Here is a 57,671-nt window from a genome sequence, read left to right on the forward strand (position 1 = left end):
CCGCCCCGCAACGCGTGGTGTCCGCCGCCCCCGCCTCGCCCAACGAGGAGGCGATCGAGCGGGCCCTGCGGCCCAAGCTGCTCGACGAGTACGTCGGCCAGGCCAAGGTGCGCGAGCAGCTCGAGATCTTCATCGGCGCGGCGCGCAAGCGCAAAGAGGCGCTCGACCACGTGCTGCTGTTCGGCCCGCCGGGCCTGGGAAAGACCACGCTGTCGCACATCATCGCGGCCGAACTGGGCGTCAACTTGCGCCAGACCTCGGGACCCGTGCTCGAAAAGCCCAAGGACCTGGCGGCGCTCTTGACCAACCTCGAGCCCAACGACGTGCTCTTCATCGACGAGATCCACCGCCTGAGCCCGGTCGTCGAAGAAATTTTGTACCCCGCGCTGGAGGACTACCAGATCGACATCATGATCGGCGAGGGTCCCGCGGCGCGCAGCATCAAGCTCGACCTGCAGCCCTTCACGCTGGTGGGCGCCACCACCCGCGCCGGCATGCTGACCAACCCGCTGCGCGACCGCTTCGGCATCGTGGCGCGGCTGGAGTTCTACACGCCCGAAGAACTGGCGCTCATCGTGCGCCGCAGCGCCGGCCTGCTCAAGGTCGAGACCGACGCCGCCGGCGGCTTCGAGATCGCGCGCCGTTCGCGCGGCACGCCCCGCATCGCCAACCGCCTGCTGCGCCGCGTGCGCGACTACGCCGAGGTCAAGGGCAACGGCCGCATCACCGAGGACATCGCACACAAGGCGCTGGCCATGCTCGACGTCGACCCGCAGGGCTTCGACCTCATGGACCGCAAGCTGCTCGAGGCCGTCATCCACCGTTTCGACGGCGGCCCGGTCGGCCTGGACAACGTGGCCGCCAGCATCGGCGAAGAGCGCGACACCATCGAGGACGTGATCGAGCCCTACCTCATCCAGCAGGGCTATCTGCAACGCACGCCGCGCGGGCGCATCGCCACGCTCGCGGCCTACCGCCACCTGGGCGTGGTGCCGCCCTCGGGCCGCGCCGACGGCCCGGACCTGTTCGGCGCCTGAAGAGAAAACCATGCACACCCACGACCTGAGCGCCTGGCAGCACGACCACCATTTCGGCGCCGGCAATGCCGCCGCCGAACGCAGCACCCGCCTCGTGATGTGGATCACCGCCGCCATGATGGTGGTCGAGATCGGCGCCGGCTGGTGGTTCAACTCCATGGCGCTTTTGGCCGACGGCTGGCACATGAGCTCGCACGCGCTGGCCATCGGCCTGAGCGCCTTTGCCTACGCCGCCGCGCGGCGCTACGCCCGCGACCCGCGCTTTGCCTTCGGCACCTGGAAGATCGAGGTGCTCGGCGGCTTCGCGAGCGCGCTGCTGCTGCTCGGCGTCGCCGCGCTCATGGTGGTCGGCTCGCTGGAACGGCTGTGGTCGCCCGTGGCCATCCACTACCCCGAAGCCATCTCGATCGCGGTGCTGGGGCTGGTGGTGAACCTGGTCTGCGCGCGGCTCTTGGGGCATTCGCATGACCATCACGGCCATGACCACGGGCACGGCCATGACCACCACCACGGCCACGACCACGCACACGGCCACGACCTCAACCTGCGCTCCGCCTACCTGCACGTGGTGGCCGACGCCGCCACCTCGGTGCTCGCCATCGCGGCGCTGCTGGGCGGCTGGTTCTACGGCTGGTCCTGGCTCGACCCGGCCATGGGCATCGTCGGCGCCGTGCTCGTCGCCGTCTGGGCCAAGGGCTTGCTGAAGGAAACCGGCAAGGTCCTGCTCGACCGCGAGATGGACCACCCCGTCACCGCCGAAATCCGCGAAGGCGTCGAGACGATGCTGGCCGACTCCGAAACCCGCGTGGCCGACCTGCACGTCTGGCGCGTCGGCCGCGATGCGTACGCCTGCGCGCTCACGGTGGTGACGCATTCAGCCACGCTCACGGCCGACCAGGTGCGGGCGTGCTTCTCGATGCATGAGGAGATCCGGCACTCGACGGTGGAGATCCAGCGCTGCGCTGAGTAGAGGAAGGGTTCCGCTGTTGCAGCCATCTCCTGTCTATCCATGAGAACGATGGCTCCGGCCTGCTTCAGAAATTCACGTGGACCCGTTTGCCGTGAGCGAACGCAAATCGGCGGCGCTGCATGAGCTTCCTTGATGCTTCTTGCGCCAGGACAGGCATCGGAAAAGCGCGCAAGTCACGAAACAGCACCTGGGTCGTTCTCGGCGCCATGTTTCTTTTCAGCCTTTCGGGCTGCAGCGTCCGCAAGGATTCGCCTGAAGAGCGCATCGGCAATTTCCAGTTCCAGTACGTGGATTTCACCGGCTACTTGCGTCCGGCCGATCCCTCGTACCTCATCGTCCGCCATGGCCGCCTTTTCCCGAAAGAGGTGAAGGCGCCTGATGAGACAGGTCGGTTCATCGCGATCGAAGCACGTTTGGCGGGCCCCCATCCAACATGGCTTGTGAGCAGTGCTTCCAACTTCTATTTCCTCAAGGAAGCATCGGATGGTTCGGTTGCGGTCACTCCGCTTCCGACCACGGCAAGGGCGATACCGAACGCATGGATCGCCAACGGAATTGCCACCACCCGACTCGATGCGGGCCGTTGGTTTGTTCACGACGCCAGAACGCATGAGCTGACGAATGGAAGAGCGCCGCCATACACGGGGCGAATTTTCGATGAGCGCTCGCTCCAGATTCAGTTGCTGCCGCTTCAATCGATTCCCGGGGTGGATTTCGATCTGGACGAAATCGTTTCGGTGTCGCCTGACAACAGCACGGCAGCTTGGTTCTCCTATCTGTTCTCATCAGGGGAGAAAAAAGGCGCTCTCACCGTCGTCGAAAAAGACGGTGAAACGATGCCGTTCACCAAGTTGGATCCACTGCTCTACGACGATGCATCTCCCCTCAACGATGCCTGGACGCCGTGGTTCAACACCTTTGCCAGCTGGCGTCGCACGAAGGAGGGTCGCTGGGTCGTCGATATCGACCACGAAAAAGTGGCGGAACTGGTGGAAAAGCGGCGCCGAGAGAAAGAGGCTGAGGACGCTTGCCGCAAGCGTCAGCTCGAGCGGCCACTCGACTTGCGCGAGACCTCGACGACGGGGCCAGTCGCCGCCGTGGAGTCGATTCTGGACTGCGATCCGAACGCCGGAAAAAACGCACATCGGCTTCCCTTGCGCCGCAATGCAACAGATGGTCGCTTCTGATAGGGCGAGCGAAATCTACCCACTTCGAGGAGATTTCGCATGCCGCACGATCAGCATCTGCGCCGTGTAGTACGTTGCCAGCACCCACAGCGACGCCAGCGGCAGCGGCGACACGAACCGGTTGATCGCCAGCAGCGCGTCGCTCAGCATGAAGAAGCAGGCGCCCACCGCCACCCACAGCGCGGCCGGGTCGCTTGAACGCAGCACCGCTGCACGCCCGATGGCCTGCGCGGCCATGCAGGCGATCACCACCACGTAGAAGCCGACCGGGATGCGCAGCGCCACCGGCAGGCCGCCCTGCCACAGGAAGGCGTACATGCCCGCGCCGATCAGCAGCGTGGCCGCCAGCGCGCGGGGCCGCGGGAACAGCCCGACGCCGATGCGGAACAGCGCGATGTACGCCAGGTGCGCGAGCAGGAAGCACACGAGCCCGGGCACGAAGAGGTTCGCCGGCCCCATCAGCAGCACGTCGCCCGCGAGCGAGAAGACCAGGCCGGTCAGCAGCAGCGCATCGAAGCGCGCGATGCCGCCGGGCTGGCGTTGCGCGCGGCGGGCCGCGAAGGCGATGGCGATGGCCAGGGCCAATGGCTTGAAGAGAAGGTGCAGCCAGCCGATGCCCAAGGCCGCGCTCGCCGTGGCCAGCGCGGCGGCCTCGACCAGCAGCACCTCGGTGACCGACAGCCGCCCCTGCAGCACCGCGCCCACGGCCCACAGCCCGGCCGTCAGCGCGGCCAGCCAGACGGCGGCCTGCGGCAGCGGCACGGCGTCGGAGTACCAGAGGAACACCGTCACGCCGGCCAGCAGCGCGAGGAACTGCAGGCCCGCGAACCACTGCACGCCCTGGCTCACCACGGGCTCGTAGCGCGTGACTTTCGCGATGTCGAAGGCGGGCTTCGGGTAGCGCGCCGCCACGTCGTCGGGGCGCCAGCCGGGCGGCTTGAACCACACGCGCAGCTTGTCGGACCAGCGGCGCGCATGCCATGAATCCCTGGCGAGCGCCCAGTAGACCTCGGCGTTGGCCCACAACGGGTCCCAGCTTTTCAGTTCGCCGCGCGTGCCGTACACGCAGCGCTCGTCTTCTTCGCGGAAGGTGCCGAAGAGACGGTCCCACACGATCAGCACGCCGCCGTAGTTGCGGTCGAGGTAGCGGTCGTTCACCGCGTGGTGCACGCGGTGGTTCGAGGGCGAGCAGAACCAGCGGTCGAACCAGCCCAGCTTGCCGACCTGTTCGGTATGCACCCAGAACTGGTAAAGCAGGTCGATGAGCGCCACCACGACGAACACCAGCGGCGGCACGCCGGCCACGGCCATCGGCAGGTAGAAGAGCCAGCCCAGCAGCGCGCCGCTCGAGGTCTGGCGCAGCGCGGTCGACAGGTTGTAGTGCTGGCTCTGGTGGTGCACCACGTGCGCGGCCCACAGCACGGCCGACTCGTGGCCCATGCGGTGCAGCCAGTAGTAGCAGAAGTCGTAGAACACCAGCGCCAGCAGCCAGCCGTACCAGGTGGTCCAGAACTCGCGCGCCGCGTCTTGCGGAAAGAGCGCCACGGCCGAATACACGGCCGTGTAGATGCCGATGCGCAAGAGCCCCGTGAGCACCGCGCTGATCTGGCTCAGCATGCCCAGCCCGATGCTGTTCACGGCGTCGGCCAGGCGGTAGGTGTCCTGCCCGGTGCCGCGCCGGGCGCGCGCGCGGCCGACCGCGAACTCGATCGCGATCAGCAGAAAGAACACGGGGGACACGAGAACGATGATCTGGCCAGAGCGCATCGTCCGATTGTGGCGTTGCCCCGGTGCCACGCGTCACCGGGATGTCACGGAGTCGCCATCGTGCGGTCACGCGCGGCTGCGAACCTGCCGGACCATGCAACGCGACGACGCTTTCCTTCGCGCCTGGCGCGACACCGCGATCCAGCCTCCCGAGCCGGAGGACGACGATGCGGCGCGTCCGGCGCTGCGCTATCGCACCCTCTGGATCTCCGACCTGCACCTGGGCACGCCCGGCTGCCAGGCCCGGGCGCTGCTCGACTTTCTCAAGCACACCGAGTGCGAGACGTTGTTCCTGGTCGGCGACATCATCGACGGCTGGCAGCTCAAGCGCCACTGGTACTGGCCGCAGGCGCACAACGACGTGATCCAGAAGCTGCTGCGCAAGGCGCGCAAGGGCACGCGCGTGATCTTCATTCCGGGCAACCACGACGAGTTCGCCCGCAAGTACCTGCACCACAACTTCGGCGGCATCGACGTGGCCGACGAATGGATTCACGAGACCGCCGACGGCCGCAAGCTGTGGATCATCCACGGCGATTTGTTCGACGGCGTGATCCAGTGCGCCAAGTGGCTCGCCTACGTGGGCGACTCGCTCTACGAGTTCACGCTCAAGCTCAACCGCCACCTCAACTCGCTGCGCGCGCGCATGGGGCTGCCTTACTGGTCGCTTTCGAAGTACCTCAAGGGCAAGGTCAAGCGCGCCGTGAGCTACGTGGGCGACTTCGAGAACGCCGTGGCCCGAGAGGCCCGCAACCGCGGCGCGCAGGGCGTGGTGTGCGGCCACATCCACCACGCCGAGATGCGCGACATCGACGGCATCCTGTACTGCAACGACGGCGACTGGGTGGAAAGCCTCACCGCGCTGGCCGAGCATGCCGACGGCACGCTCGAGATCATCGACTGGGCGCAGCACATGCCCGTCGGGACGCAAGCGGTGCCGGCGCGCGAAGCGGTCGCGGCCTGAACGTTCGGCCCTGCACGGGCCCCGACGCAAGAACTGAAGAAAAAAGCGCTCACCGCCGCGGTGGGGCGCCCACGTTCGTCCGATCCGACGATGCCGCGCGGGCGCGCGCGCCGCACACTTGCCGGGTGTGAACCCTGTGAGACAACACCATGGCCTGGACCCTCAGCGCGGCGGAGACCGCGTTTCGCGACGAGGTTCGCGACTTTCTCGCGCGCGAGCTGACGCCTGAGCTGCGTGCCGCAGGGCGCCGCTGCTCTGGCATCTTCACCGACTACGCCGACGGCAACCGCTGGCACCGCGTGCTGGCCCAACGGGGCTGGAGCGTGCCGCACTGGCCGGTGGAACACGGCGGCACCGGCTGGACGCCGATGCAGCACTACCTCTTCGCGAGCGAGCTGGCCGCGGCCGACGCACCGCCGCGCGCGCCCATGGGCCCCGGCATGGTGGCGCCGGTGATCATCGCCTTCGGCACCGAGGCGCAGAAGCAGGCCTGGCTGCCCGGCATCCGTTCGGGCGAGGACTATTGGTGCCAGGGCTACTCCGAGCCGCAGTCGGGCTCCGACCTGGCCTCGCTGCAATGCAAGGCGGTGCGTGACGGTGACGACTACGTCATCAACGGCACCAAGATCTGGACCACCCACGCGCAGTACGCCAACCGCATGTTCTGCCTCGTGCGCACCGCCTCGGGCGGCAAGGCGCAGCAGGGCATCAGCTTCCTGTGCTTCGACATCCCCCAGGCCGGCCTGACGATCCGCCCGATCATCAGCATCTCGGGCGACCACGAGCTCAACCAGGTGTTCTTCGACGACGTGCGCGTGCCCGCCAGCGGCCTCATCGGCGAAGAGAACCAGGGCTGGACGGTGGCCAAGTACCTGCTGCAACACGAGCGCGGTGGGGCCTGGGCGCCGATGCTGCGCGCGCGCCTGCGCCGGCTGCGCGCCGCGGCCGACAGCGCCTTCGCCGCCGCGAGCGAGTCCGCCGCCGACGAGGCGCGCGAGATGGCGCTGCGCCTGGCCGAGATGGACTGCGCCATCGATGCGGTCGAAGCCACCGAGCTGCAGTCGCTGCGCGCCCAGGCCCGCGGCGAGCCGCACGGCATCCGGCCCTCGATGGGCAAGGTGATGGGCTCCGAGCTGCGCCAGCGCCTGACCGAACTCGGCGTGGAAATTGCCGCGCACTACGCGGCGGCCGACCTGCCGCTGGACGACGGCCTGCAGGGCGCGCTCGCCGTGCCCGAGGAGGCGGTGTTCTCGATGTCCGCCTACCTCAACGACCGCGCCGCGTCGATCTACGCCGGCTCCAACGAAGTGCAGCGCAACATCATCGCGGCGCAGTTGCTGCAATCACGCTGAGGCCCCGTTCTCCATGACCACCCTCACCGACCAAGACGACACCCTCGCGATGCTGCGCGACAGCCTCGCGCGCTACCTCGACGACCAGCACGGCTTCGAACAGCGGCTTCATGCGCTGGCCGCCGCCGACGATGCACCGCCGCCGTTCTGGCAAGGCCTGGCAAGTGACCTCGGCCTGCTCGGCGCGGCCCTGCCCGAAGCGCAGGGCGGGCTGGGCCTCGGCCTGGCCGCGCACCTCGCGCTGATGCCCACGCTGGGCGGTGCGCTCGCGGCCGAGCCGTATCTTTCGACACTGGTGATCGGCGCCGGTTTGCTGCAGCGCCACCCGGGCGCGATGGCCGATGCGCTGCTCGCGCGCGTCGTTGCGGGGCAGGCCGTGCTGGCCTTCGCGCACGACGAGCCGCACAGCCGCCATGCGCGCGACGACGTGCGCACGAAGCTCGTGCGCGAGGCCGATGGCCGGCTGCGGCTCGACGGCCGCAAGGCCGTGGTGCAGGCCGCGCCGTGGGCCAGCCATCTCATCGTCACGGCGCGCAGCGACAAGGGCGTGTCGTTGCTGGTCGTGCCCAAGGACACACCCGGCGCGCAGCTGCGCGCCTACCGCACACGCGACGGCGGCCGCGCGGCCGACATCGCCTTCGACGCGGTGCGCCTGAATGCCGATGCGTTGCTCGGCGAGGAAGGCGCAGCGCTGCCGCAGATCGAACAGGCGCTCGACGAAGCCACGCTCGCGGTCTGCGCCGAGTCCATCGGCATCCTGCGCCGGCTGATGCGCGACACGCTCGACTACGTGCGCCAGCGCAAGCAGTTCGGCGTGCCGATCTCCAGCTTCCAGGTGCTGCAGCACCGGCTCGCCGACATGCACATGGCGCTCGAGCAGGCCGACGCGCTCACCGCCAGCGTGGGCGAAGCGCTGGCCACGGGCGCCGATGCGGCCTCGCGCGCTCGCGCCGTGTCGTCCGCCAAGGTCGCGGTCGCCAAGGCCTGCCGCGCGGTGGGGCAGGGCGCGGTGCAGCTGCATGGCGGCATGGGCATGACGGAAGAACTTGCCGTCGGCCATTACGTGCGCCGCGCCACCCTCATCGAAGTCCAGTTCGGCCCGCCCGCGTGGCACCTGCGCCGCGTGGCGCAGCTGCAGCAACAACAACCCCTCTCACAGCACTAACCCCATGACAGCACTGGACGACCGCACGCCGGTCATCGTCGGCGTCGGCGAGATCACGCACCGCACCAAGGAGGCCGCCGAAGGCCTCGAACCCATTGAGCTGATGGCGCGCGCCATGCGCGCCGCCGCACAGGACAGCGGCGCCGCCGCGCTGCTGGCCGGCCTCGACTCGCTCGACGTCGTCTGCGAGTACTCGTGGCCGTACACCGACGCGCCCGCGCTGCTCAACGCGCGGCTGGGCTGCAATCCGGCGCGCAGCGTCTACGGCGTCACCGGCGGCGAAGCGCCGGTGCGCTACATCCATGAAGCCGCGCTGCGCATCGCGCGCGGCGAGAGCAAAGTGGCCGCCATCACCGGCGCCGAGGCGCGCTACACGGTCGACGCCGCTGCCAAGCTCGGCATCCCGCTGGCCTGGACCCCGCGCGACGACAGCGTGAAGCTGGTGCGCGGCACCGACATCTGCCACCCCGTGGCGATCCAGCTCGGCGCGGCCATGCCGACCACCATCTACCCGTTCTACGAGAACGCCGCGCTCGCCCACTGGGGCCAGACGCCGCGCCAAGCGCAGGACGAGTCGTCGCGCCTGTGGGCGCGCTACTCCGAGGTGGCCGCCGCCAACCCCTACGCCTGGCTGCGCAAGCCCTTCACGCCCGAAGACATCGCCCGCGTCGACGCGGCCAACCGACTCATCGCCTGGCCCTACACCAAGCACATGGTGGCCAACCCGCTGGTCAACATGGGCGCGGCCGTGCTGCTCACCAGCGTGGGCCATGCGCGCGAACTCGGCATTCCCGAAGACCGCTGGGTCTACGTGTGGGACGGCGCCGCCGCGCGCGAGCCACGCGACTACCTGCAGCGTGACCAGTACCACCGCTCGCACGCGCAGGACCTGGTGATGGAAACCGTGCTCGCGCAGGTCGGCGGCGACGCCTCGGCCTTCGAGATGCTGGAGCTGTACAGCTGCTTCCCCATCGTGCCCAAGATGGCGCGCCGCACGCTGGGCCTCGAACCTGAGGCACGCATGACCTCCACCGGCGGCCTGAGCTTCTTCGGCGCGCCGCTCAACGACTACATGACGCACGCCGCCGCCGGCCTGGTGCGCGCGCTGCGCGCGGCGCCGAAGGGCAAGGCCGCGCTGCTCTACGGGCAGGGCGAGTACGTCACCAAGCACCACGCGCTGGTGCTGGGCTCCAGCCCGCCGCCGCAAGGGCTTCCGAAGCCCGACTACGACGTGCAGGCCGCCGCCGATGCGCGGCGCGGGCCGGTGCCGCTGCTGGTGCTGCAGTACGCGGGCGCCGCCACGCTGGAGACCTTCACCGTGGTCTACGGCCGCGACGGCCAGCCCTCGCAGGGCATCGTGATCGCGCGCACGCCGGCCGGCGAACGGCTCATGGCGCGCGTCGAGGCCACGGATGCGGCTTCGCTGAAGGTGCTGACTGACCTGGACCGCAGCCCTGTCGGCTGCGGCGGCACGGTGACGGCCGGTGCGGATGAACTCTTGAACTGGAGCGTGTCATGAGCGCAGTGACTGTCGAACGCCTGCCGGGCCACGTCGCCCTCGTCACCATCGACCGCCCCGAGGCGCGCAACGCCGTCAACGGCGACGTGGCGTCGGGCCTCGAAGCCGCCGTCGATGCCACCGAGGCCGACGACGACATCCGCGCCGTGGTGCTCACCGGCGCCGGCCGCGAGGCCTTCTGCGCGGGCGCCGACCTGAAGGAAGTGTCGGCCGGGCGCGGCAGCGCGTTGCGCACCGAGCGCGGCGGCTTCGCGGGCTTCGTGTACCGCGAGCGCAGCAAGCCGTGGATCGCCGCCGTCAACGGCAAGGCGCTGGCCGGCGGCACCGAGCTCGTGCTGGCCTGCGACCTCGTCGTGGCCGTGCGGCAGGCCGCCTTCGGTCTGCCCGAGGTGCTGCGCGGGCTGATCGCCGCGGCGGGCGGGCTGTACCGGCTGCCGCGCGCCATTCCGCCGAACATCGCGCTCGAACTGATCCTCACGGCCGGCCAGCTCGATGCCGAGCGCGCGCACGGCTTCGGCCTGGTCAACCGCCTCGTGGCCGATGTGGACGCGCTGCGCGAAGCCGCGCTGGCGCTGGCCGCCGAGATCGCGCGCAACGGCCCGGTGGCGGTGCGCCAGAGCCTGCGCGTGGCGCGCGAGGCGAACAGCGGACTCGACGAAGCCGCGCTGCGCGCCCTCACGCGCGACGCCTTCGAACGCGTGGCCGCGAGCGAAGACTTCAAGGAAGGCCCGCGCGCCTTCATCGAAAAGCGCGCGCCGCGTTGGACCGGACGCTGAACGCCGAGAAAGAGACCGCCATGCCCGACAGCGAAGCAGACGACATCCTCATCGACCGCAGCCGCGCCGGCATCGCGCTGCTCACGCTGAACCGCCCGGCGCGCCTCAACGCACTGAGCCAGCCCACCGTGCGGCGCCTGTGCACCGCGCTCGACGCACTGGCGCAGGACGACAGCGTGCGCGTGCTGGTGCTTACCGGCGCGGGGCGCGGCTTCTGCGCCGGCTGGGACCTCACGACGCCGCTCACGCGCCGCGACGACCAGCCGCTCGACGGCGAGCCCTCGGTGGCCGACCTGATGGCGGGGCAGGAGCTGTTCGCCGGCATGGTGCGGCGGCTGCGCGCGCTCGACAAGGTGGTGATCGCCGCCGTCAACGGCGTGGCCGTGGGCGCGGGCTTTGCGCTCACGCTGGGCGCCGACATCCGTGTGGCCGCGCGCTCGGCCTCGTTCCATGTGGGCGCGGTGCGCATCGGCCTCACGGCCGGCGAGTGCGGCATCAGCTACCACCTGCCGCGGCTGGTGGGCGCCTCGCGCGCCTTCGAGCTCATGCTCACGGGCCGACCCGTGCCGGCCGACGAGGCCGAGCGCATCGGCCTCGTTGCCGCGCTGGTCGACGACGACGCGTTGCTGCCGCGCGCGCTCGCCCTGGCCGCCGACGTGCTGCGCAACAGCCCCTACGCCACGCGCCACACCAAGCAGCTCATGTGGGCCAACCTCGAAGCACCGAGCCTCGACGCCGCACTCGAGGTCGAGAACCGCGCCCAGGTGCTGGCGCTGAAAACCGAGGATTTCCGCGAGGCCGCCGCGGCCTTCGCGGCCAAGCGCGCACCCGTCTTCACGGGCCGTTGAACCGTCCTGCCTCGGTTTCGTCGCTTCCGACGATGCGACGCCGGCGCCCGCGCGCCAAGATGCCTTCACACAACAGGCCGCTGGGTGCGCGCCAGAGGAGACATACATGGCAGGACCCCTGAAAGGACTTCGGGTCGTCGAGATGGCCGGCATCGGCCCCGGCCCCTTTTGCGCGATGCTGTTCGCCGACATGGGCGCGGAGGTGCTGCGCATCGCGCGCCCCGGCACGCGGCGCGACCCCCACGACATCCTGGCGCGCGGGCGCAGCACCTGGGAGGTCGACCTGCGCGCCCCCGACGCCGCCGCGCCGGTGCTCGACGCCATCGCGCGCGCCGACATCCTCATCGAGGGCTTCCGCCCCGGCGTGATGGAACGCCTGGGCCTGGGCCCGGCCGAATGCCTGGCGCGCAACCCGCGCCTGGTCTACGGCCGCATGACCGGCTGGGGCCAGCACGGCCCGCTGGCGCACGCGGCCGGCCACGACATCAACTACATCGCCATCAGCGGCGCGCTGCACGCCATCGGCCGCTCGGGCGAGGCGCCCGTGCCGCCGCTGAACTACGTGGGCGACTTCGGCGGCGGCGCCATGCTGCTGGCCTTCGGCCTGCTGGCCGCGCTGCACGAGGTCAAGGCCTCGGGCCAGGGCCAGGTGGTCGACGCCGCCATGACCGACGGCGCCGCCTTGTTGTCGGCCATGATGTACGGCTTCAAGTCGGCCGGCCAGTGGAGCAACCAGCGCGGCGAGAACCTGCTCGACGGCGGCGCCCACTTCTACGACACCTACGCCTGCGCCGACGGCAAGTACGTGGCCATCGGCTCCATCGAGCCGCAGTTCTACGCGCTGCTGCGCGAGCGCTGCGGCCTGGTCGACGACCCCGCCTTCGACGCCCAGATGGACGCCGACCGCTGGCCGCTGCTCAAGCTGCGCCTGGCCGACGTGTTCCGCACCCGCACGCGCGACGAATGGTGCGTGCTGCTCGAAGGCAGCGACGCCTGCTTCGCCCCCGTGCTCGACTGGGACGAAGCACCGCAGCACCCGCACAACGTGGCGCGCGGCACCTTCGCCACCGTGGGCGGCGTGGTGCAGCCCGCGCCCGCGCCGCGCTTCAGCCGCACCGCGCCGGTCGTGCCGCCGGCCGTGTCGCCCGACGACGGGCCCGCGCTGCTCAAGCGCTGGGGCGCGGCAGCGCCCGTGGCCGAAGCACGCTGACGTCCTTGTTTTCCGGGCATGCGCGTTCGCGCATGCATGGCATTTCCGCACCGCACCGACAGGAGCCTTGTCCATGCCCACCACGCCACCGCCGCTGTACCTCACGCAGGCCCTGCACCGCGCCATGCAGTGCAGCCCGCGCGCCGTCGCCACCGTGTTCCAGGGCCGCACGCGCACGTACGGCGAACTCGGCGAGCGTGTCGCGCGCCTGGCGGGCGGGCTGCGCCGCCTGGGCGTGCAGCCCGGCGACCGCGTGGGCGTGCTCGCGCTCAACGCCGACCGCACGCTGGAGTACTACCTGGCCGTGTGGTGGGCCGGCGGCGTGGTCAACCCGGTCAACACGCGCTGGAGCGTGGCCGAGATGGCGCACTCCCTCGACGACTGCGCGACGCACATCCTGTTCGTGGACGACCAGTTCCTGGCGACAGCGGACGAACTGCGCGCCGCCGCGCGCGCCGTCACCACCTGGGTCTACATGGGCGAGCGCCAGGCGCCCGCGGGCATGACCGATTACGAAGCGCTGGTCCGCGAGAGCGAGCCCGTGCCCGACGCGCTGCGCGGCGGCGACGACCTGGCCGGCGTGTTCTACACCGGCGGCACCACCGGCCGGCCCAAGGGCGTGATGCTCAGCCACGCGGCGCTGGTGATCAACGCGCAGGTGTCGATGCTCGGCGCGTTCTTCGACGACAGCGCGCGGCTGCTGCAGGTGGCGCCGCTCTTTCACCTGGCGGGGCTGTCGTTCCTGCTGCGCGGCGTGCTCATGGGCTGTGCGCAGATCATCCTGCCGGGCTTCTCGGTGGACGGCATGCTCGCCGCCATCGAGCGCGACCGCGCCACCAACCTCATGGCCGTGCCCGCGATGCTGCAGATGCTGGTGGACGACCCGCGCACCGCGCAGGCCGACCTGTCGAGCGTGCGCTTCGTGGGCTACGGCGCCTCGCCGATCACCGAGGCGCTGCTGGAGCGCGCCTTCGCGACCTTTCCGCAGGCCGAGTTCGCGCAGGGCTACGGCATGACCGAGCTGTCGGCCGGCGTGAGCTACCTCACGCGCCACTACCACTCGCCCGAAGGCCGCAAGCTCGGCAAGCTGGCCTCGGCCGGGCAGGCGCTCTCGGGCATCGACCTGCGCGTGTGCGACGGCGACGGCCGCGAGGTGCCGCGCGGCACCGTGGGCGAACTCACAGTGCGCAGCCCGTGCGTGATGCAGGGCTACTGGAACCTGCCCGAGCAGACGGCCGCTGCGCTGCAGGGCGGCTGGATGCACACCGGCGACGCCGCCCGCATGGACGACGACGGCTTCGTCTTCATCGTCGACCGCTACAAGGACATGATCGTGAGCGGCGGCGAGAACATCTACTGCGCCGAGGTCGAGGGCGCGCTCGCTCGCCACCCCGCCGTGGCCGCCGCCGCCGTCATCGGCGTGCCCGACGAGCGCTGGGGCGAGGCCGTGCATGCGGTGGTGGTGCGCAAGCCCGGCACCGATGCCGATGCCGAGGCGCTCATCGCCCACTGCCGCGAATTGATCGCCGGCTACAAGTGCCCGCGCAGCGTCGCGTTCGTCGACGCGCTGCCGATCTCGGGCGCCGGCAAGGTCATGAAGTACCGCCTGCGCGAGCCGCACTGGGCCGGCCACGCGCGTCGGGTTGCCTGACGAAAAAAACCACCAAGGAGACGACACCATGTTCCTCACCCAGCCCCTGCACAAGGGCCGCCGCGAGAAGGCCCGCGAGACCGCCGTGGTCTGCGGCAACCACCGCCTGGACTTCGCGACCCTCACCGACCGCGTGGCGCGCCTGGGCGCCGTGCTGCAGCAGCTCGGCATGGCGCGCGGCGACCGCGTCGGCATGATGAGCCTCAACTCGCACCGCTTCGTCGAGTTCTTCTTCGGCACCTGGTGGGGCGGCGGCGTCATCAACCCGGTGAACATTCGCTGGAACCCGAAGGAGGTCGCCTACTCGCTGGACGACTGCGACACGCGCATCCTGCTGGTGGACGACCTGTTCGCGCCCATGGCCGCCGAGCTGCGCAAGCTTTCGACGTCGCTGCGCACCGTGGTGTACTGCGGCGACGGTCCCGTGCCCGAGGGCATGGTCGGCTACGAGGCGCTGCTGGCCGACGCGCAGCCGATCGACGATGCGCCGCACAGCGCCGACGAGCTGGCCGCCATCATGTACACCGGCGGCACCACCGGCCGGCCCAAGGGCGTGATGCTCACGCACGGCAGCCTCTACATCAACGCGCTGAGCTCGGTGGCCGCGGTGCCGCGCGAGACGCGCAACGCCGCCGTGGTCATCGCCGTGCCCATGTTCCACGTGGCCGGCTGCGGGCTGTCGCTGCAGAGCATCCTGCGGCTGGTGCCGCAGCACGTGGTGCCGATGTTCGACGAGGTGGCGATCCTGCAGGCCATCCAGGCCGCGCGCGCCACCGAGATGTTCCTGGTGCCCACCATGATCAAGCGCGTGATCGAGCACCCGCGCTTTGCCGAGTTCGACCTCTCGAGCCTGCAGATGCTGCTGTACGGCGCCGCGCCCATCGACGCCGCGCTGCTCGAGCAGGCCATGGCCGCGCTGCCGGTCACGAGCTTCTCGCAGGCCTACGGCATGACCGAGCTGTCGCCCACCGTGGCCGTGCTGATGCCGCACTTCCACCTGCCCGGCCCCGACCGCAACCGCCTGCTGCGCGCGGCCGGCACGCCGGTGCCCGTGGCCGAGATCCGCATCGTCGACGGCGAGGACAACGAGCTGCCCCCCGGCCAGGTCGGCGAGATCGTCGCGCGCGGCCCGATGGTCATGAAGGGTTACTGGAACAAGCCCGCCGAGACCGAGGCCGCGCTGCGCGGCGGCTGGATGCACACCGGCGACGGCGGCTACATGGACGAACACGGCCTGCTGTTCGTGGTCGACCGCATGAAGGACATGATCGTGAGCGGCGGCGAGAACGTGTACTCGGCCGAGGTCGAGAACGCCATCGCCCAGATGCCGCAGGTGCTGATGTCCGCCGTCATCGGCGTGCCCGACGACAAGTGGGGCGAGCGCGTGCATGCCGTGATCGTGCTGCGCGAAGGCATGCCGCTCACGGCCGACGACGTCATCGCCCATTGCCGCGACCAGATCGCCAACTACAAGTGCCCGCGCAGCGTGGAGTTCCGCGATGCGCTGCCGCTGTCGGCCGCCGGCAAGCTGCAGAAATTCCAATTGCGCGAACCCTTCTGGGCCGGCAAAGAACGCCGTGTCGGCTGAACCCCATTCCCCTCATTCCAAGACACTGAAGGACACCCCATGCCCATCGATTTCCGCCGCTCGTGGAGCGACGAAGAACTGGAGCTGTACCGCGACAACGTCGTGCGTTTCGTCGAGACCGAAGTCGTGCCGCACGACGAAGAGGCGCGCAAGCGCGGCCACGTCGGCCACGAGGTGTGGCGCAAGGCCGGCGCGCTCGGCCTGCTGTGTTCCGACATCCCCGAGGCCTACGGCGGCGCGGGCGGCGACTTCCGCCACGAGGCCGTGTTCTACGAGGAGAAGGCGCGCCGCGCGCTCAGCGGCATGGCCAGCTCGGTGCACACCATCGTGGCGCACTACTTTTTGAACCACGGCACCGAGGAACAGAAGCAACGCTACCTGCCGCGCATGGCGCGCGGCGAGCTGGTCGGCGCCATCGCCATGACCGAGCCCGGCGCCGGCTCCGACCTGCAGGGCGTGCGCACACGCGCCGAGAAGCAGCCCGACGGCAGCTACCGCATCCGCGGCTCCAAGACCTTCATCACCAACGGCTTTCTCGCGGGCGTGGTGCTGGTCGTGGCCAAGACCGACCCGACGCAGGGCGCCAAGGGCACCTCGATCCTCATCGTCGAGACCGAGGGCTGCGAGGGCTACCGCGTGGGCCGCGTGCTCGACAAGATCGGCATGAAGGCGCAGGACACCTCGGAGCTCTTCTTCGACGACGTGCACGTGCCGGCCGATGCGCTGCTCGGCGGCCAGGAAGGACAGGGCTTCTTCCAGCTCATGAGCGACCTGCCGTACGAGCGCACCATCATCGGCGTGAACGCGCTGGCCACCATGGAAGGCGCCTACCAGGCCACGCTCGACTACGTGCGCGACCGCAAGGCCTTCGGCAAGCCGATCGCCGAGTTCCAGAACACCAAGTTCAAGCTGGCCGAGATCGCCACGCAGATCAAGGTCGGCCGCGCCTTCATCGACCGCTGCGTGGAAGACCTCGTGGCCGGCCGGCTCGACACCGCCACCGCCTCCATGGCCAAGCTCTGGGCCTCCGAGACGCAGGGCCGCGTGGTCGACGAGTGCCTGCAACTCTTTGGCGGCTATGGCTTCATGACCGAGTACATGGTGGCGCGCATGTACGCCGACGGGCGCGTGCAGCGCATCTACGGCGGCACCAACGAGATCATGAAAGAAGTGATCTCGCGCGCGCTGTGACGGCCATGAACGAGGTGCTCCAGGTCGAGCGGCGCGGCGAGGTCGCCTGGCTCACGTTGAACCGCCCCGATCGCCTGAACGCGCTCGACCCGGCGCTGGTGCGCGCGCTGCGCGACTACTTCGAGGGCCTCAGTGCGCGCAGCCCCGAGCGCGTGGTCGTGCTGCAGGGCGCGGGCCGCGCCTTCTGCGCCGGGCTCGACCTGAAGGAGCAGGTGGGCGGCGAAGACCTCGGCGTGGCCGACATGCTCGAACAGCAGAAGGGCATCCGCGACATCATGCTGGCCATGCGGCGCTGCCCGCAGCCCATCGTCAGCGTGGTGCAGGGCGCGGCCAGCGGCGGCGGCTTTGCGCTCGCGCTGGCCTCCGACGTGCGCCTGGCCACGCCCGACGCGCGCATGAACGCCGCCTTCATCCGCATCGGCCTGTCGGCCTGCGACGTGGGCGTGAGCTACTTTTTGCCGCGCATGGTCGGCAGCTCGGTCGCGGCCGAGTACATGCTCACCGGCCGCTTCATGGACGCGCAGCGCGCCTACGCGCTGGGCCTCGTGAGCCGCGTCGATGCGCTGCCCGCGTTGCAGGTCGAGGCGCAGGCGCTGGCCGACGACATGCTCCATGCCACGCCCGTGGCGCTGCGCCTGACCAAGGAGGCGCTCGGTATTGCCGTGGACGCCGGCAGCATGGAAGCGGTCATCGCGATGGAAGACCGCAACCAGGTGCTGTGCACCCAGACCCGCGATTTCCGCGAAGGCATGAGCGCCTTCCTCGAGAAGCGCGCGCCCGTCTACACGGGGCGCTGAGCTTCATTCCGAATTTCAACGGACCGCACACAAGGATTCCCATGACCCTCGACGACCTGATGTTCAAGCCCGGCCTGCTGGCCGGCCGCCGCTACCTCGTGACCGGCGGCGGCAGCGGCCTGGGCCGCGTGATGAGCGAGGCGCTGCTGCTGCTTGGCGCCCATGTGTACATCTGCGGGCGCCGCGCGCCCGTGCTCGAAGAAACCGCGGCCGAGCTGATGCACCTGCACGGCGGGCGCGTGACGCCCAAGACCTGCGACATCCGCCACGACACGCAGATCACCGAGATGCTCGATGAAATCTGGGCCGACGGTGGCGCGCTCGACGGCCTGGTCAACAACGCCGCGGGCAACTTCGTGAGCCGTACCGAAGACCTGTCGCCGCGCGCCTTCGACGCCATCTCGAGCATCGTCTTTCGCGGCAGCTTCTGCATGACGCTCGAATGCGGCAAGCGCTGGCTCGCCGAAGGCAAGGCCGCGTCGGTGCTGTCGATCCTCACGACCTGGGTGTGGAACGGCTCGCCCTTCACCGTGCCTTCGGCCATGTCGAAAGCCGGGCTGCACGCCATGACGCAGTCGCTCGCCGTCGAGTGGGCCGGGCGCGGCATCCGCTTCAACGCCATCGCGCCGGGCCTGTTCCCCACCGAGGGCATGAGCGCGCGCCTGAACCCCGGCGGCGGCGAGCACAAGGCCGAACGCAACCCGATGGAGCGCAACGGCCGCATGCCCGAGCTGGCCAACCTCGCGGCCTACCTGCTCGGCCCGGGCTCGGAGTACGTCAACGGCCAGACCATCGCCATCGACGGCGCGCAGTTCCAGGCCACGGGCGGGAATTTCTCGCGCATGTCGCAATGGCAGGACGAGGACTGGAAGCGCGCGCGCGAGCACATCGCGGGGCGCGACGCGCAGGACAAGCGGCAGCGGCTGGCGGCCTGAAGCGCCGCAACCTAGGGAAAAACTCCAGCGTCTGGATTCCAAAGTATCGGAACAAGCACCGACGAGATCACAAAGAACGACCCCTCTTTCCAGAATTTAACGACCGTTAACCGGCCCGTGCGCGACGTCTTCACGACGTGGCTTCACCGGCAGGGCGACGGTCTTTTCATTCCATACCAAGACAGAGAGGGTTCGTTCCGTCATGACGAGATCACCGAAGTTCAAGCGCAGGGCCGTGGCCCGCGCCGCCGTGTGCGTGCTGGGTTCGATGCTGGCCACCGCGGCCGGTGCACAGGCCTATCCGGGCGACCCCGGCATGATCGGCGACCCGGCCAGCTGGCGCACGAAGGAGTTCCTGGCCGACTGGGGGCTCGGGGCGATGAAGACCGAGTACGCCTACGCGGCGGGCTTCACCGGCAAGGGCGTGAAGCTGGGCGTGATCGACTCGGGGTTCGATGTGCGCCACACACGCGAGCTGCCACTCACGCGCTTCACGGCGCTGGTGACGGCGACGTCCAACGGGGCGTACAGCGAGTTCGCGGCGGATGGCTCCGTGCTCAATGGCAAGGACGCGGGTTACGGTTTCCACGGCACCCACGTGTCCGGCACCGTGGGCGCCAGCCGGGACGGGCAGGACATCAAGAACAACATGCACGGCGTGGCATTCAATGCCAACGTGTTCGTGGGCAACACCAATGCGCCCGACGCGCTGAAGTCGAGTGCCGGGTTGAGTCCGGACAGCTACCGCCACGCCACCACCGAGAACTTCCGCAATCTCTACCAGGGCATGCGCGACGCGGGCGTGCGGGTCATCAACAACAGCTGGGGCAATCCGAGCAATCGGAATTTCAGCACACAGAACGCGGTCACCGCCGACTACCTGCAGTACCTGCGCGGGCCGTCCTGGGTCGACGCCGCGATCGACGCCACGAAGCCCCAGGCCGATGGCAAGGAAGGGGTCATCCAGGTGTTCGCCGCCGACAACCAGGGGCAGGCCAATCCGGCGGCGCGCGGGGCGCTGCCGTATTTCAGGCCCGACGTGGAGGGGCATTGGTTGACGGTGACGGGGACCAATCAGACAAAAACGGGCTACCAGCAGCACAGCTCCCTCAACAAGTGCGGCATCGCCAAGTACTGGTGCGTGGCCACCCCGGGTGCCAACATCATGAGCACGGTGTTCGACGGGGCCTATGCGGCCTACAGCGGCACCTCGATGGCGGCGCCGCATGCCACCGGAGCCCTGGGCATCATCATGGAGCGCTTTCCGTACATGACCAACGAGCAGGCGTTGCAGGTGCTGCTCACCACGGCCACGAAGCTCGACGGCACGCGTCAGGCGGCGCCCGACGCGGTGATCGGCTGGGGCCTCGTCAACCTCGAGAACGCCATGAAGGGGCCGGGCCAGCTGCTCAAGCGCATGGTCATCGACATGCCCGGCGGCACGGCCGACACGTGGCGCAACGACATCTCGGAAACGGGGCTGGTCCAGCGCAAGCAGGAAGAAGCCGCCGAGATCGTGCGCCTGGGTGCGCTCGTGAAGGGGCCGATTGCCCCGGACGCCTTCAAGCCCCTGGGTGATGAGGCCGTCGCGCTGCTTCAGGCGCTGCGCACGGCCATGTTGTCGGGTGGTGACTTTGCCGACGCCCTGGCCGCAGCGAAGGCCAACCCGCTCGCGAGGGGCACCGCCGAGATATTCGAGAGCCTGCGCCGACTGGCCGGGCCCGGAGACCCCCTGTGGACCGAACTCCCTCCGTACATGGTGATTCCGGCGGAAGAAATCATGACGACTGTCGAGGACAGGGCAAGAGCGATCAACGTCGACTGGGACCGCCTGACCCACCTGCGCAGCAAGACCGACGAAGACTACCGCGGCAGCCTCGTGAAGGCCGGCGCCGGGCGGCTGGTGCTCACGGGCACCAACACCTACTCGGGCGACACGCGCATCCAGGCCGGCGAGCTCGCGCTGGGCGAGGGCGGCACCACCGGTTCCATCACCAGCCACGTGGCCATCGACGCGGGCGCCAGCTTCGCCATCGACCGCGGCGACGCCTACGACTTCGCCTACAACATCACCGGCGCGGGCGACCTGCGCACCACGGGCGGCACGACCGGCGAAGGCGTCACCACCTTGAGCGGCGCCAACAGCTACAGCGGCGCGACCTGGGTCCAGGGCGGCACGCTGCGCGCGGGCTCGGCCACCGGCCTGTCGAACGCCAGTGCGTTCACGGTGGCCGGCAAGGCCAGGCTCGACCTCAACGGCTTCGACGCGACCATCGGCTCGCTGGCCGGCGCGGGCGATGTGGCCGTGGGCACCGGCACGCTGACCACCGGCGGCAACGACCGTTCGACGCAGTTCGCGGGCCGCTTCAGCGGCAGTGGCGGCCTCGTGAAGGCGGGCGCGGGCAGCTTCGAGCTCACTGGCGACTCGGGCGGCTTCACCGGCAAGACCTCGGTGGCGCAGGGCATGCTGTCGGTCAACGGCACGCTGGGCGGCACGATGGCCGTGCTGTCGGGCGGGCGTTTGCAGGGCACCGGCACGGTCGGCAGCACGACCGTCGCCACCGGCGGTGTCGTGGCGCCGGGCAACTCCATCGGCACGCTGCACGTGGCCGGCAATGCACGCTTCGCGCCGGGCTCGACTTTCGAGGCCGAACTGAGCGGCACCGACGCGCAGGCCGACCGGCTCGACGTCAGCGGGCAGGCCACGCTCGAGGGCGGCACGGTGCGCGTGCTCGGCGGCTACAACCTCGGCACGCGCTACACGCTGCTCAACGCCGAGGGCGGCGTGAGCGGCACCTTCGCCGACTTCAGCGTGGCCAAGGACTACCTCTTTCTCTCGCCGAAGCTGGGCTACACCGCGACGCAGGTCTACACGGAAGCCATGCGCAACAGCGTGTCGTTCGCGTCGGTCGCGCAGTCGGGCAACCAGCGTGCGATGGGTGTGAACCTCGATGGCGCGGCCGCATGGAGCCCGGCGCTGGCTGCCGCGCTGCAGCTGGAGAGCGTACCGGCCGCGCGCACGGCCTTCGACAGCCTGTCGGGTGAAGTGCATGCCTCCGCGAAGACAGCGCTCATCGAAGACAGCCGCTTCGTGCGCGAGGCCGCGATGGACCGCCTGCGCGCGTCGGCCGGCACGGCGGGCGCGTCCACGGCGCCGGTCAAGGTCAACGACGGCACCGGCCAGTCGCACATGGCCGCCCCGACCACGGGCGAGACGGTCTTCTGGAGCCAGGCCCTGCACTCGACCGGCCGTGCGCGCGACGACGGCAACGCCGCGCGGCTCGATCGCTCGGTCGACGGCCTGCTGATGGGCGGCGACGCGCGCGTGGGCGACAACGTGCGCCTGGGCGTCGCCGGCGGCTACAGCCGCAGCAAGTTCGACGTGGACGCGCGCTCGTCCTCGGGCGATGCCACCAGCTACCACCTGGGCCTGTACGGCGGCACCACGCTCGGCCCGTGGGCCCTGCGCGCCGGCGCAGCTTACGCGCGGCACGACGTGGACACCACGCGCCAGGCGCGCGTGGCGGGCCTGTCGGATTCGCTCAAGAGCAACCACGACGCATCGACCACGCAGGTCTTCGGCGAAGTGGGCTACAGCCTGGCGGCCGGCGACGTGGCACTGGAGCCCTTCGCCAACCTCGCGCACGTCACGCTGCACACCGACGCGTTCTCGGAGCGCGGCACATGGGCGGCGCTGCAGGCGCGCAGCGGCAGCGCGAACGTTGGGCTGTCGACGCTGGGCCTGCGCGCATCGACCGCGGTGCGCCTGGGCAGCGTCGATGCCACGCTCAAGGGCATGGTCGGCTGGCGCCGCGCCTACGGCGACCTGACGCCGTTCACCAGCGTTGCGCTGCCGGGCGCCACCGGCTTCTCGGACATTGCGGGCGTGGCGGTGGCGAAGAACGCGGCGGTGCTGCAACTCGGCCTGGACTTCGCGTTCTCTCCGCGCGCGACCTTCGGCGTGTCGTATGGCGGCCAGTTCGGCGGCAAGGCGCGCGACCAGTCGGTGAAGGCGAATCTGAACGTGTCGTTCTGACGAAAGGCGAGGGTTTGGGCCCGTCTGCCATGTGTCGGCGGGCGGGCCCTTTTTTTTGGGCTAGCGGATCACGCCGAGCTTGCGCGCAATCGCCACAGCCTCCGTGCGCCGCTTGGCGCCCAGCTTCATGTGGATGTTGCGCAGGTGCGTGCGCACCGTGCTCTCGGACACGAACAGCTTTTCGCCCATGGCGTTGTTCGAATAGCCCTCGGCCAGGAGCTGCAGCACGCGGATCTCCTTGCGCGTGAGCGGCTCCTTGGTGGCGTCGCCCGAGGGGGCCTCGGCGTCGATCGGCGACGGCGGCGGGCCCAGCACCTGCAGCAGCCGCTGCAGGTAGTCGGCCAGGATCGGGTCGCTGCGCAGCACGGGCGCCACGGCACCCGCTTCTTGCTGCATGGCGGCGGCATAGCGGTGCACCAGCGTGCCCACGGCCGGGCCTTCGTCGAGGATCAGCCGCACGAAGCCTTCCTGGCTCGCGGCCTGCAGCACGGCGCCGATCTCTTCGATGGCGGTGGCGAGGTCGCCCGCGCGCTGCAGTGCCAGTGCGCGCAGCACGCGCAGCTTGAGCGCGCGGCGGTTGCGGTTGGCGGCCACGGCGGCGTGCAGCTCGGCGTCGAGCACGGTGAGGGCCGCGCGCGCGTCGCCGAAGGCGATGTCCCAGCGCGCCCGCGCCAGCGCGAGGTAGTCGAGGTCGTGCGCGGGCAGGCGCTGGCGGCGCTCGCGCTCCCACAGCTCGGGATCGTCGGCGCGCTGCAGCTCGTCGCGCGAGGCGGGGCCGTTGCCCTGCAGCAGCAGCATGTGGGCGCGCTCCAGCTTGGCGCCCGCGACCACGCGCGGCAGCTGGCGGTGGTGGCCCAGGTATTCGAGTTCGGTCAGCGCCTGGAACGCGGCGTCGATGTCGCCCGCGTGGAACGCGATGCGCGAGCGCATGACGTGGCTCAGGATCATGTGGTCGGGCAGGCCCACGTCGCGCGCCAGCGGCAGGTACACGTTCAGCAGGTGCTCGGCCTGCACCAGCTGGTTGGTCTCGTACACGGCGCCCGCGTACAGCACGCCGGCCCAGGCGTTGCCGTGGCTGTGGTTGTACGACACGGCATGCGTGGAGTCGACCGCCATGCGCAGCCGCGCGGTGGCCTGGCGCAGCCGGCCTTCGGTGAGGTCGAACAGGCCCGCCAGCGACTCGGTGTACATGCGGTTGAAGGTGCTGTTGCCCTGCTCGCGCCGCGCGGCCTCGAGCAGGCGCTGCGCCTCGCGCTGGTCGCCGCGCACCGCGAGGATGTGCGCCATCGCGTTGAGCAGCACGCCCTCGGCAAAGGCCAGGCCGGTGGGCAGGCGCGCGAGGCTTTTGCGGCCGGCTTCATACGCGGCGTCGTGCTGGTCTTCCATGGCCAGCAGCAGCGGAATGAGCGTGTGGGCGTTGGCGCGCACCTCGGGAATGGGGCTGTCGAGGCAGCCCGACTGTTCGAGCAGCCGCATGGCGTCCCACGGGCCGTGCGTGAAGCAGGTGGCCCACAGCGCGATGAGCTGCAGGAACGGGTGCTCGCGCAGCTGATGTTCGGGAATGGCCGAGAACCAGCGCGCCAGCATGCGCATGCGGCCCTGTTCGAGGAACTGCTCGGCGTAGCTGTCGAGCAGCGTGAGCGCGTGCGGATGGTCGCCTCCCTCGATGGCGTGGTCGATGGCGGGCACGGGCCGGCCGTGCGATTCGTACCAGCCCGAGGCCGCGAGGTGCAGCCGCGCGAGTTCGCCGGGCCGCTCGCGCGCCAGCTGCGCACGCAGGAAGTCGGCAAAGAGGCTGTGGTAGCGCCACGCGCGCACCTCGCCGCCAGCATCGCCGCTCACGGGCGTGAGGAACAGGTTGGCGGCGGCCAGCTGCTCCAGGATGACGGCGCTGTCGCCGCGCGGGTTGAGCGCCTGGCACACCGAGGCGTCGAGCTGGCGCAGGATGCTCGTGCGCAGCAGAAAGTCGTGGATCTCGGGCGGCTGGTGCGCGAGCACGTCTTCGGCCAGGTAGTCGGCCACGGCGCGGTCGGAGCCAGAGAAGCGCTCGATGAAGCCGGTCTCGATGCCGTGCCGCTCCAGCGCCATCGACGCCAGCCAGATGGCCGCCACCCAGCCTTCGGTCTTGCGGTGCAGCTGCGAGAGCAGGTCGGCCGGCAGCGCCTGCGGCGGCTGCGCGGCGGCGTGCGGCGCATGCGCCTGGCGCAGGCCGATGAAGGCGCTGGTTTCTTCCAGCGAGAAGCGCAGGCGGTCGGTGTCGATCTCGATGAGCTGGCCGCGCGCGCGCAGCCGGCCCAGGCCCAGGTCGGGCAGGCTGCGCGAGCCGATCACGATCTGCCCGCGCCGCGGCAGGTGCTCCACCAGCTCGCGCACGAGGCCCAGCACGGCGGGCTCCTGCACCACCTCGAAGTCGTCCAGGAACAGCGTAAAGGGCGAGTCGTGCGCGGCCAGCGCGGCCACGGCGTCGAAGGGCGCGTGGCTTGCGGGCTCGTCCACGCCGATGCGCTGCACGGCCTCGGCCAGGCAGTTGAGAAAGCGCGACACGTCGTTGTCGGCGCGGTCGAGCGTGAGCCAGGCGGTGGCGATGCCCTGCGCGTCCATGCGTTCGCGGATCTGTGCCATGGCGGTGGTCTTGCCGAAGCCGGCGGGCGCGCGCACCAGCACGAGCTTGACGGTCGCGGCCGCGATCTCTTCGCTGATGGCGGTGCGCGGCACCTGCGTGGCCACGAAGGCCGGCGGGTTCAGCTTGGTCTCGAGAATCCGGAGCGAAGAAGGGGGAACGGGGGCTGGAGCAGGCATCGCGAAGGGGGAGTGAGTGCCTGGAAATTCCGTCGCTTCCGACGATTCCGGCAACCGATTCTGCTTCCTAAACTGGCCGCAGACAAACTGAATTCCCCTGCATCCGGTGGCCTTGCGCACCCGGGCAGTGCCCTGCCCATGACCGACGACGTTTTCATCTACGACCACGTGCGCACGCCGCGCGGCAAGGGGCGCGCCGACGGTGCGCTGCACCCCATCACGCCGGTGCAGCTGGCCACGCAGGTGCTGCAGGCGCTGCGCGAACGCCATGCACTCGACCCCACGCAGATCGAGGACGTGGGCCTGGGCGTGGTGATGCCGGTGGGCGAGCAGGGCGCCGACATCGCGCGCGTCGCGCTGCTGTCGGCGGGCTACGGCGACAGCGTGGTGGGCTTCCAGCTCAACCGCTTCTGCACCTCGGCGCTCGACACGCTGAAGATGGGTTTCGGCCTCGTGGCCTCGGGCCAGGCCGACGCGGTGATCGGCGGCGGCGTGGAGTCGATGTCGCGCGTGACCATCGGCAGCGACGGCGGCGCGGTCTACACCGACCCCGCCGTGGGCCAGCGCTACCCCTACATCCCCAACGGCGTGGCGGCCGACCTCATGGCCATGCTCGACGGCGTGGACCGCGAGGCGGTCGATGCCTACGCTGTCGAAAGCCAGCGCCGCGCCGCCGTGGCACAGGCCGAGGGCCGCTTCGACCGCTCGCTCGTGCCCGTGCGCGACCGACTCGGCCGCACCGTGCTCGCGAAGGACGAGGCCAACCGCCCCGGCACCACGATGGCCGACCTCGCCAAGCTCAAGCCGGCGTTTGCCGGCGTGGCCGCGCAGGGCTACGAAGCGATCCTGCTGCAGCGCTACCCGCAGCTCTCGCACATCGCGCCGATCCACACGGGCGGCAATTCGAGCGGCATCGTCGACGGCGCCTGCGCGGTGCTGCTGGGCAACCGCGACTACGGCACGCGCAACGGCTTGACGCCGCGTGCGCGCATCGTCGGCAGCGCCTCGTGCGCCGACGAGCCGCTGCTGAGCCTGGGCGGCCCGATGCCCGCCACCGAGCGCCTGCTGGCGCGCTGCGGCCTGAGCATCGGCGACATTGACCTGTTCGAGGTGAACGAGGCCTTCTCGGTGGTGCCGATGCGCTATGCGCGCCACTTCGACATCGACCCCGCGCGCATCAACGTGAACGGCGGCGCCATCGCGCTGGGCCACCCGCTGGGCGCGACCGGCGCGATCCTCACGGGCACGCTGCTCGACGAGCTGGAGCGGCGTGACGCGGGCCTGGGCCTGGTCACGCTGTGCGCTGCGGCGGGGCAGTCGACCGCGCTGGTGATCGAGCGCGTCTGAGCACCACGTCTTCTCTTCCATTTTTCCTATGCCTTCCCACATCCGATTCGAGGTCGATGCCGACGGCGTCGCGCTCCTCACCCTCGACGTGCCCGAGCGGCCGATGAACGTGTTCACGCCCGGCTTCACGGCCGACCTGCGCGCGGCCGTGGCGCAGATCGCGCAGCGCGCCGATGTGCGCGGCGCGGTCATCACCTCGGGCAAGGCCAGCGGCTTCATGGCCGGGGCCGACCTCAAGGACCTCGTGGGCTTTCATGCCACGGGCGGCGGCGCGGCCGAGGCCATCGAGGTGATCGCGCCCGGCGGGCGCGCGCTGCGCGAGCTGGAGCGCTGCGGCAAGCCCGTGGCGGTGGCGATCAACGGGGTGGCGCTGGGCGGCGGCTTCGAGCTCGCGCTGGCCTGCCACCACCGCGTGCTGCTCGACGAAGCGCGCGCGGTGGTTGGACTGCCCGAAGTGACGGTCGGCCTGCTGCCCGTGGGCGGCGGCACGCAGCGGCTGCCGCGCCTCATCGGCATTGCGCGCGCGCTGCCGCTGCTGCTGTCGGGCCGGCATGTGGCGCCGGCCGAGGCGCTGGCGCTGGGCATGGTCGATGCGCTCGCGCCGGCCGACCAACTCGTGGCCGTGGCCCGTCGCTGGGTGCTCGACCACCCCGACGCCGGCCAGCAGCCGTGGGACGTGAAGGGCTTCCAGGTGCCGGGCGGTGCGGGTGCACTCGCACCGCACGCGGGCGCGAGCTTCGGCGCCACGCTGGCGCAGGTGCGGCGCGACACGCACGACCAGCTGCCGGCGCCGCTGGCCATCCTGTCGGCCGTGTACGAAGGCACGCAGCTGCCGATGGACGCGGGCCTGGCGGTCGAGGCGCAGTGCTTCGGCCCCTTGCTGGCCGGCCCGGTGGCACGCAACCTGATGCGCACGCTGTTCGTGAACCGGGGCGCGGCGTTGCGGCGCAAGGGTGACCTCAGCGCGATCAGCACCGCGTATGTCGAACGGCTGCGGCAGCTGTACCGCAGTGAAGGTGCGGCGCTGTTGAGTGAAGGCGTGTCGCCTGCGCTGATCGCGAATGCTGCGCGGCAGGCCGGGTTGGGCGAGAGTCCGCTGACCGCCGATGCCACCGCGACACAGGCCGCCACGTCGCAGCCCGATGCACGCGCCGTCGGCGAACGCCTGCTGTCACTCCTCGCGCTCGAAGCGGCGCGTTGCCTCGAAGAAGGCGTGCTGAAGCAACCGGTCGAGGCTGACCTCGGCGCCGTGCTCGCGCTGGGCTATCCCGACTGGACCGGCGGCACGCTCTCGTACATCGAGACCGTCGGCCTCGCGGCTTTCGTCGCGCGCTGCGATGCACTCGCACAGCGCCACGGCGAGCGCTTCAAGCCCACGGCCGCGTTGCGCCAGCGCGCACAATCGAACACGCCGTTCTATCCCGTGGAGCACGCCGCGTGAGCCCAGGCCGCGCGCAAGCGCTGCAGTCGCTGGTCGCGCAGCTGCAGCTCGAACAGCTCGAGAAGAACCTGTTTCGCGGCACCAGCACCGACATCGGCGCGCCCGCCGTCTTCGGCGGTCAGGTGCTCGGGCAGGCGCTGATGGCCGCGGCCCGCACGGTCGACGGGCATGCGGCGCATTCGCTGCACGGTTACTTCCTGCGCGCGGGCGACAAGGCCGCGCCCATCGTCTACGACGTGGATCGCATCCGCGACGGCGCGAGCTTCACGACGCGGCGCGTGGTCGCCATCCAGCATGGCGAGCCGATCTTCCACATGTCGGCCTCGTTCCACCGGCGCGAGGCGGGCGTGTCGCACCAGTGCGCCATGCCCGAGGCGCCGCCGCCCGAAGACCTCACGCCGCGCGCCGGTCCGCGCGTGCGCGTCGAGGGGCCGATCGAGTTCCGCTACGTCGATCCGCGCGACCCGGTCACGGCCGGCCCGCGCCCGCCGCACAGCCAGCTCTGGCTGCGCACCGCCGACGCGCTGCCCGACGACCCGCTGCTGCACCAGGCCCTGCTGGCCTATGCCTCCGACTACAGCTTCATGGGCGTGGCGATGCAGCCGCACGGCCTGGCGTTTCAGCAACCGGGCGTGCAGGGCGTGAGCCTGGACCACGCGATGTGGTTCCACCGCGATTTCCGCTGCGACGACTGGCTGCTGTACGACGCCGACTCGCCCTCGGCCGAGCATGCGCGCGGCTTCTGCCGCGGCGCGCTGTTCGACCGCGCCGGCCGGCTCGTGGCCTCCGTGGCGCAGGAAGGGCTGATCCGGGTGCGCCGATGATCAAGCTCGTCTTCTGTCTGCGGCGCTTGCCGCACCTGGACCGCGCGCAGTTCCAGCACCACTGGCGAAATGTGCATGCACCGCTCGTCGCCGAGCGCGCCGAGGTGCTGGGGCTGCGGCGCTACGTGCAGTCGCACACGCTCGACGATGCGCTGGTGCAGCCGCTGGCCGTGCCGCGCGGCAGCCCCGCGCCCTTCGACGGCGTGGCCGAGCTGTGGTGGGACAGCCTCGAGGCGCGCACCGGCGCGCGGCGCGAGGAAGCCCGCCGCGCGAGCGCCGAGCTGCTCGCGGACGAGCGCCGCTTCATCGACCTGGCCGCCTCGCCGATCTTCTTCACCGACGAATTCGCCGTGGTCGGCGACCCCGCCGCCGAGGCGGTGCGCGACTACCTGCAGGCGCGCGGCCGCCTGTAATCGTCGCTTCGGACGATGCCTGCACGCAGGGCGCGTCCCTAAACTTTTTCCCACAGGCTGGCGCGTCGCCGGCCGCGAGGAGACCCCCTTTGTTCCAAGGCGAAAGTATCGAAGTCCTGCCGCTGCAGGACGGGCTGGTGGAGCTGCGCTTCGACCGGCGCGGCGAGGCCATCAACAAGCTCGACGCACGCACCGTCGACGAGTTCCGCCAGGCCACCGAGCGCATCGCGGCCTCGCCGGATGTGCGCGGCGTGCTGGTGACAAGCGCGAAAGACGTGTTCATCGTCGGCGCCGACATCACCGAGTTCGGCGCCACCTTCCAGCAGGCCGAGGCCGACATCGCGCGCGGCGTGCGCGCCAGCAACGAACTGTTCAACGCCTTCGAGGACCTGAAGGTGCCCAGCGTGGTCGCCATCAACGGCTTCGCGCTCGGCGGCGGGCTGGAGCTGGCGATGCTCGCGCCGCTGCGCGTGATGGCCGACACGGCCCAGGTCGGCGTGCCCGAGGTGAAGCTGGGCCTGTTCCCCGGCTTCGGCGGCACGGTGCGGCTGTCGCGTCTCGCAGGCCTGGCCACGGCCATCGACTGGGTGGCGAGCGGCAAGCCGGCCAAGGCGCCGGCCGCGCTGGCCGCGGGCGTGACCGACGAGGTCGCGACGCCCGATGCTTTGCGCGACCGTGCGCTCGCGCTGCTGCAACGTGCGGTGCGCGGCGAGATCGACTGGCGAGCGGCGCAGCAACGCAAGCGCGCGCCGCTGGCGCTGTCGAAGCAGGAGGCCGGTGCGCTGGTCGAGACCGCACGCACGCAGGTGGCGGCGCGCAGCGGCAAGCACCAGCCCGCAGCCCTCATCGCGCTCGAAATGATGGCCGAGGCCGCCGGCCGCGACCGCGCGGGTGCGCTCGACCTCGAGTCGGTCGCCTTCGGCCGCGTCGCGAAGACGCAGGCCGCGGCTTCGCTGGTGCAGGCCTTTCTCAACGACCAGGCACTCAAGAAGCTCTACAAGCGCCACGCGCGCGAAGGCCGTCCGGTGAAGCAGGCGGCCGTGCTCGGCGCCGGCATCATGGGTGGCGGCATCGCCTACACCAGCGCGCTGCGCGGCACGCCGGTGCGCATGAAGGACATCGCGCAGCCGCAGCTCGACCTGGGCATGGCCGAGGCCGGCAAGCAGCTCGCCAAGCAGGTGAAGAACGGCCGGCTCGCGCAGGCCAAGGCCGACGCCATTCAAGCGTCGATCGTGCCCCAGCTCGACGAGACCGGCTTCGACAGCGTGGACTGCGTGGTCGAGGCCGTGGTCGAGAGCCTCGAGGTCAAGCGCAAGGTGCTCGCGGCGCTGGAAGGTAGCGTGAAGCCCGGCACCGTGATCGCCTCGAACACCTCGAGCCTGCGCATCGACGACATCGCCCAGCCGCTCGCGCGGCCCGAAGACTTCGTCGGCATGCACTTCTTCAACCCCGTGCCGGTGATGCAACTGGTGGAAGTGATCCAGGGCGCGAAGACGCGCGACGCCGCCGTGTCCACCGCCGTGGGCTATGCCGTGGCCATGGGCAAGACGCCCATCGTGGTGAAGGACTGCCCGGGCTTCCTGGTCAACCGCATCCTCACGCCGTACATCAACGCCTTCGTGCAGCTGGTGGCCGATGGCGCCGACTTCGAGGCGGTCGACCGCGCGATGGAAGCCTTCGGCTGGCCCATGGGGCCGGCCTACCTGCAGGACGTGGTGGGCATGGACGTGGGCGCGCACGTGGGCGACGTGATCGCCGCGGGCTACCCGCAGCGCATGCCGGCCCTCGAACGCAATGCCGTGAAGCTCATGGTGGCGAACAAGCGCTACGGCCAGAAGAACGGCGCGGGTTTCTACCGCTACGAGAACGACCCCACGGGCCGCCCGCGCAAGTCGGCCGCGCCCGAGGCGCATGCGCTGGTCGCCACGCTGCAGCCGCAAGGGCGGCGCGACTTCGCGGACGCGGAGATCGTCGAACGCATGATGCTGCCGATGGTGGTCGAGGCCGCGCACGCGCTCGAAGACGGCGTGGTCGCCACGCCGGCCGAGCTCGACATGGCGCTGCTGCTCGGCGTGGGCTTTCCGGCCTATGCGGGCGGCGCGCTCAAGTACGCCGACTGGCTGGGGCTGGACCGCGTGGTCGCGCTGTGCGACAAACATGCGGCGCTCGGCGCGCCGTATGTGCCCACGGCGCGCATGCGCGAGATGGCGGCGCGCAAGCTGCGCTACTACCCGGTCTGAACGGCAGGCGTTTTCGGTTTTCTTTCTTCCTTTCTCTCTCTATCCAAGGACAACAAGAGATGCAACTCGATTCCAGCATTGCCGCCGTCGTCACGGGCGGCGCCTCGGGCCTGGGGGCCGCCACCGCGCGCCGCCTGGCCAGCCACGGCGTGAAGGTCGCGCTGTTCGACCTCAACGTGGAGCAGGGCGAGGCCCTGGCCAAGGAACTGGGCGGCGTGTTCTGCAAGGTCGATGTCACGTCGGAAGAGCAGGTCGACGCGGCCTTCGCCAAGGCCCGCGCCGCGCACGGCCAGGAGCGCGTGCTGGTCAACTGCGCCGGCACCGGCAACGCGGTGAAGACCGCGAGCCGCGACAAGGCCTCGGGCGAGATCAAGCACTTTCCGCTCGCCAACTTCGACCGCATCATCCAGATCAACCTCGTGGGCACCTTCCGCTGCATCGCCAAGTCGGCGGCCGGCATGCTCACGCTCGATGCGCTGGAAGACGGCGAGCGCGGCGCCATCGTCAACACCGCCTCGGTTGCGGCGCAAGACGGCCAGATGGGCCAGGCCGCCTACACCGCCTCGAAGGCCGGCGTGGTCGGCATGACGCTGCCCATCGCGCGCGACCTCATGGGCGAGGGCATCCGCGTGAACACGATCCTGCCGGGCATCTTCAACACGCCGCTGCTGCAGGGCGCGCCCGACAACGTGAAGGCCGCGCTGGCCGCCTCGGTGCCGTTCCCCAAGCGCCTGGGCAATCCGGCCGAGTACGCGACGCTGGCCGAGCTGATGATCACCAACGGCTACTTCAACGGCGAGAGCGTGCGGCTGGACGGCGCGATCCGGATGGCGCCGCGCTGACGCCGGGGCGAAGGGCCGTCGTCAGCCCTTCTGCGCACGCCCGCGCGCCTGCACCGCCTCGCGCCGCGCGCGCAGCACCTCGGGCGTGAGCGACGCAGCCCATTCGCGCGTGGCGGCCTGCTCCAGCGCCATGCCTTCGGCAAAGCTGCGCGCATGGCCGTCGTCGATCAGGCGCTTGTAGACCGGCAGCATCTCGGGCAGCGCGCTTGCGATGTCGGCGGCCAGTGCCAGCGCCTGGGGCATCAACTGCTCGGGCGTGGTCACGCGGTTGACCAGCCCCCAGCGTTCGGCCTGTTCGGCGCCGACGAAGTTGCCGCTGAAGGCCATCTCCTTCGCCCGCGCAATGCCGATGAGCCGCGACAACCGCTGCGACAGCCCCCAGCCCGGGATCACGCCGATGCGCGCGTGGGTGTCGGCAAAGCGCGCCTCGCTCGACGCAATCAGCAGGTCACAGGCCAGCGCCACCTCGAGGCCGCCGGTGATGGCCGCGCCGTTCACGGCGCCGATCACCGGGCGCGGAAAGTTCGCGAGGGCGGTGGCCACGTCGGTGCCGGCGTCGCCGGTGATGGCGCCGGGGTCGATCTCGCGCAGGTCCAGGCCGGCGCAGAAGGCGCGGCCCGCGCCGGTGAGGACGAGCACGCGCACGCTGTCGTCCTGCGCGAGCGTGTCGAGCGTGCGCACCAGCGCGCGCCGCAGCGCGAGCGACAGGGCGTTCATGGCCTGCGGCCGGTTCAGCGTGAGGCAGGCGCAGCCGTCCTGCGGACGGGTGAGCAGGAGGATGTCGGCGTCGTGGTCGGTTGCAGGTGTGTTCATGGCGTGTCAGTGTTGGGCGCAGGCCGTGCCGCGGCATCGTCGGAACGGACGAATCCGGCAGGCTTGTCCCGCTCACGACTCGAAACCCGCGCCCGCGTCGGCACCATGCGCCGCATTGTCTTCAATCCGTCCTTGAATCCACTGAGAGAAAGAAGGAGCGTCCCACCATGGACTTCAGCCTCACCCCGGCCCAGCTCGACCTGCAGGAACGAACGCGCCGCTTCATCGCCGAGGAGGTGATTCCGCTCGAATCCGACCCCCGGCAGGATTCGCACGGCCCCGCCGAGGCGCTGCGCGACGAGCTGGTGGCGCGCGCACGCCGCGCCGGCCTGCTCACGCCGCATGCGTCCAAGGAACACGGCGGGCTGGGCTTGTCGCACGTCGACAAGGCCATCGTGTTCGAGGAGGCGGGCTACTCGCCGCTCGGCCCGGTGGCGCTCAACATCCACGCGCCCGACGAAGGCAACGTGCATTTGATGGAAGTGGTCGCCACGCCGGCGCAGAAGGCGCGCTGGCTGCAGCCGCTCATCGACGGCCACGTGCGCTCGTGCTTCTGCATGACCGAGCCGCCGCCCGGCGCCGGCTCCGACCCGTCGATGATGCAGACCGTGGCCGTGCGCGACGGCGACCACTACGTGATCACCGGGCGCAAGTGGTTCATCACCGGCGCCACCGGCGCGGGCTTCGCGATCATCATGGCGCGCATGGAAGACGGGTCGTCGACCATGTTCCTGGCCGACATGGACCAGCCCGAAATCGTGATCGAACGGCAGATCGACGCACTCGACAGCTGCTTCACCGGCGGCCACGGCGTGGTGCGCTTCGACGGCCTGCGCGTGCCGGCCACCGACGTGCTGGGCGCCATCGGCGAGGGCTTTCGCTACGCGCAGGTGCGGCTGGCGCCCGCGCGCCTCACGCACTGCATGCGCTGGCTCGGCGCCGCGCGCCGCGTGCACGAGCTCGCCGCCGACTACGCCCGCCGCCGCCAGGCCTTCGGCCATCCGCTGGTGGAGCACGAGGGCGTGGGCTTCATGCTGGCCGACAACGAGATGGACCTGCACGTCTCGCGCCTGACCATCTGGCATTGCGCGTGGGTGCTCGACCAGGGCGGCAAGGGCCGCCACGAATCGAGCGTGGCCAAGGTGCTGTGCTCGGAGGCCGAGTGGCGCGTGGTCGACCGCTCGGTGCAGATCCTGGGCGCGAGCGGCGTGTCGGACGAGACCGTGGCCGCGCGCATCTTTCGCGACATGCGGGCCTTCCGGATCTATGACGGCCCGTCGGAAGTGCACCGCTGGAGCATGGCCAAGCGCCTCGCCAAGGCCTGATTCAGGCCGCGGGGGCCGGCGTCATTCCGCCGGCTCTTCCGCTCCCCCCTGCGCATCGTCCACCCGCTGCATGTTGTCGAGCAGCTTCAGCAGGTAGTGCAGGGTGTGCGTGACGTCGTTCACCGAGAACCCGTCCAGCACCTGCTCGTAGTAGGCGTAGATCTTCGGCTGCGCTTCCACCTTCCACACGTGTTGCCCCGACCCGGTCATCGTGACCAGCCGTGACCGCCGGTCGCGGCTGTCGGGCGCGGTCGTCACGTGCCCGTCGCGCTCCATGCGGCTGACCAGGCCCGACAGGTTCTGGCGGCTGACCTTCAGGTAGCGCGCCAGGTCTCCCACGCTCATTCCTCCCTCGGCCTCGTCGCGCGACAGGGCGCCGAGCACGGCCCATTGCTGCGTCGTCAGGCCCTCGGCCTCGACCGCGCGGCTGCCGGTTTTATGCAACATGTTTGCACATTGATAGAGGCGAAAGAACACCCGGTTGGCCAGCGCCATGCGTGCCGCGTCGGTGTTTTCACTAGTGTTTTGCATGTTTTTTCTTTCGGAAAGGCTTGCGCGACGCCACGGCAGCATCCCATAATACGTCAACGTATTTACGTAAATGTCTCAAAAGTGGCGCCCAACGGCCCAACGATATAGCAAGCCCTCGCACCCCAGGAGAACCAGATGCAGCGATTTCAGGACAAGACAGTGATCGTCACCGGCGGCGGTGGCGGCATCGGCGGCGCCACCAGCCGCCGTTTCGCCCAGGACGGCGCCCGCGTGGCGGTGTTCGACATGAACCTCGAGGCCGCCGAAGCGGTGGCCGCGCAGATCCGCGCCGACGGCGGCCAGGCCCAGGCCTTCCGCTGCGACATCACCGACCGCCCCGGCGTCGACGCGGCCGTGGCCGCCGTGGTGGAGCGCTTCGGCCCGGTCGACGTGCTGGTCAACAACGCCGGCTGGGACGTGTTCAAGCCCTTCACCAAGACCGAGCCCGCGCAGTGGGACAAGCTCATCGCCATCAACCTCACCGGCGCGCTGCACATGCACCACGCCGTGCTGCCCGGCATGGCCGCGCGCAAGGCGGGGCGCATCGTCAACATCGCCTCCGACGCGGCGCGCGTGGGCTCCTCGGGCGAGGCGGTGTACGCGGCCTGCAAGGGCGGGCTGGTGGCGTTCTCCAAGACCATCGCCCGCGAGCACGCGCGCCACGGCATCACCGTGAACGTGGTGTGCCCCGGCCCCACCGACACCGCGCTGTTCGCCGAATACAAGGAAGGCGCGGGCAACCCAGAGAAGCTCATGGAGGCCTTCACGCGCTCCATTCCGCTGGGCCGCATCGGCCAGCCGAACGACCTGCCGGGCGCCATTCTTTTCTTCGCCAGCGACGACGCGGCCTTCGTGACCGGGCAGGTGCTCAGCGTCTCGGGCGGCCTGACGATGAACGGCTGACCCCCCACACACACCCGACACCTTTCAGGAGACCCCCATGGCATCCCCCGACTTCGAAGACATCCTCTACGACGTGCGCAACGGCGTGGCGTGGATCACCATCAACCGCCCCGAGAAGATGAACGCCTTCCGCGGCCAGACCTGCGACGAGATCATCCGCGCGCTCAACCGCGCGGGCTACGACCGCGGCGTGGGCGCCATCGTGCTGGCCGGCGCCGGCGAGAAGGCCTTCTGCACCGGTGGCGACCAGTCGGCCCACAACGGCAACTACGACGGGCGCGGCACCATCGGCCTGCCGATGGAAGAGCTGCACGACGCCATCCGCAACGTGCCCAAGCCCATCATCGCGCGCGTGCAGGGCTTTGCCATCGGCGGCGGCAACGTGCTGTGCACCATCTGCGACCTGACCATCGCCTCCGAGAAGGCCGTGTTCGGCCAGGTGGGCCCGAAGATGGGCTCGGTCGATCCGGGCTACGGCACCGCCTTCCTGGCCCGCGTGGTCGGCGAGAAGAAGGCGCGCGAGATCTGGTACCTGAACCGCCGCTACAGCGGCGCCGAGGCCGTGGCCATGGGCCTGGCCAATGCCGTGGTGCCGCACGAGCAGCTCGATGCCGAGGTGCAGAAGTGGGCCGAGGAAATCTGCGAGCGCAGCCCCACCGCGCTGGCCATCGCCAAGCGCAGCTTCAACGCCGACACCGCGCACCAGGCCGGCATCGCGGGCCTGGGCATGTACGCGCTCAAGCTGTACTACGACACCGAAGAGTCGCGCGAGGGCGTCGCGGCCCTGCAGGAACGGCGCAAGCCCGAGTTCCGCAAGTACGCCAAGTAGCCGCACCCGGACACACCGCGATGAACCCGTACATCGACGACGACCTGGCGACGCTGGCCGAGCATGCGCGCCGCTTCGCCACCGGGCGCGTGGCGCCCGGCTTCCTGGAGCGCGACGCCACGCGCGTGCTCGACCGCGCGCTGATGCGCGAGATGGGCGAGATGGGCTTCATCGCGCCCGAGCTGCCCGAGGCCCACGGCGGCCAGGGCCTGGGCTGCCTGGCCGCCGGCGTGATTCACGAAGAGATCGCCCGCGCCGACTTGAGCCTGAGCTACATCAACCTGCTGGCCTCGCTCAACGGGCAGATCCTGTGCGAGCACGGCCGGCCCGAGGTGGTGGCGCCGTGGCTGGCCAAGCTCACGCAGGGCGAGGCGCTGTTCGCCATTGCGCTGACCGAGCCGCGCGGCGGCTCCGACGCCGCCAACCTGCGCTTGCGCGTGGAGCGCGTGGGCGATCACTACGTGCTCAACGGCGAGAAGACCTCCATCTCGGCCGCCGACCAGGCTGACGCCGCCGTGGTGTTCGGGCGCACCGGCAGCATCGAGTCGGCCGCCCACGGCGTGACCGCGCTGCTGGTGCCGATGGACCTGCCCGGCGTCACGCGCAACCGCTTCGACTGCCACGGCCAGCGCGCCATCGGACGCGGCTCGCTGTTCTTCGAGAACGTGCGCGTGCCCGTCGACCACCGGCTGGGCGAGGAGAACAAGGGCTTCGTGCAGGTCATGCAGGGCTTCGACTTCTCGCGCGCGCTCATCGGGCTGCAGGTGCTGGCCGTGGCGCGCGTGGCGTTGGAAGAAACCTGGGAGTACGTGGCGCAGCGCGAGGCCTTCGGCAAGCCGCTGTCGGCGTTCCAGGGCGTGTCGCACCCGCTGGCCGACTTCGACACGCAGATCGAGGCCGCGCGCCTGCTGTGCCTGCAGACCTTGTGGCTCAAGGACAAGGGCGCGCCGCACACCGCCGAGGCCGCCATGTGCAAGTGGTGGGGCCCCAAGCTGGCCTACGACGTCATCCACCAGTGCCTGCTGATGTTCGGCCACGGCGGCTACGACCGCGGGCCGATGGAGCAGCGCCTGCGCGACGTGCTGGGCTTCCAGATCGGCGACGGCACGGCCCAGATCATGAAGACCATCGTCGCCCGCACGCGCGCCGGGCGCTCGGCGGTGCCGGCGTAGTCGGCGGTTCCTGGTTTTCCGGTTCGCACAACAAGAGGAGACAAGACATCATGGAATTCGACGCCGTACTGCTGCCCCCGCGCCGCACGCGCATGGTGGCCCAGGGCCTGTGGCACGACCGCACCATCAACGATGCGCTCGATGCCTGCATTGCCGCCAGCCCCGACAAGGTGGCGCTCACCGCGGTGCGCGTGAAGGACGGGGAGGGCGAGGGCGCCACCGTGCGTTTCACCTACCGCGAGCTGGGCCGCATGGCCGACCGCATCGCCGTCGGCCTGGCGCGGCTGGGCGTGGGCCGCAACGACGTGGTGGCCTGCCAGCTGCCCAACTGGTGGGAGTTCACGCTGACCTACCTGGCCTGCTCGCGCATCGGCGCGGTGATGAACCCGCTGATGCACATCTTCCGCGAGCGCGAGCTGTCGTTCATGCTGCGGCACGGCGCGGCCAAGGTGCTGATCGTGCCGGCGCGCTTCCGGGGCTTCGACTTCGAGCAGATGGCCACGGGCTTGCAGGCCGGCCTGCCCGACCTGGCGCAGGTGGTGGTGGTCGGCGGCAGCGGTGCGAACAGCTTCGAGGCACTGCTGGCCGGCCCCGCATGGGAGCAGGAGCCCGATGCCGCGCAGATCCTGCAGCAGCACCGGCCCGGCCCCGACGACGTGACCCAGCTCATCTACACCTCGGGCACCACCGGCGAGCCCAAGGGCGTGATGCACTCGGCCAACACCACCATGGCCAACATCGTGCCCTACGCGCAGCGCCTGGGCCTGGGCACCGGCGACGTCGTGCTCATGGCCTCGCCCATGGCGCACCAGACCGGCTTCATGTACGGGCTCATGATGCCCATCGTGCTGCAGGCCTCGGTCGTGCTGCAGGACATCTGGGAGCCGAAGCAGGCCATCGCGTCGATCAACGCCGAGGGCGTGAGCTTCACCATGGCGTCCACGCCCTTTCTCTCCGACCTGTCGAAGACCGTGGCCGAGTCGGGCACGGCCGTGCCCACGCTGCGTGCCTTTCTCTGCGCCGGTGCGCCCATTCCGGGCGCGCTGGTCGAGCAGGCCCGCCAGGCGCTGGGCGCCAAGATCGTGTCGGCCTGGGGCATGACCGAGAACGGCGCCGTCACGCTCACGCGGCTGGACGATGACGACGAGCGTTCCATCCACACCGACGGCTGCCCGTTGCCTGGCGTGGAGTTGAAGGTGGTCGACGTCGACGGCCTGGCGCTGCCGGCGGGCGAGGTCGGCAAGCTGCTGCTGCGCGCCTGCTCCAATTTCGGCGGCTACCTGAAGCGCCCGCAGCTCAACGGCACCGACGCGGCCGACTGGTTCGACACCGGCGACCTCGCGCGCATCGACGAGCGCGGCTATGTGCGCATCGCCGGGCGCACCAAGGACGTGATCATTCGCGGCGGCGAGAACATCCCCGTGGTCGAGATCGAGTCGCTGCTGTACCGCCACCCCGACGTGGCCATGGCCGCCGTGGTCGCCTACCCCGACGAGCGCCTGGGCGAGCGCGCCTGCGCGGTGGTGGTGCCCAGGCCGGGGCGGCAGGTCGACCTGGCGTCGATCGTTGCCTTCCTCAAGGCCGAGAAGGTGGCGCTGCAGTACATCCCGGAGCGCCTCGTGGTGCGCGAGAGCTTGCCCTCCACGCCCTCCGGAAAGATCCAGAAATTCAAGCTGCGCGACCTGCTGCGCGCGGACGAATCGGGCGCCCCGGCCGCCTGAGCGCACCTGCCGATCCTTTCGACACCACAACGGAGACAACACATGCACAAGAAGCAATTCGCCGCCGGCGTGGGCCGGCGGCTGGGCCGCGCCGTGGCCGCACTGGGGGGCCTCGCACTCGCCGGCCACGCGGCCTGGGCCCAAACGCCTGCAACCACACCCGCTGGCGCATGGCCGTCCAAGCCCATCCGCGTGGTCGTCGGCTTTGCGCCCGGCGGCAGCACCGACGTGATGGCGCGCATCCTTGCGCAGTCGCTGTCGGAGTCGCTCGGCCAGACTGTGCTGATCGACAACAAGCCCGGCGCCAGCGGCAACATCTCGGCCGCCGAGGTGGTGCGCGCCGCGCCCGACGGCCACACCTTCCTCATCGCGCCCACTTCGGTCGAGACCGCCAACCCCTCGCTCTTCAAGGCGAGCCTGCTGCCTTCGCGCGACCTCACGCCGGTGGCCACGGTCGGGCGCACGCAGATGTACCTCGTCGCCAAGCCGCAGCTGCCCGCGAAGGACGTGCGCGAACTGGTCATGCTTGCGCGGGCCAAGCCCGGCACGCTCTCGTACGCCTCGGCCGGCGCGGGCACGCCGCCGCACCTGGCCTGCGAGCTGTTCAAGCAGGCCACCGGCACGCAGGTCACGCACGTGCCCTACCGCGGCGCCGCGCCTGCGCTGCAGGACGTGCTCTCGGGCCAGGCCGATTTCGTCTGCGACCCCGGCATCGCCTTCCAGCACATCCGCGCCGGCAAGGCCAAGCTGCTGGGCATCGTGAGCGCCAAGCGTTCGCCCTTCTTCCCCGAGGTGCCCACGGTGGGCGAGCAGGGCTTTCCGGGCGCCAACCTCGACATCTGGTTCGGTATGTGGGCGCCCAACGGCACGCCGCCCGAGGTGCTGGCCCGCATGAGCGCCGAGCTCGGCAAGGCGCTCGCGCTGCCCAGCGTCAAGTCGCGCTACGGCGACCTGGGTGCCGAGCCCGTGGCCATGAGCACGCCCGAGTTCCGCAAGCTGCTGGCCGACGAAGGCGCGATGCTGTCCTCGCTGATTGCGCGCCAGAAGATCGTGGTGGACTGAGTTCATGACGATGCCCGACGCCCCCGTGCTTACCCATGTCGACGGCCGCGTCGGCGTGATCACCCTGAACCGCCCGCGCCAGCTCAACGCGTTGGACGACGCGCTCATGGACGCCCTTGGCGCCGCCTTGCTGGCCTTCGATGCCGATGCGGGCATCGGCGCCATCGTCGTAACCGGCGGCGACACCGCTTTCGCCGCCGGCGCCGACATCGCGGCCATGGCCGACTGGGGCTACGCCGACGTGGTGCGCGACGACTTCATCACCCGCAACTGGGAAACCATCCGCCGCGTGCGCAAGCCCGTGATCGCCGCGGTGGCCGGCGTGGCCTACGGCGGCGGCTGCGAACTGGCGCTGGCCTGCGACATCGTGCTGGCCGCCGAATCGGCGCGCTTCGCGCTGCCCGAGGTCAAGCTCGCCATGCTGCCGGGCGCCGGCGGCACCCAGCGCCTGCCGCGCGCGATCGGCAAGGCCAAGGCGATGGAAATGTGCCTGGCCGCGCGCGTGCTCGACGCGGCCGAGGCCGACCGCTGCGGTCTGGTGTCGCGCGTGGTCGCGCCCGAGGCGCTCATGCCCGAGGCCCTGGCGCTGGCCGCGCGCATCGCGGGGTACTCGCTGCCGGCGCTGGTGGCGATCAAGGAGTCGGTCAACCGCGCGTGGGAATCGTCGCTGTCCGAGGGCATCCTGTTCGAGCGGCGCCAGCTGCACGCGCGCTTCGCCACCGAAGACGCGCACGAGGGCCTGCGCGCCTTCCTGGCGCGGCGCCCGCCCGTGTTCGGCCACCGGTGAGGGGCGGGGCGCCCGGCATGGCGCCCAAAATCGTCGGTTCCGACGACGCTGTGCGGCGGCGTGGCGCCAACAATGCGCAGGACGCGAACCGATCACTCACCGGAGATTTCACATGCCCGAAGCCTACATCGTCGCCGCCGCGCGCACCGCCGGCGGCCGCCGCAACGGCCGCCTCGCCGGATGGCACCCGGCCGACCTGGCCGCACAGGTGCTCAACGCGCTCGTGGAGCGCACCGATGCCGACCCCGCCCTGATCGAGGACGTCATCATGGGCTGCGTCGGCCAGGCCGGCGAGCAGGCCTCCAACGTGGCGCGCAACGCGGTGCTGGCCTCGCGCCTGCCCGAGTCGGTGCCCGCCACCTCGGTCGACCGCCAGTGCGGCTCGTCGCAGCAGGCGCTGCATTTCGCGGCACAGGCCGTGATGTCGGGCACGATGGACATCGTGATCGCCGCCGGCGTCGAGAGCATGAGCCGCGTGCCCATGGGCCTGCCCACCACGCTGCCGCTGAAGAACAACCTGGGCTTCTACGTGAGCCCCGGCATGGAAAAGCGCTACCCCGGCATCCAGTTCAGCCAGTTCACGGGCGCCGAGATGATCGCGCGCAACTACGGCATCGAGAAAGACGCGCTCGACCGCTACGCGCTCGAAAGCCACCACCGCGCCATTGCCGCCACCAAGGCCGGCCACTTCGAGCGCGAGATCGTGCCCGTGGCCGTGCGCATGGCCGACGGCACCGAGACCGGCGAGCTGCACACCACCGACGAAGGCATCCGCTACGACGCCACGCTGGAGAGCATCGCCGGCGTCAAGCTCATCGCCGAAGGCGGGCGCTGCACGGCTGCCACCGCCAGCCAGATCTGCGACGGCGCCAGCGGCCTCATGGTCGTGAACGAGCGCGGCCTGAAGACGCTGGGCGTGAAGCCGCTGGCACGCATCCACCACATGAGCGTGCTGGGCCACGACCCGGTCATCATGCTCGAGGCCCCGCTGCCCGCCACGCAGCGCGCGCTGCAAAAGGCCGGCATGAAGATCGAGGACATCGACCTGTACGAAGTCAACGAAGCCTTCGCGCCCGTGCCCATCGCCTGGCTGAAGGCGCTGGGCGCCGACCCGGCCCGCATCAACGTGAACGGCGGCGCCATCGCGCTGGGCCACCCGCTGGGCGCCTCGGGCACCAAGCTGATGACCACGCTGGTCAACGCCCTGGGCCAGCGCGGCAAGCGCTACGGCCTGCAGACCATGTGCGAAGGCGGCGGCATGGCCAACGTGACGATCATCGAACGGCTGTAGACAGGCACACCCCCAGGCTTGCCCACTTCGTGTGGCCTCCAACCCCCTTGCAGGGGGCAACACCTGCGGCCCGGCAAAGCCGGTTCCGCGGTGTTCCTGGATAAGAGAACGCTGCGGCCATCGACCGCGGCTCCATAAAAAGAGATCGACGCATGATTCATGACACCGATCGCGGAGACAAAGAGAACACCCCCCTGTTGCGCATCGACGCGGTGTCGGTGCGCTTCGGCGGCATCGTGGCGCTCGACGGCGTCTCGTTCGACGTGCGGCGGGGCCAGATCTGCGGCCTCATCGGACCGAACGGGGCGGGCAAGAGCACGCTGTTCAACTGTCTCTCGCGCCTGTACGAGTGCAGCGCCGGCCGCATCGAGTTCGACGGCCATCCGCTCACGCGCCTGCCGCGCCACCGCATGGCGGGCCTGGGCATCGGACGCACCTTCCAGAACCTGGCGCTGTTTCGCACGATGACCGTGCGCGACAACGTGCTGGTGGGCTGCCACAGCAAGCACCACGCGGGCTTCCTGCGCAACGCCTTCCGGCTGCCCGGCGTGGCGGCCATCGAGTCGCAGGCGCGGGCGCGGGCCGACCAGCTGATCCACTTTCTCGACCTCGAGGCCGTGGCCGAACGCGAAGTGGCCGACCTGCCCTTCGGCACACAGAAGCGCGTCGAGCTGGCGCGCGCACTGGCGGCCGAGCCGCAGCTGCTGCTGCTCGACGAGCCGGCCTGCGGCCTGAACCACGAAGAACTCGAGAGCCTGGGCACGCTGATCCGCGACATCCGCGACCGCCTGAACGTGACGGTGCTGCTGGTCGAACACCACATGAGCCTCGTGATGGGCGTGTCGGACAAGGTGGTGGCGCTGAACTTCGGCAAGAAGATCGCCGAGGGCACACCGGCCGAGGTGCGCGCGCACCCCGAGGTGATCCGTGCCTACCTGGGCGAAGAGGCAGAAGCGGAGGCGATGGCATGACGACCAACATTCTCGAAGTGCGCGGGCTGCATGCGGCTTATGGCCCGACGCGCGTGCTGCAGGGCATCGACCTCGACATTCCCATCGGCCAGGTCGTGGCGCTGCTGGGCGCCAACGGCGCCGGCAAGACCACCACGCTGCGCGCGCTGTGCCAGATGATGGTGAGCACCGAGGGCCGCATCATGCTGGCCGGCCAGCGCATCGACGGCCGCTCCACCGAGCAGATCGCCAAGGCCGGCGTGGGCCACGTGCCCGACGGGCGTGGCACCTTCCTGGGCCTCACGACCGAGGAGAACCTGCGCCTGGGCGCCTACGCCCGCGCCAGCAGGGACGGCATCGACGCCGACATGGAGCGCGTGTTCGACTACTTCCCCCGCCTGCGCGAGCGCCGCGCGCAGCAGGCCGGCACGCTGTCGGGCGGCGAGCAGCAGATGCTGGCCATCGGCCGCGCGCTCATGGGCAAGCCGCGCCTGCTGCTGCTCGACGAGCCCTCCTTCGGGCTCGCGCCGCTCATCGTGAAGGACATCTTCTCGATCATGCGGCGCATCAACAAGGAAGAGCGCGTGTCGATCCTGCTGGTGGAGCAGAACGCCAAGCTTGCGCTCGACCTGGCCGACTCGGCCTACCTCCTGGAAACCGGCCGCATCGTGCTCTCGGGCACCGCCGCCGAGATCCGCCGCAACGACGCCGTGCGCAAAGCGTACCTGGGCGAATAAGGGCCACACACCGATGAACGCATTCCTGCACCAACTGCTGGCGGGCCTGGCCACCGGCGGCATCTACGCCAGCGTTGCGCTGGCGCTGGTGATGATCTACCAGGCCACGCACCACATCAACTTCGCGCAGGGCGAGATGGCGATGTTCTCGACCTTCATCGCCTGGAGCCTCATGCAGGCCGGCCTGCCGTACTGGGCCGCCTTCGTGGCGACCGTGGCGCTGTCCTTCGTGCTCGCGGCCGTGGTGGAGTTCACCGTCATCCGGCCCATGCACGACAAGCCGGCGCTGTCGGTGGTGGTGGTGTTCATCGGCCTCCTGGTGATCTTCCACAGCCTGGCGGGCTGGCTCTTCGGCTACACCATCAAGCAGTTCCCGAGCCCGTTCCCGTCGGACGCGTGGTTCGGCAGCGCCATGATGTCGGCGCACGAGATGGGCGCCATCGGCGTCACGCTGCTGGTGGTGCTGCTGCTGTTCGCGTTCTTCCGCTTCACGCCGCTGGGCCTGGCGATGCGCGCCGCGGCGCAGAACGCGGCCTCGTCGCGGCTGGTGGGCATCAACGTCGGGCGCATGCTGATGCTGGGCTGGGGCCTGGCCGGCGCCATCGGCGCGGTGGCCGGGATGATGGTCGCGCCCGTGGTCTTCCTCGACCCGCACATGATGACCGGCGTGCTGCTCTACGCCTTTGCCGGTGCGCTCATCGGCGGCATCGACAGCCCCGTGGGCGCGGTGCTCGGCGGCTTCATCGTCGGCGTGCTCGAGAACCTCATCGGCACCTACGTGGTGGGCACCGAACTCAAGCTGTCGGTGGCGCTGGTGCTGATCGTCGGCGTGCTCATCGTCAAGCCTTCCGGCCTTATGGGCCGCAAGCTGGTCACCCGGGTCTGATCGCATGAACTCTCCCCAAGCCTCCTCCCTGCCGACCGCCATGGCACCGCTCGCCGGGTCGGGCGATGCACGCGCCACCGCCAAGCCCTCGCGCTCTCCGCTCGTGTGGGTCGGCCTGCTGATCGTGCTGGCCATCGGCATCACCTTCGTGGCGCGCGGCTACCAGCTGTTCCAGGCGACGATGGTGATCTCGTATGCCATTGCGCTGCTGGGCCTGAACATCCTCACGGGCTACAACGGGCAGATCTCGCTGGGCCATGGCGCCTTCTATGCCATTGGCGCCTACACCACCGGCATCCTCATGGAGCATGCGGGCGTGCCGTACTGGCTCACGGTGCCGGCGGCGGCCGTGGTGTGCCTGATCGTCGGCTACCTGTTCGGTCGGCCCGCGCTGAAGCTCGAAGGGCTGTACCTGGCGCTGGCCACCTTCGCGCTCGGCGTGGCGATGCCGCAGCTGCTCAAGTACAAGCACCTCGAGGCCTGGACCGGCGGCGTGCAGGGCATCGTGCTCATGAAGCCCGCCGCGCCCTTCGGCCTGCCGCTCAACGAAGACCAGTGGCTCTACCTGTTCTCGCTGTTCGTCGCGGTCGTGATGTTCTTCATTGCCCACAACCTGCTGCAAAGCGGCAGCGGCCGGGCCATGCGCGCCATCCGCGACCACGCCATGGCCTCCGAGGCGATGGGCGTGGACAACAGCCACTACAAGGCCATGACCTTCGGCGTCTCGGCCGCGTACACCGGCGTGGGCGGCGCGCTGTCGGCCATTGCCGTGCAGTTCGTGGCGCCCGATTCGTTCACGCTGTTCCTGTCGATCTCGCTGCTGGTGGGCATCGTGGTGGGCGGCGTGGGCACGCTGTACGGCGCGATCTTCGGTGCCATCTTCATCATGTTCGTGCCCTCGCTGGCCGAGAAGGTCTCCAAGGCCGCGCCTTGGGCGGTGTACGGCGTGGTGCTGATCGCCTTCATGTTCGCGATGCCCGGCGGCGTGGTCGGGCTGCTGCGCAAGCTCCAGGCACGCTTCGCCCGTGCACGATGACGCGACGCTGATCGCGAACGCACTGCAGCGGCTGGCCGGGCGCCTCGTGCCCGATGGCCACGCAGTGCAGGCCCTGCGCCGGCTCTCGGGCGGTGCCAGCCAGCAGACCTGGGCTTTCAATGTGGCGACAGGCGGCGCGGGCCAGGCCCTGCCGCTGGTGCTGCGCCGCGCGGCCGATGCCAGCGGCGCGCGCGCCCTGGGCACCGCGGGCCTGGCGGCGGAAGCGCAACTCATCGAGGCCGCACGCGCAGGCGGCGTGCCCGTGCCCGGCGTGCGGCATGTGCTGCAGCCGGCCGACGGGCTCGGCGAAGGCTTCGTCATGGACCGCATCGAGGGCGAGACCCTGGGCCGCCGCATCGTGCGCGATGAGCGCCTGGCCGGCGCGCGCCGCGTGCTGGCGCGCCAGTGCGGCGCGGCCATGGCGCGCATCCACCGCCTGCCCGCGCACCACCTGCCGCCGCTGCGCACGGCCGCCGCACGCGCGGAGCTCGACTTCCAGATCGGCCTGCACCGCAGCCACGGCACCGCGCGCCCCGTGTTCGAACTCGCCTTCCGCTGGCTGCGCAAAAACGCGCCGGCCGACGTGCCCGCGCCGGTGCTCGTGCACGGCGACTTCCGCAACGGCAACCTGATGGTCGGCGAGGAAGGCCTGCGCGCCGTGCTCGACTGGGAGCTCGCGCACTTCGGCGATCCGATGGAAGACCTCGGCTGGATGTGCGTGCGCTCCTGGCGCTTCGGCCACGGCGTGCTGCCCGTGGGCGGCTTCGGCACGCGCGAGCAACTCTTCGAGGGCTACACCGCCGAAGGCGGGCAGGTCGATGCCGCGCGCGTGCGCTGGTGGGAGGTGCTGGGCACGCTCAAGTGGGGCATCGTCTGCGAAGCCATGGTGCATGCGTGGCTCAGCGGCCGCGAGCGCGATGTGGAGAAGGCCGCCATCGGCCGCCGCGCGTCGGAGGCCGAGTCGGACCTGCTGGCGCTGCTCGCCCCCGAGGAAGAGGCCGCCTGATGCAGGACCGTCCCGACATCGCCGAACTGCTCGAGGCCGTTGCCGCCTTCCTGCGCGAGCAGATGGTGCCGGCCACCGAAGGGCAGGTCGCGTTCCATGCGCGCGTGGCCGCGAACACGCTCGACATCGTGCGGCGCGAAGTGCAGCTCGGCCCCACGGCGCAAGCAAGTGAACTGGCGCGGCTGCTCGCACTGCTGGGCCCCGGCGCACCCGCCGACCTGGCCGAAGCCAACCGCCTGCTCTGCACCCGCATCGCCACCGGTGAACTCGACGCCGCCACGCCCGGCCTGATCGACCACCTGCGCCAGGCCACACGCGACAAGCTCGCCATCGACCAGCCCGGCTATGCCGTCGGCACGAAGAAGAAAGACTGAGCCATGGACTTCGATCTGCCCCGCGACCTCGTCGATTACCTCGCCGAACTCGACGCCTTCATCGACCGCGAGATCGCGCCGCTGCAGGCGCAGGACGACAATGAGCGCTTCTTCGACCATCGCCGCGAATGGGCCCGCACCGACTTCGAGAACGGCGGCCTGCCGCGCCCCGAGTGGGAAGCATTGCTGGCCGAGGCGCGCCACCGCGCCGACCGCGCGGGCCACCTGCGCTTTGCGCTGCCCGCCGAATTCGGCGGGCGCGACGGCAGCAACCTCTGGATGGCCGTGATCCGCGAGCACTTCGCGGCGCGCGGCCTGGGCCTGCACAACGACCTGCAGAACGAACATTCGATCGTCGCCAACAACCCCTTCGTGCTGGCCATCCGCGACTTCGGCACGCCCGCGCAGTGCGACGAACTCATCCAGGGCATGCTCGACGAGCGCGTGCGCCTGACCTTCGGCCTCACCGAGCCGCAGCACGGCTCCGATGCCACCCATATGGAAACGCGCGCCGTGCCCGAAGCACGCCACGGCCGCGCCGGCTTTCGCATCGACGGCGAAAAGATGTGGACCACCGGCATGCACACCGCCACGCATTGCGTGCTGTTCGCGCGCACCAGCGGGCGCGACGGCGATGCGCGCGGCATCAGCGCCTTGCTCGTGCCCGCGCAGGCCGAGGGCGTGAAGATCGAGGAGTACCTCTGGACCTTCAACATGCCCACCGACCACCCGCGCGTGAGCTTCACGAACGTGTGGGTGCCCGAAGACGCCGTGCTCGGCCCGCTCGACGGCGGCCTGGCCATTGCCCAGCACTTCGTGCACGAGAACCGCATCCGCCAGGCCGCGTCGAGCCTGGGCGCCGCCGACTACTGCGTGCGCGAGAGCGTCAAGTACGCGCGCGAGCGCAAGCCCTTCGGCGAGGAGCTGGCGCGCAACCAGGGCATCCAGTTTCCGCTGGTCGAGCTGGCCACGCAGGTCGAGATGCTGCGCCTGCTCATCCGCAAGACCGCGTGGCAGATGGACCAGATGCCCAAGCCGCAGGTCGAGAAGCAGCTGTCCGACAAGGTCTCGATGTGCAACTACTGGGCCAACCGCCTCGTGTGCGAGGCCGCCGACCGCGCGATGCAGGTGCACGGCGGCATCGGCTACTCGCGCCACAAGCCCTTCGAACACATCTACCGCCACCACCGCCGCTACCGCATCACCGAAGGATCGGAAGAGATCCAGATGCGCAAGGTGGCGGGCCATCTCTTCGGCTACATGGGGCCGAACCGGGCCACGGCCTGAATCGCTTTCCGACGACGACTGACGACGCAGGCCACCCGGCCACTCAGCAACACAGAAGGAGACACGCGACATGGTTCATCCGCTTTCCCGCCGCACCGCCCTGGCCGCTGGCCTTGCCACACTCTGCATCAGCCTGCCGGCCCTGGCCCAGAAGAAGCCCGAGGCCGGCGTGAGCGACACCGAGATCGTGCTGGGCATGCCCATGCCGCTGTCGGGGCCCGTGTCGGGCTACTCGGTGGTCGGCAAGGTCGCCGAGGCCTACTTCAAGAAGCTCAACGAGCAGGGCGGCATCCACGGGCGCAAGGTGCGCCTGTTGATCTACGACGACCAGTACTCGCCGCCCAAGACCGTCGAGGTGGCGCGCCGCCTCGTCGAGGAAGACCAGGTGCTCGCCATCTTCGGCAACCTGGGCACCGCGCCCAACATGGCCATCCAGCGCTACATGAACGCCAAGAAGGTGCCGCAGCTGTTCGTGCAGTCGGGCGCCTCGCAGTTCGACGACGCGGCCAAGTACCCGTGGACCGTGCCTTTTCTCGGCAGCTACCAGGGCGAGGGCCGCGTGTTCGCGCGCCACATCATCGAGAACCGCCCCGACGCGAAGATTGCCGTGCTCATGCAGAACGACGACCTCGGGCGCGAAGTGCTCAAGGGCCTGCAGGAAGGCCTGTCGAAGCAGGGCAAGGCCAAGATCGTGGCGCAGGCCACCTTCGAGGTGACCGACCCCACCGTCGACTCGCAGGTGGTGCAGCTCAAGTCGTCGGGCGCCGACGTGCTCGTGATGGCCGCCACCGCGCGCACCGCCGCGCAGGCCATCCGCAAGGTCGCCGACGTGGGCTGGACGCCCGACCGGTATCTCAACTTTGCCGCCGCCTCCGTGAAGATGGCCTTCGAACCCGCGGGCGCCGACAAGGCCAAGGGCGTGGTCGCGCTCGCCGTCTACAAGGAGCCCATGAGCCCGCGCTGGAGCCGCGACCCCGAGGTGCTCGAGTACCTCGAACTGCTCAAGACCCACGCCAGCGGCGTCGACCCGAGCAACGGCAGTGGCGTGTCGGGCTACATCGTGGCGCAGCTCATGGCGCACGTGCTGCGCGAGGCCGGCGCCAACCCCACGCGCGAGAGCGTGCGCGTGGCCGCCAGCACCCTCAAGAGCCCGCGCATCTCGATGCTGCTGCCCGGCGTGGCCATGGCCAACTCGGCCGCCGACCTGCACGCGTACGCCTCTATGCAACCCGTGCGCTTCAACGGCGTGGACCTCGACCCGGTCGGGCCCGCGCTGAACATGAAGTGAACGCCTTTACCTACTCACGCCCTTCGGAGCCCACCCATGAGCCAGCCTGACGACCAGGACCCCCTTCTGTACGAACGTGACGGCGACGTTGCCATCCTCAGCTTCAACATTCCCAAGCGGCTCAACCCGCTCACCCAGCCGCTGCAGGAGGCCTTGCGCCAGCGGCTCGCACAGCTGCGCGACGAAGGCGAGGTGCGCGCCGTCGTGCTCACCGGCGTCGGCAAGTCGTTCTGCGTGGGTGCCGACCTGGGCAGCATGGACGCAACCGCGCCCGGCAGCCTGGGCCAGCGCACGGCCGACGCGATGGAGGCGATGTCGAACCGCCTCATCGAAGACCTGCGCAGCATGCCCTTCCCCGTGGTGAGCGCCATCAACGGCCCCGCCGCGGGCGCCGGCGTGGGCGTGGCACTGGCCGCCGACGTCGTGCTGGTCGCGCGATCGGCCTACTTCTACCTGCCCTTCATGCCGCGCCTGGGCATCGTGCCCGACCTGGGCACCACCTGGTTCCTCGAGCGGCTCGTGGGCCGCGCGCGCGCCGTCGGCATGTCGCTGCTCGGCGAACGCCTGTCGGGCGAGCAGGCCGCGCAGTGGGGCCTCGTGTGGGCCTGCGTGGACGACGCCGAACTGCGCGCCCAGGCCGTGGCCGTCGCGCAGCGGCTCGCGCGCCTGCCCGCGCATGCGGCGCACGAGATCCGCGCCGTGTACGAATCGGCCGCGAGCCAGTCGCTCGTCGGCCAGATGCGCCACGAGGCCGAGCGCCAGCGCGAGCTGATCGACCGGCCCGACTTCGCCGAAGGCGTGAAAGCCTTCCTGGAGAAACGCGAGCCCGTGTTTCGTCGGCCATGAGCGCCGTTGCAGACGCCACCACCGCAGGCATCGAGTTCGACGCCGACCGCCTGCAGCGCCACCTGCGGCAGGCGCTGCCCGAGCTCGAAGGCCCGATGCGCCTGGCGCGCATCGGCGGCGGGCAGTCGAACCCCACCTTCTTCGTCGACTTCGACAACCGCGCGCTGGTGCTGCGCAAGCAGCCGCCCGGCGAGCTGCTGCCCTCGGCCCACGCGGTCGACCGCGAATACCGCGTGCTGCGCGCCCTGGCCGCCACCGACGTGCCCGCGCCGCGCACCGTGCTGTACTGCGACGACCGCGCCGTGGTGGGCACGCCCTTCTATGTGATGGAGAAGCTCGAAGGCCGCGTGCTGTCGAACTACGCACTGCCCGGCATCGCGCCCGCCGAGCGCCGCGCGTACTACTTCGCCATGGCCGAAACCCTGGCGCGCCTGCACGCGGTCGACCTTGCCGCCGTCGGCCTCACCGACTACGGCCGCCCCGTCAACTTCTTCCAGCGCCAGATCGCCCGCTGGACCCGGCAGTGGGAGGCCTCGCGCACCCGCGAAGACGCCAACATCGAGCGCCTCATCGCCTGGCTGCCGGCCAATTTGCCGCCGGGCGACCAGACCACCATCGCGCACGGCGACTTCCGCTTTGGCAACCTCATGTTCCACCCCACCGAGCCGCGCGTGATCGCCGTGCTCGACTGGGAGCTGTCCACCCTGGGCCACCCGCTGGCCGACGTGGCCTACAACTGCATGGCCTGGCACACCGGCGCCGACGAGTTCGAAGGCATGCAGGGCATCGACCTCGCGGCCGAAGGCATTCCCACGCAGGCCGAGTACATCGCCCACTACCAGCAGGCCGGCGGCTGCGCCGAGCCGGTGACGAACTTCCACCTGGCGTTCTCGCTGTTCCGCTTCGCCGTGATCCTCGAAGGCATCGCGGCGCGCGCAAAGAGCGGCAGCGCGGCGGCGGCCGATGCGGTGCAGGTGGGCGCGCAGGCCGCGGGGTTTGCGCGGCGGGCGGTAGCGTTGATCGACTAGCCGCCAGCGAACTGGCGAGCGGGCAGGGCGCCCGTCAGCCGCCGATGGGCGAGCACAGCTCGACCAGCGTGCCGTCGGGGCAGCGCACGTACGAGACCACCTGCCCCCAGGGCTTGGTCACCGGTGCCGACAGCTGCGTGGCGCCGGCTGCGATTGCGCGGCTGTGCGCGGCGGGCACGTCGGGCGTCACGAGGCCCAGCTCCATGCCCAGTGGTTGCGCGGATTCCGAGGCGGCGACATGCCCGCCCGGAAAGTTGGAATCGCCGAGCGCGTGCGCGGCGAACGCCAGCGTCGTCTCGCCAGTTTCGAGTTCGCCATAAGTGCCCGATTCGTGCAGGAAGCGCGTGGGCAGGCCGAAGGCTTGCTCGAAGAACTTCAGCGACTGGGCGACGTCGGGAACGTAGACGATGGTGTAGCCGAGTTTCATGGGCGAGGGCGCGTTACTTACTGCGCTTCCAGCCGCTCTGCAATCTCGCGCGCCCCGAGTTCCCGCACCGTGGCCAGTCGCTCCAGCTGCGCCGCGCGCGGGCGCGCCTTGCCTTGTTCCCAGTGATAGATCGTCTGGCCCGACACACCGACCAGCTGCCCATAGATCGCCGCGGACAGCCCGAGCTTGGCGCGGTGCGCGGCCAGCCGGTTGGCGCTGAAGCGGCGCTTGGGGCCGCCCGCGTCGGCGTCGTCGCCCGCAGCACCGGCTGCGGCGGTTGCCTGGCGCGCGGAGCCCTTGGCGACCTTGCGCAATTCTTTTTCAAGTGCGCTCACCTGACGGCGCAAGTCGGCAATCGATGCGCGGTGCGCGACGGAGGCTTTCTTGAGGGTTTCGATTTCCGCTCGCACTTCCTTGCGAGCGACACGGGAGATTTCGGCTTTGAGGATGGAGGCGATGTTTGGCATGGGGGGATTGTGCTCAATTTGGAGAGCGTAAAGGCGACGTTGTCCGGCTCGTCGCTCTAGTCGCTTGTAGACAACAAGCACTTGGAGATTGCGCGTACTTTCTGTTTCAAAAGTTGAATCCCCGTTGCCTCATTTTGAACTCTCGTTGCCTGTTTCAACCGGTTCGACTATCTTGAAACATTTTGTAGTTGAGGGTGGTGGCGCCGCAGACGACTCGTGCAAAAGAGTACCAATGCGTTGCTCTGAATAAGGGAAAAAGGAAAACGAGGGGGCTATGTATTTTCTTTGGAGGTTTCGAAATGTCTTTAGAGGTGCGCGGCGATTCAATGCCGGGTTGCGAGATTTTGGAAAAAAGGCCGCGGTGCTAACGCTACCTACTTCAAGCCTGATCGACATCTGTCGAAGGATCTTCCTATTCTTGAGGGGTGTCGTTGAGGCAATGATCGAAAAATTGTCGTTGGTCATTTTCTCTGCTCCAGCTCATGCCGCCGCGTGTGTGGTGTTTAGGGATGAGGGAACTTATAGCCCGCCACGAAAGCTTGGCTGGAGTGTCAATAAATATCTCCATGTTGCAAGAATCGTATTTAAAAAAATCTCAATCGCGAGTGCTGCAGCAGCAATGATGTGGATTTTGTCCTCGGCAAACGCTGAGGTCGTAAAACTTGATCCAACCCTCGTTTACTACACAGGGCCAATCAACGGCTCGTATCCCGAATTCTCTACGGGCCCGGAGGCACTCGCGGCGGCGAGAGCGCACTATTCGTCCTTGCTCGACCAAAGCTACCCGCAGTACCGTCTTGAGTTGGGGCCGGTCATCACGTCGCCGAATCCCGCTTGCAGCTGGAGTCCAGCCATCGTCAATGGGCAGCCACAGGCGTATTGCCAGCAGTTCAAGGTTTTTAAACCCCAATATCCTGGCGGCCCGCTTGAGTTTCATCTTCAATCCAGCTTCCAGTCGGTAATTTCTGTCAAATGCCCTGTTGAAATTCCTCGGACGGATCGAGCCCTAACACGCGATTCCTATGGATACGCTGTTTCAGTCGCGGCGTGGTGCGAAGGGAACATCACTCTTCCCCCGGAGGCGGCGTCACCATTGGCGGCTGCAAGTTGTCGACGAGGCAGTGAAATTCAAGCCGGTTCTTTCACACCCAATCCAATTTCGCTTGCCACTTCCGAGAAGTATCGAAGCGAGGTGGATTGGAGTGATTACGGACCGCCTCCTCTGTCATTTTATAGAATATACAGAAGCAATTGGGGTGGGAATTTCCTGCGCCCCAAGGCGGGATTAGGTAATGCTTGGAGTCACAATCACGCATTTCAGCTTCAAGCTGCGATTTCCGCTCTGCCGGCGACTGTCGCTATCAAAAGTCCCGAGGGGTCGAATCGAAATTTCGTCAAGGATGAGTCGAGCCAAGAATGGCGTCCGGTCAATAGTGCCGACACCCTGATTCAGCTTACGGGCGACGCTTGGTCTTACCGTCGGGCGGACGACGATGCGACGTTCAATTTCCTCGCAAACGGCAAACTACGAACGCTCACCCTTCGCAATGGTTGGACCACCGCCTATGGCCATGACAGTTCGGGTCGACTCGTCTCGATCAGCGATGATTTTGGTCGAACTCTCAGGTTGACCTACAACTCTGCCGATCAACTCCAGAGCGTGGCTACGCCGGTCCTGCAGGTTGTGGGGTATGGCTACGACGCTACAGGCCGCCTTGCGCAGGTGACTTATCCAGATGGCCGAAGTCGCACCCTGCTCTACGAGAACAGTACATTTCCGTTAGCTCTCACGGGCATCGTTGACGAGAATGGCTCGCGGTTTGCAACTTTCGGATATGACTCTTCCGGACGCGCGATTGAGTCCATGTTGACTGGTTCAGTCCAGCGGTATCAGGTCAGTTACCCGTATCTTGCTGCAACTGTCACGGACCCTTTAGGGACTTTGCGTACCTATAGATACAGCACCACCCAGGGGAAACTTGCGGTCATAAGCGCCAGTTCACCGTCAGGTGACGGCGGAGCCGATGCTAGCTCTCGCATCCAAGACGCCAACGGCCTCATCACCAGCGAAACCGACTTCAAAGGCACAGTCACCACCACCACCTGGGACGTCGCCCGCCGCTTGCCCACCACCGTCGTCCACGCCGCAGGCACTCCCGATGCCCGCACCACCACGACCCAGTGGCATCCCACCTTCTCGCTCCCCGCACTGGTCACCGAACCCGGCCGCACCACCGCCTACACCTACGACACCGTCGGCAACACGCTTTCCAAAACCGTCACTGACACCGCCACGAACAAGGCTCAGCTCTGGCAGTGGACCTACAACGCCCAGCAGCTGGTGGCCACAGCCACGGAACCCAACGGTGCGGTCACGAGCTACACCTATGACACCCGGGGCAACGCCCTCACATCGACCAACGCGCTGGGCCACGTCACCACCTCCACCTACGACAACGCCAACCGCGTAGCCAGCACTACCGCCCCCAATGGCCTCGTCACCACCTACACGTATGACCTGCGCGACCGCCTGTTGACCCAGACCGTCGGCGCGGGCCTTGCCGGTGCACAGACCACCACGCTGACCTACAAGCCCTTCGGCACCGTCGAATCGGTGACGCTGCCCAGCGGCCTCGTGCTCACCTACACCTACGACGCCGCCCATCGCCTCACGGGCTGGAGCAGCAACCGCGGAGAGAGCGGCAGCTACACGCTCGACGGCATGGGCAACCGCACCGCCGAGCAGATCAAGGACGGTGCGGGCAACGTGGCCTGGAGCGTGGCGCGCACGGTCAACAACATCAATCGTCTCTCGGCCACCACCGAAGGCCCCAACCAGACCCGCGCCTTCGGCTACGACGCCAACGGCGAACTCGCGATCGAGACCAACGGCCTCAACCAGAGCACCCAGTACGGCCTCGACAGCCTGCGCCGCGTCAAGGCGGTGACCGACGCGGCCAATGCCACGGCCACCCTCAAGTACAACGCCCTCGACGCCGTCACCGAAGCAAAAGACTTCAAGGGCGTGGTCACCGACTACACCCGTGACGCACAGGGCAACGCCACCGCCGAGACCAGCGCCGACACGGGCGGCGCCAGCACCCAGTACGACAGCCTCGGCCTGCCCAGCCAGATCACCGACGCCATGGGGCAGGCCACCACCATCGCGCGCGACCTGCTCGGCCGGCCGACCAGCCTCGTCTTCGCCGATGGCAAGACGACCACGCTGCGCTACGACCTCACGGCCACCAGCAAGGGCTACCTCTCGGAGGTCATCGACCGCAGCGGCACCACCGAGTACACCCGCGACGCCTTCGGGCGCGTCACGCTCAAGAAGCAGACTCTCGCAAACGGTGGTGTGCAGCAGGTGAGCTACGGCTACAACGCCAACGGCACGCTGGCCAGCATCGGCTACCCCAACGGCGCCACGCTCACCCACCTGTACGACGCCACCGGTCGCCTCGCTGGCCTGAACTGGAACGGCAGCCCGCTCGTCACCGGTATCGCATGGAACCCGCTCGGCCAGCCCACTGCGTGGCAATGGGCCTTTGCCGCCGCACCGCCCGCGTCCGTGGCCGCCAGCCGCGTGTACGACACCGCGGGTCGGCTCACCGGCACCGAGTTCAGCAGCTACGTGTACAACGCCGCGGGCCGCATCACCAGCCTCACGCAGAACCTGTACCGCCCCGGCGACGCCGACCCGACGCACACCACCGTCGCGAACGGCAACGTCACCTGGAGCGTCGGCTACAGCCCGGTCGGCCGCATCACCGGCTTCGATGCCACGGGCAACACCGCCAGCTTCGGCTACGACGCCAACGGCAACCGCGCGAGCAGCACGCGCGTGCTCGGCGGCCAGAGCACCCAGCGCACCTACACCGTGGGCGCCGCAAGCAATCGTCTGACAGGCTTTGCGCAAACCATCAACGGCGCGAGCAACACCAGCGTCACCTACGGCTACAACGCCAACGGCGACCTCGTGACCGACGGCCTGCGCAGCTACGCC

Annotated in this window: 47 protein-coding genes and 1 pseudogene (1 of these 48 running past the window's edge); 42 read left to right on the top strand and 6 right to left on the bottom strand. The window is 69.5% G+C overall.

The window, feature by feature from the left end:
• From ruvB to AC07Y4_RS19595, 3 genes are all read left to right on the top strand, one after another.
• A partial coding sequence (gene ruvB / locus AC07Y4_RS19585; RefSeq protein WP_495266866.1) for a Holliday junction branch migration DNA helicase RuvB occupies positions 1-1,037 on the top strand: 1,037 nt, incomplete at its 5' end.
• Between the two features lie 10 nt (positions 1,038-1,047).
• Positions 1,048-2,007: a CDF family Co(II)/Ni(II) efflux transporter DmeF gene (gene dmeF, locus AC07Y4_RS19590; RefSeq protein WP_159279394.1), complete on the top strand. Its 960-nt coding sequence runs from the start codon at positions 1,048-1,050 to the stop codon at positions 2,005-2,007.
• 119 nt (positions 2,008-2,126) lie between these two features.
• Positions 2,127-3,194 (top strand): hypothetical protein, encoded by a 1,068-nt coding sequence (locus tag AC07Y4_RS19595; RefSeq protein ID WP_487850248.1) that lies wholly within the window; start codon positions 2,127-2,129, stop codon positions 3,192-3,194.
• Positions 3,195-3,209: 15 nt separating this feature from the next.
• Here the strand turns inward: AC07Y4_RS19595 and AC07Y4_RS19600 are convergent, their stop codons facing one another.
• Positions 3,210-4,961 (bottom strand): lysoplasmalogenase family protein, encoded by a 1,752-nt coding sequence (locus tag AC07Y4_RS19600; protein WP_487850247.1) that lies wholly within the window; start codon positions 4,959-4,961, stop codon positions 3,210-3,212.
• A gap of 94 nt (positions 4,962-5,055) precedes the next feature.
• Between AC07Y4_RS19600 and AC07Y4_RS19605 the strand changes: the two genes are divergently transcribed.
• From AC07Y4_RS19605 to AC07Y4_RS19665, 13 genes are all read left to right on the top strand, one after another.
• Positions 5,056-5,925 carry a UDP-2,3-diacylglucosamine diphosphatase gene (locus AC07Y4_RS19605; RefSeq protein ID WP_070062854.1) on the top strand — a complete coding sequence of 290 codons (870 nt, stop codon included), beginning with the start codon at positions 5,056-5,058 and terminating at the stop codon, positions 5,923-5,925.
• Positions 5,926-6,074: 149 nt separating this feature from the next.
• The gene (locus AC07Y4_RS19610; protein ID WP_487850246.1) at positions 6,075-7,277 is read left to right on the top strand and encodes an acyl-CoA dehydrogenase family protein; all 1,203 of its coding nucleotides are present in this window, start codon (positions 6,075-6,077) and stop codon (positions 7,275-7,277) included.
• A 13-nt stretch (positions 7,278-7,290) separates the two neighbouring features.
• Positions 7,291-8,442 carry an acyl-CoA dehydrogenase family protein gene (locus AC07Y4_RS19615; RefSeq protein ID WP_487850245.1) on the top strand — a complete coding sequence of 384 codons (1,152 nt, stop codon included), beginning with the start codon at positions 7,291-7,293 and terminating at the stop codon, positions 8,440-8,442.
• Positions 8,443-8,446: 4 nt separating this feature from the next.
• On the top strand, positions 8,447-9,961 hold the full coding sequence (locus tag AC07Y4_RS19620; protein ID WP_487850244.1) for an acetyl-CoA acetyltransferase: 1,515 nt from the start codon (positions 8,447-8,449) through the stop codon (positions 9,959-9,961).
• Positions 9,958-10,737 carry an enoyl-CoA hydratase-related protein gene (locus tag AC07Y4_RS19625; RefSeq protein WP_095947971.1) on the top strand — a complete coding sequence of 260 codons (780 nt, stop codon included), beginning with the start codon at positions 9,958-9,960 and terminating at the stop codon, positions 10,735-10,737. Before AC07Y4_RS19620 ends, AC07Y4_RS19625 begins: the two co-directional genes overlap by 4 nt.
• A 20-nt stretch (positions 10,738-10,757) precedes the next feature.
• Positions 10,758-11,585, top strand: a complete 828-nt coding sequence (locus AC07Y4_RS19630; RefSeq protein WP_487850243.1) for an enoyl-CoA hydratase/isomerase family protein — start codon at positions 10,758-10,760, stop codon at positions 11,583-11,585.
• 106 nt (positions 11,586-11,691) lie between these two features.
• Positions 11,692-12,795, top strand: a complete 1,104-nt coding sequence (locus tag AC07Y4_RS19635; RefSeq protein WP_062478197.1) for a CaiB/BaiF CoA transferase family protein — start codon at positions 11,692-11,694, stop codon at positions 12,793-12,795.
• Positions 12,796-12,868: 73 nt separating this feature from the next.
• Positions 12,869-14,446 carry an acyl-CoA synthetase gene (locus AC07Y4_RS19640; RefSeq protein WP_487850242.1) on the top strand — a complete coding sequence of 526 codons (1,578 nt, stop codon included), beginning with the start codon at positions 12,869-12,871 and terminating at the stop codon, positions 14,444-14,446.
• A gap of 28 nt (positions 14,447-14,474) precedes the next feature.
• A complete protein-coding gene (locus AC07Y4_RS19645) occupies positions 14,475-16,034 on the top strand; it encodes a long-chain-fatty-acid--CoA ligase (protein WP_487850241.1) in 1,560 nt (519 codons plus the stop codon).
• Between the two features lie 39 nt (positions 16,035-16,073).
• The gene (locus AC07Y4_RS19650; protein WP_095947975.1) at positions 16,074-17,225 is read left to right on the top strand and encodes an acyl-CoA dehydrogenase family protein; all 1,152 of its coding nucleotides are present in this window, start codon (positions 16,074-16,076) and stop codon (positions 17,223-17,225) included.
• A gap of 5 nt (positions 17,226-17,230) precedes the next feature.
• Complete coding sequence (locus AC07Y4_RS19655) at positions 17,231-18,022, top strand: enoyl-CoA hydratase/isomerase family protein (protein WP_487850240.1); 792 nt, start codon at positions 17,231-17,233, stop codon at positions 18,020-18,022.
• Positions 18,023-18,063: 41 nt separating this feature from the next.
• Entirely contained in the window at positions 18,064-18,957 is an 894-nt protein-coding gene (locus tag AC07Y4_RS19660) for an SDR family oxidoreductase (protein ID WP_095746851.1), read from the top strand.
• Between the two features lie 202 nt (positions 18,958-19,159).
• On the top strand, positions 19,160-22,993 hold the full coding sequence (locus AC07Y4_RS19665) for an autotransporter domain-containing protein (protein WP_487850239.1): 3,834 nt from the start codon (positions 19,160-19,162) through the stop codon (positions 22,991-22,993).
• Between the two features lie 60 nt (positions 22,994-23,053).
• Here AC07Y4_RS19665 and AC07Y4_RS19670 read toward each other — a convergent pair whose 3' ends face one another.
• Entirely contained in the window at positions 23,054-25,792 is a 2,739-nt protein-coding gene (locus AC07Y4_RS19670) for a winged helix-turn-helix domain-containing protein (protein WP_487850238.1), read from the bottom strand.
• Between the two features lie 138 nt (positions 25,793-25,930).
• Here AC07Y4_RS19670 and AC07Y4_RS19675 point away from each other — a divergent pair, with 138 nt between their 5' ends.
• The 6 genes from AC07Y4_RS19675 to AC07Y4_RS19700 all read left to right on the top strand — a co-directional run bounded on the left by AC07Y4_RS19675 (position 25,931) and on the right by AC07Y4_RS19700 (position 32,899).
• Positions 25,931-27,139, top strand: a complete 1,209-nt coding sequence (locus tag AC07Y4_RS19675) for an acetyl-CoA C-acetyltransferase (protein WP_487850237.1) — start codon at positions 25,931-25,933, stop codon at positions 27,137-27,139.
• A 28-nt stretch (positions 27,140-27,167) separates the two neighbouring features.
• Entirely contained in the window at positions 27,168-28,580 is a 1,413-nt protein-coding gene (locus AC07Y4_RS19680) for an enoyl-CoA hydratase-related protein (protein WP_487850236.1), read from the top strand.
• On the top strand, positions 28,577-29,404 hold the full coding sequence (locus tag AC07Y4_RS19685; RefSeq protein ID WP_487850235.1) for an acyl-CoA thioesterase: 828 nt from the start codon (positions 28,577-28,579) through the stop codon (positions 29,402-29,404). The genes AC07Y4_RS19680 and AC07Y4_RS19685 overlap by 4 nt, the downstream gene beginning before the upstream one ends.
• Positions 29,401-29,817, top strand: coding sequence for an EthD domain-containing protein (locus tag AC07Y4_RS19690; protein ID WP_487850234.1), 417 nt, complete (start codon positions 29,401-29,403; stop codon positions 29,815-29,817). The genes AC07Y4_RS19685 and AC07Y4_RS19690 overlap by 4 nt, the downstream gene beginning before the upstream one ends.
• An 89-nt stretch (positions 29,818-29,906) precedes the next feature.
• Positions 29,907-32,057 (top strand): fatty acid oxidation complex subunit alpha FadB, encoded by a 2,151-nt coding sequence (gene fadB / locus AC07Y4_RS19695; protein WP_487850233.1) that lies wholly within the window; start codon positions 29,907-29,909, stop codon positions 32,055-32,057.
• Between the two features lie 59 nt (positions 32,058-32,116).
• Positions 32,117-32,899: an SDR family NAD(P)-dependent oxidoreductase gene (locus AC07Y4_RS19700; RefSeq protein WP_062478161.1), complete on the top strand. Its 783-nt coding sequence runs from the start codon at positions 32,117-32,119 to the stop codon at positions 32,897-32,899.
• Between the two features lie 21 nt (positions 32,900-32,920).
• On the opposite strand, the gene AC07Y4_RS19705 is transcribed toward AC07Y4_RS19700, so the two are convergent.
• On the bottom strand, positions 32,921-33,712 hold the full coding sequence (locus tag AC07Y4_RS19705; RefSeq protein ID WP_487850232.1) for an enoyl-CoA hydratase: 792 nt from the start codon (positions 33,710-33,712) through the stop codon (positions 32,921-32,923).
• 167 nt (positions 33,713-33,879) lie between these two features.
• Between AC07Y4_RS19705 and AC07Y4_RS19710 the strand changes: the two genes are divergently transcribed.
• Entirely contained in the window at positions 33,880-35,037 is a 1,158-nt protein-coding gene (locus AC07Y4_RS19710; RefSeq protein ID WP_487850231.1) for an acyl-CoA dehydrogenase family protein, read from the top strand.
• Between the two features lie 21 nt (positions 35,038-35,058).
• Here the strand turns inward: AC07Y4_RS19710 and AC07Y4_RS19715 are convergent, their stop codons facing one another.
• Positions 35,059-35,568 (bottom strand): MarR family winged helix-turn-helix transcriptional regulator, encoded by a 510-nt coding sequence (locus tag AC07Y4_RS19715; protein WP_487850230.1) that lies wholly within the window; start codon positions 35,566-35,568, stop codon positions 35,059-35,061.
• 135 nt (positions 35,569-35,703) lie between these two features.
• On the opposite strand from AC07Y4_RS19715, the gene badH reads away from it, so the two are divergent.
• From badH to AC07Y4_RS19800, 17 genes are all read left to right on the top strand, one after another.
• Positions 35,704-36,471 carry a 2-hydroxycyclohexanecarboxyl-CoA dehydrogenase gene (gene badH / locus AC07Y4_RS19720; RefSeq protein WP_056577609.1) on the top strand — a complete coding sequence of 256 codons (768 nt, stop codon included), beginning with the start codon at positions 35,704-35,706 and terminating at the stop codon, positions 36,469-36,471.
• A gap of 37 nt (positions 36,472-36,508) precedes the next feature.
• Complete coding sequence (badI, locus tag AC07Y4_RS19725) at positions 36,509-37,300, top strand: 2-ketocyclohexanecarboxyl-CoA hydrolase (RefSeq protein ID WP_487850229.1); 792 nt, start codon at positions 36,509-36,511, stop codon at positions 37,298-37,300.
• Positions 37,301-37,320: 20 nt separating this feature from the next.
• A complete protein-coding gene (gene aliB, locus AC07Y4_RS19730) occupies positions 37,321-38,472 on the top strand; it encodes a cyclohexanecarboxyl-CoA dehydrogenase (protein ID WP_487850228.1) in 1,152 nt (383 codons plus the stop codon).
• 50 nt (positions 38,473-38,522) lie between these two features.
• Positions 38,523-40,193, top strand: coding sequence for a cyclohexanecarboxylate-CoA ligase (aliA, locus tag AC07Y4_RS19735; RefSeq protein WP_487850227.1), 1,671 nt, complete (start codon positions 38,523-38,525; stop codon positions 40,191-40,193).
• 42 nt (positions 40,194-40,235) lie between these two features.
• Positions 40,236-41,255, top strand: coding sequence for a Bug family tripartite tricarboxylate transporter substrate binding protein (locus tag AC07Y4_RS19740; protein WP_487850226.1), 1,020 nt, complete (start codon positions 40,236-40,238; stop codon positions 41,253-41,255).
• Between the two features lie 10 nt (positions 41,256-41,265).
• Positions 41,266-42,042, top strand: coding sequence for an enoyl-CoA hydratase-related protein (locus AC07Y4_RS19745; protein WP_487850298.1), 777 nt, complete (start codon positions 41,266-41,268; stop codon positions 42,040-42,042).
• A gap of 112 nt (positions 42,043-42,154) precedes the next feature.
• Positions 42,155-43,333: an acetyl-CoA C-acetyltransferase gene (locus AC07Y4_RS19750; protein ID WP_095746834.1), complete on the top strand. Its 1,179-nt coding sequence runs from the start codon at positions 42,155-42,157 to the stop codon at positions 43,331-43,333.
• 152 nt (positions 43,334-43,485) lie between these two features.
• On the top strand, positions 43,486-44,304 hold the full coding sequence (locus tag AC07Y4_RS19755; RefSeq protein ID WP_062478152.1) for an ABC transporter ATP-binding protein: 819 nt from the start codon (positions 43,486-43,488) through the stop codon (positions 44,302-44,304).
• Entirely contained in the window at positions 44,301-45,020 is a 720-nt protein-coding gene (locus AC07Y4_RS19760) for an ABC transporter ATP-binding protein (RefSeq protein ID WP_487850225.1), read from the top strand. Before AC07Y4_RS19755 ends, AC07Y4_RS19760 begins: the two co-directional genes overlap by 4 nt.
• A gap of 13 nt (positions 45,021-45,033) precedes the next feature.
• Positions 45,034-45,906: a branched-chain amino acid ABC transporter permease gene (locus AC07Y4_RS19765; RefSeq protein WP_056577629.1), complete on the top strand. Its 873-nt coding sequence runs from the start codon at positions 45,034-45,036 to the stop codon at positions 45,904-45,906.
• Between the two features lie 4 nt (positions 45,907-45,910).
• Positions 45,911-46,942, top strand: a complete 1,032-nt coding sequence (locus AC07Y4_RS19770; RefSeq protein ID WP_487850224.1) for a branched-chain amino acid ABC transporter permease — start codon at positions 45,911-45,913, stop codon at positions 46,940-46,942.
• Positions 46,932-47,948 carry a phosphotransferase family protein gene (locus AC07Y4_RS19775; protein ID WP_487850223.1) on the top strand — a complete coding sequence of 339 codons (1,017 nt, stop codon included), beginning with the start codon at positions 46,932-46,934 and terminating at the stop codon, positions 47,946-47,948. Before AC07Y4_RS19770 ends, AC07Y4_RS19775 begins: the two co-directional genes overlap by 11 nt.
• The gene (locus AC07Y4_RS19780; RefSeq protein WP_487850222.1) at positions 47,948-48,322 is read left to right on the top strand and encodes a DUF6285 domain-containing protein; all 375 of its coding nucleotides are present in this window, start codon (positions 47,948-47,950) and stop codon (positions 48,320-48,322) included. Before AC07Y4_RS19775 ends, AC07Y4_RS19780 begins: the two co-directional genes overlap by 1 nt.
• 3 nt (positions 48,323-48,325) lie before the next feature.
• Positions 48,326-49,609 (top strand): acyl-CoA dehydrogenase family protein, encoded by a 1,284-nt coding sequence (locus AC07Y4_RS19785; protein ID WP_369645239.1) that lies wholly within the window; start codon positions 48,326-48,328, stop codon positions 49,607-49,609.
• A gap of 70 nt (positions 49,610-49,679) precedes the next feature.
• Positions 49,680-50,897, top strand: coding sequence for an ABC transporter substrate-binding protein (locus tag AC07Y4_RS19790; protein WP_487850221.1), 1,218 nt, complete (start codon positions 49,680-49,682; stop codon positions 50,895-50,897).
• Positions 50,898-50,933: 36 nt separating this feature from the next.
• Positions 50,934-51,743 carry an enoyl-CoA hydratase-related protein gene (locus tag AC07Y4_RS19795; RefSeq protein WP_487850220.1) on the top strand — a complete coding sequence of 270 codons (810 nt, stop codon included), beginning with the start codon at positions 50,934-50,936 and terminating at the stop codon, positions 51,741-51,743.
• Positions 51,740-52,771 carry a phosphotransferase gene (locus AC07Y4_RS19800; RefSeq protein WP_487850219.1) on the top strand — a complete coding sequence of 344 codons (1,032 nt, stop codon included), beginning with the start codon at positions 51,740-51,742 and terminating at the stop codon, positions 52,769-52,771. The genes AC07Y4_RS19795 and AC07Y4_RS19800 overlap by 4 nt, the downstream gene beginning before the upstream one ends.
• Before the next feature lie 34 nt (positions 52,772-52,805).
• Here the strand turns inward: AC07Y4_RS19800 and AC07Y4_RS19805 are convergent, their stop codons facing one another.
• Positions 52,806-53,198 carry a VOC family protein gene (locus AC07Y4_RS19805; protein ID WP_487850218.1) on the bottom strand — a complete coding sequence of 131 codons (393 nt, stop codon included), beginning with the start codon at positions 53,196-53,198 and terminating at the stop codon, positions 52,806-52,808.
• 17 nt (positions 53,199-53,215) lie between these two features.
• Positions 53,216-53,665, bottom strand: coding sequence for a helix-turn-helix domain-containing protein (locus AC07Y4_RS19810; protein ID WP_487850217.1), 450 nt, complete (start codon positions 53,663-53,665; stop codon positions 53,216-53,218).
• Between the two features lie 622 nt (positions 53,666-54,287).
• Between AC07Y4_RS19810 and AC07Y4_RS19815 the strand changes: the two are divergent.
• Together AC07Y4_RS19815 and AC07Y4_RS19820 are read left to right on the top strand one after the other, a co-directional pair.
• Positions 54,288-55,544 (top strand): annotated as a pseudogene (locus tag AC07Y4_RS19815) (DUF6531 domain-containing protein); the annotation flags it as partial.
• 243 nt (positions 55,545-55,787) lie between these two features.
• On the top strand, positions 55,788-57,671 hold the 5' portion of the coding sequence (locus AC07Y4_RS19820; protein WP_495274929.1) for an RHS repeat-associated core domain-containing protein. Its footprint extends 1,185 nt past the window's final position; the window shows 1,884 of its 3,069 coding nt (coding positions 1-1,884); its start codon is at positions 55,788-55,790; its stop codon lies off the right edge, out of view.

The sequence above is a fragment of the Variovorax sp. GW460-12-1-14-LB1 genome (assembly GCF_059423605.1).

Excerpts from the sequence above, each read along its gene's own strand:
- AC07Y4_RS19785 (WP_369645239.1), top strand. The coding sequence starts at position 48,326 with ATGGACTTCGATCTGCCCCGCGACCTCGTCGATTACCTCGCCGAACTC.
- AC07Y4_RS19635 (WP_062478197.1), top strand. The coding sequence starts at position 11,692 with ATGGCAGGACCCCTGAAAGGACTTCGGGTCGTCGAGATGGCCGGCATC.
- AC07Y4_RS19755 (WP_062478152.1), top strand. The coding sequence starts at position 43,486 with ATGATTCATGACACCGATCGCGGAGACAAAGAGAACACCCCCCTGTTG.
- AC07Y4_RS19715 (WP_487850230.1), bottom strand. The coding sequence starts at position 35,568 with ATGCAAAACACTAGTGAAAACACCGACGCGGCACGCATGGCGCTGGCC.
- AC07Y4_RS19795 (WP_487850220.1), top strand. The coding sequence starts at position 50,934 with ATGAGCCAGCCTGACGACCAGGACCCCCTTCTGTACGAACGTGACGGC.
- AC07Y4_RS19770 (WP_487850224.1), top strand. The coding sequence starts at position 45,911 with ATGAACTCTCCCCAAGCCTCCTCCCTGCCGACCGCCATGGCACCGCTC.
- AC07Y4_RS19605 (WP_070062854.1), top strand. The coding sequence starts at position 5,056 with ATGCAACGCGACGACGCTTTCCTTCGCGCCTGGCGCGACACCGCGATC.
- AC07Y4_RS19710 (WP_487850231.1), top strand. The coding sequence starts at position 33,880 with ATGGACTTCAGCCTCACCCCGGCCCAGCTCGACCTGCAGGAACGAACG.
- AC07Y4_RS19740 (WP_487850226.1), top strand. The coding sequence starts at position 40,236 with ATGCACAAGAAGCAATTCGCCGCCGGCGTGGGCCGGCGGCTGGGCCGC.
- AC07Y4_RS19610 (WP_487850246.1), top strand. The coding sequence starts at position 6,075 with ATGGCCTGGACCCTCAGCGCGGCGGAGACCGCGTTTCGCGACGAGGTT.
- AC07Y4_RS19765 (WP_056577629.1), top strand. The coding sequence starts at position 45,034 with ATGAACGCATTCCTGCACCAACTGCTGGCGGGCCTGGCCACCGGCGGC.
- AC07Y4_RS19655 (WP_487850240.1), top strand. The coding sequence starts at position 17,231 with ATGAACGAGGTGCTCCAGGTCGAGCGGCGCGGCGAGGTCGCCTGGCTC.
- dmeF (WP_159279394.1), top strand. The coding sequence starts at position 1,048 with ATGCACACCCACGACCTGAGCGCCTGGCAGCACGACCACCATTTCGGC.
- AC07Y4_RS19760 (WP_487850225.1), top strand. The coding sequence starts at position 44,301 with ATGACGACCAACATTCTCGAAGTGCGCGGGCTGCATGCGGCTTATGGC.
- AC07Y4_RS19600 (WP_487850247.1), bottom strand. The coding sequence starts at position 4,961 with ATGCGCTCTGGCCAGATCATCGTTCTCGTGTCCCCCGTGTTCTTTCTG.
- AC07Y4_RS19805 (WP_487850218.1), bottom strand. The coding sequence starts at position 53,198 with ATGAAACTCGGCTACACCATCGTCTACGTTCCCGACGTCGCCCAGTCG.
- AC07Y4_RS19660 (WP_095746851.1), top strand. The coding sequence starts at position 18,064 with ATGACCCTCGACGACCTGATGTTCAAGCCCGGCCTGCTGGCCGGCCGC.
- AC07Y4_RS19645 (WP_487850241.1), top strand. The coding sequence starts at position 14,475 with ATGTTCCTCACCCAGCCCCTGCACAAGGGCCGCCGCGAGAAGGCCCGC.
- aliA (WP_487850227.1), top strand. The coding sequence starts at position 38,523 with ATGGAATTCGACGCCGTACTGCTGCCCCCGCGCCGCACGCGCATGGTG.
- AC07Y4_RS19690 (WP_487850234.1), top strand. The coding sequence starts at position 29,401 with ATGATCAAGCTCGTCTTCTGTCTGCGGCGCTTGCCGCACCTGGACCGC.
- AC07Y4_RS19780 (WP_487850222.1), top strand. The coding sequence starts at position 47,948 with ATGCAGGACCGTCCCGACATCGCCGAACTGCTCGAGGCCGTTGCCGCC.
- AC07Y4_RS19680 (WP_487850236.1), top strand. The coding sequence starts at position 27,168 with ATGCCTTCCCACATCCGATTCGAGGTCGATGCCGACGGCGTCGCGCTC.
- AC07Y4_RS19790 (WP_487850221.1), top strand. The coding sequence starts at position 49,680 with ATGGTTCATCCGCTTTCCCGCCGCACCGCCCTGGCCGCTGGCCTTGCC.
- AC07Y4_RS19650 (WP_095947975.1), top strand. The coding sequence starts at position 16,074 with ATGCCCATCGATTTCCGCCGCTCGTGGAGCGACGAAGAACTGGAGCTG.
- badI (WP_487850229.1), top strand. The coding sequence starts at position 36,509 with ATGGCATCCCCCGACTTCGAAGACATCCTCTACGACGTGCGCAACGGC.
- AC07Y4_RS19625 (WP_095947971.1), top strand. The coding sequence starts at position 9,958 with ATGAGCGCAGTGACTGTCGAACGCCTGCCGGGCCACGTCGCCCTCGTC.
- AC07Y4_RS19595 (WP_487850248.1), top strand. The coding sequence starts at position 2,127 with ATGAGCTTCCTTGATGCTTCTTGCGCCAGGACAGGCATCGGAAAAGCG.
- AC07Y4_RS19615 (WP_487850245.1), top strand. The coding sequence starts at position 7,291 with ATGACCACCCTCACCGACCAAGACGACACCCTCGCGATGCTGCGCGAC.
- AC07Y4_RS19630 (WP_487850243.1), top strand. The coding sequence starts at position 10,758 with ATGCCCGACAGCGAAGCAGACGACATCCTCATCGACCGCAGCCGCGCC.
- AC07Y4_RS19705 (WP_487850232.1), bottom strand. The coding sequence starts at position 33,712 with ATGAACACACCTGCAACCGACCACGACGCCGACATCCTCCTGCTCACC.
- AC07Y4_RS19750 (WP_095746834.1), top strand. The coding sequence starts at position 42,155 with ATGCCCGAAGCCTACATCGTCGCCGCCGCGCGCACCGCCGGCGGCCGC.
- AC07Y4_RS19700 (WP_062478161.1), top strand. The coding sequence starts at position 32,117 with ATGCAACTCGATTCCAGCATTGCCGCCGTCGTCACGGGCGGCGCCTCG.
- AC07Y4_RS19665 (WP_487850239.1), top strand. The coding sequence starts at position 19,160 with ATGACGAGATCACCGAAGTTCAAGCGCAGGGCCGTGGCCCGCGCCGCC.
- AC07Y4_RS19670 (WP_487850238.1), bottom strand. The coding sequence starts at position 25,792 with ATGCCTGCTCCAGCCCCCGTTCCCCCTTCTTCGCTCCGGATTCTCGAG.
- AC07Y4_RS19675 (WP_487850237.1), top strand. The coding sequence starts at position 25,931 with ATGACCGACGACGTTTTCATCTACGACCACGTGCGCACGCCGCGCGGC.
- aliB (WP_487850228.1), top strand. The coding sequence starts at position 37,321 with ATGAACCCGTACATCGACGACGACCTGGCGACGCTGGCCGAGCATGCG.
- AC07Y4_RS19810 (WP_487850217.1), bottom strand. The coding sequence starts at position 53,665 with ATGCCAAACATCGCCTCCATCCTCAAAGCCGAAATCTCCCGTGTCGCT.
- badH (WP_056577609.1), top strand. The coding sequence starts at position 35,704 with ATGCAGCGATTTCAGGACAAGACAGTGATCGTCACCGGCGGCGGTGGC.
- AC07Y4_RS19640 (WP_487850242.1), top strand. The coding sequence starts at position 12,869 with ATGCCCACCACGCCACCGCCGCTGTACCTCACGCAGGCCCTGCACCGC.
- AC07Y4_RS19800 (WP_487850219.1), top strand. The coding sequence starts at position 51,740 with ATGAGCGCCGTTGCAGACGCCACCACCGCAGGCATCGAGTTCGACGCC.
- AC07Y4_RS19745 (WP_487850298.1), top strand. The coding sequence starts at position 41,266 with ATGCCCGACGCCCCCGTGCTTACCCATGTCGACGGCCGCGTCGGCGTG.
- AC07Y4_RS19620 (WP_487850244.1), top strand. The coding sequence starts at position 8,447 with ATGACAGCACTGGACGACCGCACGCCGGTCATCGTCGGCGTCGGCGAG.